Origin of the sequence: Cupriavidus sp. UGS-1, assembly GCF_021213615.1 — a bacterium.
Lineage (GTDB): Bacteria > Pseudomonadota > Gammaproteobacteria > Burkholderiales > Burkholderiaceae > Cupriavidus.
On record NZ_JAJQJF010000005.1, the window covers coordinates 55001 to 112671 of the forward strand.

Sequence of the window (57671 nt, forward strand, 5' to 3'; positions counted from 1 at the left end):
TCGGCACCGATTCGTTCGGGTCGGTACGCGGACCGGCCTGTGTGCATGCGCTGGTCGGGGTTCGTCCGACCCATGGCCTGCTGGAGGCGGCCGGCGTGCTGCCGCTGGCGCAGTCCTTCGATACGGTAGGACCGCTGGCCCGCAGCGTCGACGACGCGGCGCTGGTGCTGGGGGCGCTGGCCCCGCAAGCCGGCCTTGACCGCACCGAGCAACGGCTTGCCGGCCGGCGGCTCGGTATCGTGATGGACTTCAACGGCGCCAACGACGAGATCGACGCGCTGTTTTCGCGAGCATGCGCGGACCTGGTGACAGCGGGTGCGTCCATCGTGCCGGTCGCGCTGCCGGCCGATGCGCGGCAGCTGTACGAGCGTGTGCTGGGCGATATCGCGCGAAGCGAATGGGCAGGGCAGCTCGACCGCTATCTGGCCGCGCTGCCGTCGTCATGCCCGCGCGATACGGCGGCGCTGCTGGCGCGGATCGATGCACTGGAGGGCGATGCGCAAGGTGGCGATGCGTCGATGGCCGGCGCGCGAATCGCCGATGCGTCGCGACGCTCACCGAACCCGGTGACGATCGCCGCGCTGCGCCATGCCCTGGCAACGCGCAACGAACCGCCCCGCCGCGGCCTGTCCGCCGCGCGCGCATTCGGCGCTGCGCTCGCCGGCCTGATGCAGTCCAACGGCTGTGCCGCGCTGGTGTTTCCCACGCTCGCGTGTCCGGCGTCGCCGCGCTTCGATCGCAACGATCCGACCTACCGCTGCCGCGTCTCCAATCCGCTGGCGGCGATGCACATGGCCAGCGCGGCCGGCTTTCCCGAGATCAGCGTGCCAATGGGCTGGACCGAGGCCGGCGTTCCGGCCGGGCTGTCGCTGCTGGGCCGTGCCGGCGACGACCGCCTGCTGCTCGGCATCGCCCGCGATTACGAGGCGGCGACGCGGCATCGCCGGCCGCCGGGCTTGGGGTAGCGCTCCACACGGGCCCGGAAGCGCCCGAAAAACGACGAGATCGGCAAAGCGCATTGGCGGCATGCCTTTACCCGAATCGATTCCACTGGACCGCGAGGAGCGGCCGCAGGACGTACAGGTATTTCTTGTGGCGTACGGTATCTCCCTGCAAAATCGCCCCCAATCGCGAGTTGGGGCTGACTGGCCGCGTTATGATCTTGAAAAAATTAGATGGCCATTTACGATCAGACCAATACGCCGATGCGCCGCCGTTTCAGCCCAACCCGTATTGCGGAAATTCTGTTTGGCGGATTGGCCAAGGGGACCCTGGCCGTTATGGCAATTGGCCTTGTGGTACTGGCGGTTCTCTCTGGTGACGTCGCAGGCCTCACCGGCTTGCCGGACACGCGGCGACATTGGGCGATCTTCGCTGGCATCGTCGCCATCGTGGCGGCAGGAGCGGTGATCTACTACCACAGCATGCGGTAATTCGTGGTCGCCCATGGAGTTATCGTCATTACCCACCCAACATTGAGGTTGCCGACGTTCGTGCCGTGGTGGGAGCAATCTTAACGGCGAGACACTATCACGCTTGCGCGGCTGCCGGCACCACCGCCGGCCGCGGACCGCGCGCCAGCATCGCCATCGCCGCCGCAACCAGGCACATCGCGCCCGCGGCATACAGGGCCGGCGTATAGGTCAGCAGCAGCGTCCGCGTCATGCCGGCCCCATATGCGGCAACGGCCGCGCCCACCTGGTGGGCGGCAAACACCCAGCCAAACACCATCGCCGCACGCTCCTTGCCGAACGCGCTGCCCGCCAGCTTGACGGTAGGCGGCACCGTCGCGATCCAGTCCAGGCCGTAGAACATCGCGAACACGGACAGGCCAACCAGCGTGAAGGTGGAGTGGGGCAGCCAGAACAGCGACAGCCCGCGCAGCGCGTAATACCAGAACAGCAGCTTGCGGTTGTCATAGCGGTCCGACAGCCATCCGGACAGGATCGTGCCGACGAAGTCGAAGGCGCCCATCATCGCGAGCGCGGAGGCCGCGGGCACCGGCGCCATGCCAAAGTCGCCGCACAGCGCGATGAAATGCGTCTGGATCAGGCCATTGGTGCTCAGGCCGCAGATGAAGAACGTTCCGGCCAGGACCCAGAACGTGCGATCGCGGATCGCTTCCCGCAATACCAGGAACGGGCCGGACCAACGCATTGGTGCGGCGGGCGCTGCCGCGACCGAGGTGCTGGGCGCCTCGCCGAACGGCAACAGGCCGACGTCGGAAGGACGATTGCGCATCAGCGCGGCGACCAGCAGCGCCAGCAGCGCGCACGCGAGCAATACCGGCAATACCGCGGTGCGCCAGCTGACATGTTCGATCAGCCAGGCGGCCAACGGCAGGAAGGCGAGCTGGCCGGTTGCCGCGCTCGCAGTCAGAATGCCGATCACGAGGCCTCGCCGCTGGCTGAACCAGCGGTTGGCAATGACGGCGCCCAGCACCAGCGCCGTCATGCCAGAGCCGGCGCCGAGCATCAGGCCCCATGCGATGAACAGCTGCCACAGCGTGGTGGCCACCATGCCGAATCCCATGCCGCCGGCGATCAAGGCCAGGGCCGTAAATACGATGCGGCGCACGCCATAGCGGTCGATCAGCATGGCCGCGAAGGGCGCCATCAGCCCGAACAGCGCAAAGCGAATGGCCAGTACGGTCGAAATCCTGTCGGTGTTCCAGCCGTGCTCGTTCGACAGCGGCACCAGCAATGCCCCCGGCAGTCCGAGCGCCGCCGCGGTGGTCAGCATGACGAGGAAGCCCAGCGCTGCAACGATCCAGGCGTAGTGGATGCCGCGCCGTTCGAGGCGGCGCGCAAGCAGTTCAGCAAACATGTTCGAGGTCGGAGAAGGGAGGGTGGATTCGACGGTGGATACGCGCTGCTCGGACAAAACAGGCAAAAAGGGGCCCGCGTTCCCGACAATGGGGAAAGAAACGACATGGCAAATCGAATGAGGCCACACGCGCGACAGCGAGCGGCGACCGGTCAGTCTTCGGGTGCCGCCGGGCGGGAGGTTCGCTTCTTGCCTCGGGTCGTGGTCTTGGCGGTGTCAGCGGCGTTGCGGGAGGGCGGTCGGTTTTCCCCGGCGACCGGCCGGGTCAGCGCGGCGAGCGTCGCGGAAAGAATCTGCTCGGACAGCGGCGCGCCGTGCGTGGCGCGGGCCAGCATCACGGCGCCCATCATCATCGCCATCTCGGCCAGCGCCCTGTCACGCCGCGCGTCGTCGGGGCCCGGCAGCGTGCGCTCCCACTGCGCGATCAGGCCTTCGAGGCCCTCGATATAGGACTGGCGAACCGGCTTGTCCGCGTTTTCGCGCGCGACGTCGGCCGCAAGCGCCACGCCGGCGCATCCCGCCCCAGGCGCATCGCGATGCCGCTCCGATAGATAGGGCACGACCACCGCGGCGCGCGCCGCATCGGCGTCCCCGGGATGGGCGTCGATGCGTTGCCGCCATCGCTCCAGCGCCTCGGCAAACGCGCGATCGCAAGCCGTGGCCGCCAGCGCGTCCTTGGACGCGAAATGGCTGTAGAAACCGCCATGGGTCAAGCCGGCGGCACCCATCACATCGGCCACGCTGATGCCCGTCAGACCGCGCTCGCGGAACAGGCGCGACGACGCCTGCTCGATCGCTTCACGGTTCTGGCCGGCTTTTTCGCGGGAGGATCGCGGCATGATGCTTCTCTATGCTGAGTCGATGGACAGCATATTAGATGATGGGCGTCATGTATTCAAGGGGCTGCATCGGGACGATCCGTCCGCATGCATGACGGGCGTGCAGGGCAGGGAACGTAACGGTTTGACTTGATTGTCTTTATTGGCGAGCCAGGTCATACGACGTCGCCAGCAGCATCTGGGGCCGCTGGCGCAACGGTTCTCCGTCCAATGGAGCCGCGACGGTGCCAATCCGTTGCGCCCCGCAGGCGAGATAGAACGGTTCGGCATACGGCTCCGCATCGATGGTCAGGTGCTTGACGCCGTGACCGGCAGCCAACGCCGCCGCATGCCGTACCAGGGCTCGCCCAACACCACGCCGCATGTAATCCGGTGCGACCCAAAGATGCTCGAGCGCCCATGTCACGGCGTCCGTCGGCAACACCGAATGGAATCCGGCGATCGATCCGTCGATTTCCGCAACGTAGGTCAACGCTTGCGCGACATAGGAGCCCGTGATTGTCAGGTCCTCGCGCCATGCTTGAAGCTGGGCCTGGGTATATGGCCAATGCGCCTTGGCTTTGTTGGCGATCTCAGTCAGCAAGGGCGCCTCGCATTCGAGGCCGCGGCGGATCTTCATCGGTAGTGCTTCGTGCAAAACCGTATTCTGCGGCATCCGCAGGGATTGGATCGCCACGTTTGTTGTTTGGCTTAGATTCCTGACTCCCCACCTTTGAACGTTTGCACGCCGAAACCAAGGCCCGGCGAAATCACCGAAGCCCCCTCTGCATGCAGCGAAACCGTCGACACCTGATTATGCCGCTGCGCCCAGGTGGCGAATTCACCCAGCCTGCGGACCTTGGCCGCGGGCACACCGTATAAGGCGCAGCGCTGCTCCAGTTCTTCCGCATTCAGCATGTGCAACCGTTCGGCAATGATCGCCTTCAGTCCAGCCGGATTGATGGAGCGCACAAACGATGCCGGCGAGTCCGGATTCAGCGGCTCGGCGAAATACCGCGGATCGCCTGCCATATCGGCGAGCCCGAGCACGTCCAGCAGCCGGATCAGTTGTCGCGGCGTATTGGCGCCAAGCGCAATCCAGCCGTCCCGCGTGGCGAAGAAGTCCGCAGTCGGGCTGCCGGAATAGCCTTGATTGCCGACCCTCGCAGGCGACGCGCCGTTTGTCAGCGCTTCGCATGCGAACGAGTACATCAGCTGTAGCGCCGCGCCGGTCATCGATACGTCCAGCTGCACCGCGCACGCAAGCCGATCGCGCTCGCGTAGCCCCGCAAGGATCGCCAGCGCCGCCTGCATGCCGGTGGCCGCGTCGACCACCGGGAAGCCGGTCTTGATCGGCGGATCGTCCTCGGTGCCGGCCATGAACGCCATGCCGGTTGCTGCCTGGATGATGTGGTCATAGGCAGGGCGCTCGGCCACGTCGGCGCTGCTGCGCCCATACCCCGAGATCGTGCAATAGACGACCGTCGGATTGAGCGAGCGGATCGCCTCGAAACCCAGCCCGAAGCGCGCCAACACGCCAGGACGCAGGTTGTCGACCACGACATCGCAAGTCGACGCCAGGTCCAGCGCACGCTTGCGGTCGGCCGGATCGCGCAGGTCGACCGTGTGGCTTTCCTTGCCGGCATTCAATGCGGCAAAGCCCTGGCGGCCTTTCTCGGTGCGGCGCATGACGTCGCCACCATTGGCGTTTTCCATCTTGAGCACCGTTGCGCCGAGTTGCGACAGATAGAACGTCGCCAGAGGGCCGGCGATCACGTGCGAGAAATCGAGTACGCGGACACCGGCCAGAGGGGCGAAGGGTAGTGAAGTTGCAGTCATGTTCGGTCGGTTGGGGTCGGCCGCTTGTGGTCGGACGGCAATTATTGAACCGCGATTCGGCTCAGCTCCACGATGCGGCGGTACTTCGCCGTCTCCTCCGCGATGAAGCGGGAAAAGGCCTCGGGCGTCGGCGTAGGGTCGATGACCGAAGCGGCCTTCTCGTAGAAGTCGCGCACCGCCGGATCGCTCAGCGCTTTCCGGAAGGCGGCATGCAGGCGCGCGACGACCGGCTTCGGTACGCCGGCCGGTGCCCAGATGCCGCTCCACGAGTCCAACACCAGGTCCTGGCGGCCGAGCGCCTCGTTCAGCGTCGGCACCCCCGGCAGGATCGGCAACCGATGCGCCGACGTCACGGCCAGCGCACGCACCGTGCCCGTCGCCAATGGCGGCATTGCCGTCGAGGCAACGGGAAAACCGAACGTCGTATCGCCTCGGATCAGCGACGGCACGATCTCGACCGATCCCTTGTACGGAATGTGAACCATCTCGACGCGCACCGCATTGGCGAACGCGGCACCGGCAAGATGCGCGGCGCTGCCGATCCCGCCCGATGCGTAATTCAGCGTACCGGGCGCGTTCCTTGCGGCCTGCGCCACGTCCGCCACGGTGCGATAGGGCGTGCTTGCCTTCACCACCATTACCTGCGGGCTGAAGCCTGTGCGGATGACATGCGTTAACGTCGCGGGATCGAACTTGACGGACGGCTGCATCAGCTTCTGCGTGACATGTGTCGATGCGCCGATCATCAGCGTGTAGCCATCGGCCGGCTGTTGCGCAAGCACTTCGGCAGCGAGGATGCCGCCCGCCCCGACCTTGTTCTCGACGACCACGGGCTGCCCCAGTTCACGTGAAACGACCTCGGCCGTCTTGCGCGCCAGAACATCCGGACCGCCGCCTGCGGCGTAGGGAACGATCAGCCGGATCGGCCGACTCGGAAACGGAGCGTCGCTGGCCCTGGCCGCGCCGGAGAGCAGGGTGGCGACGGCCACCGCCAGGCCCAGCCTCACCGCGAGTTTTCCTGTCGTGCGCACTGCGTTGTCTCCTTTCTTTGTATCGCCATGGAGCCCGATTGTGTGTGCGGCATACTTGCCTGTAAATTATTGATTTTCTATCCAGTCATCACGTTTTGTTATGGCGAAGAATTCGGCCGGTATCGGCGCGCGCCTAGATCGCCTTCGCATCCGCCATCTGCGATTCCTCGAACTGATCGACACTCATGGCTCGCTGTCGGCCGCCGCAGGGCAACTTTCGCTGAGCCAGCCGGCCGCGACCAAGATGCTTCAGGAAATCGAGTCGGTGTTCCGTGCCGCGCTGGTCGAGCGCACGACGCGCGGGGCCGCGCTGACGCCGACCGGACAGCTCGCGCTGGGACGCCTGCGCATCGCGTTGAACGCCCTTTCCGCCGCGATGGACGCCATCCATGCAACGCCGGCACCGGTGCCGATCGTCCACGTCGGCATCCTTCCGTTGGTTGGCGTGGTGGCCATGCCCAGGCTGTTGGCAAGATTGGCCGCACGGCCTGGCTTCCCTCATCTCGTTATCCACGAATCGACGGTCAGTGGTTTGCTCGGGATGCTGGACCGCGGGGAAATCGACTGCATGGTCGGCCGCATCGGATCGCGCAGGGAAGGGGAGGCGACGAGCGGGATGCGCGTGATGCCGCTTTGGGAAGAACGTCTGACGGTCGCCTGCGCGTTGGACCATCCGCTAGCCCGAAAGCGCTCGGTGGCGCTGTCGCACCTGTGCGAGTACGACTGGATTACCACGCCGCGCGGCGCCAGCACGCGCATGCTGTTCGAAGCGCCCTTCCTGGACGCGGGAATCGTGCCGCCGCAGCCAAAAGTCGAGTCATTCTCGTTCCACACCAATCTCTGCATGGTGGCCAGCAGCCGGCTGCTGACGGTCGCGCCCGAGACCGCGGTTCGGCACTACGCAAGGCTGGGCATGGTGCGGCAGGTCCGCCATGGAAGCTGGTTCGCAGGCGGACGCACGGTGTTCGTCACGCGTGATGACTCGGCAGACGCGGCGGGCGTCGTTGCGGTTGGCGAAGCGCTGGCTGGACTAATGACGGACGGGGAATTGGGCAAATGAATGCTGGAGTTTCCAGGGCCGGCAAACAATCATGGCGCGCCAAGGGCGTCAATTGTTAAGTAGTGTCATTGGTTGCGTTTTCGCACTTGTGTGAAAGTAATCTACGGATTACTCTGCAGCCAAACTAAAACCCTCTTCTTGGTCAAACGTCTCCTGCTGATTGAAACAGCCCCGGTTCATCGATCAGCTCTCGCCTTTCCCTAACGGCTTCTTTCTATTTACCCGTCCAGGATCGCGCCGACATTGCAGCGCGCCGGTCCTGCTGCGTCTTCGCCACCATTCGCCGGGCGTGTCCTGTCCAACGGATTCCAAAGGAAAATCCGAATGAACCATGTGTTCCGCATTATCTGGTCCCAGGCTTTGGGTAGCTGGGTCGTTGCATCGGAAGTCGCCACGCCGCGTGGCAAAAGCGGTGGCGAACGGCGCCGGTGCCGGACAAGGCTCGCTCGCGTCGGTGCCGGTGCCCTGACCATATGGGGCTTGGCCTCGCCAGCCAGTGCCCAGGTATGGACGGGTGCAACCAGCAACGACTGGATGACCGGAAGCAACTGGTCCACGAATGCGGTACCGAGCGGTAATGTCACGATCAACCAGCAGACGAACTCAGTGGTGCTCGGTGCGTCGGGTCCGGCAGCCGCGACGATGGGCACGCTGCAGATGGGCACGGCTGCGGGCACGAGCGGGCTCACCATCCAGAACGGCAGCACGTTGTCGTCCAGCGCGACGACGGGCGGCCATTCCCTTGGCCTGGTCGCGGGCTCCAATGCCACCATGACGGTGACCGGCGCGGGATCGGAGTGGTCTACCGCCATTGTGACCATCATCGGTGCGGGTACCAATAGTACGGGCACGCTGAACATTGCGGATGGCGCCACGGCCAGTCTGGCGGGTCTGAACTTTGGCCAGAGCGGTGTCGCGGGAACCGCGGTGCTCAATGTGACCGGCGGCAGTGTGTTGAGCTCGAACAACGCCACCATGTACGCAATCGGTACAGGCAGCAGCACCGCCAACATTTCTGGCACAGGGTCGCGCTGGAATGTGGGTGGAAACCTGATCGCGGGCCGCAGCCAGGGGGGCGGCGGTGTGGGCAGCGGCACGCTGAACGTTCACAGCGGCGGTGTCGTGACGGCCACGGGCAATATCTCGATCGGCGGAAACAACCTGAGCGGGACGGGACCCGGTTCGGCGACGGTTTCCGGCACAGGTTCTCAATTGAATGCGGGCGGAACGCTCAGTATCGGTTCGTACGGCCGGGGCGCGCTGACCATCGCCGACGACGCCGTGGCATCGGCCGGCACGGTGACGATGACCTCGATGGCAGCATCGCAGGGCACCCTGTCCATATCGAACGGCGGCACGTTGGCTACCGGGGCACTGACCGCGGGACCGGGCGCGGTACAGGCGGACTTCGACCGCGCCACCTTGCGTGCAACCGGCAACAGCGGGGCCTTCGTCAGCGGGTTTACCGGCACCGAATTGAACGTCGCCGCAGGCGGACTCACGCTCGACACTGGCGGCTTCAATGTCACGGTGGCTTCGCCGTTCAGCGGCGCCGGCTCGTTGACCAAGACGGGTGCCGGCACGGCGGTGCTGACTGACAACAACACCTACACGGGCGGAACGACGATTTCGGCTGGCACGCTGCAACTGGGCAACGGCGGTACGTCGGGCGGCATCGCGGGCGATGTCACGAACAACGGCACGCTGGCCTTCAACCGCTCGGATACCGCCATCCATGGCGGCACGATCTCCGGCAGCGGGGCGGTCAGCCAGATCGGCACCGGCACGACCATCCTGACCGGCAACCATACCTATACGGGCGGGACGACGATCTCGGCTGGCACGCTGCAGATGGGCAATGGCGGCACGTCGGGCAGCATCAACGGCGACGTGACAAACAACGGCACGCTGGCCTTCGATCGAGCCGATACCTATACCTTTGGCGGCCAGATTTCCGGCAATGGCGCGGTCTCGCAGACCGGCACCGGCACGACGGTCCTGACCGGCAACAACACTTATACGGGTGGCACGTCGATCAGCGGCGGCACGCTGCAGATCGCGAGCGACATCAACCTGGGCAATGCGGCCGGCAGCCTGTCCTTGGATGGCGGTACGCTGCGGAACACGACGACCCTGACTTCCGCACGAACCGTCACCCTGAATGCAGGCGGCGGGACCTTCCAGACGACCGGGGACCTTACGCTGACCGGCGTCATTGCGGGCAGCGGTTCGCTTGGCAAGACCGACGTTGGCACGCTGGTACTTACCGGCGACAGCACCTATGCCGCCGGCACGACCGTTTCGGCTGGCACGCTGCAGCTGGGCAATGGCGGCACCTCCGGTTCCATCACCGGCAACGTGGCGAACAACGGCGCGCTGGTGTTCAACCGTTCCGACAGCGTCACGTTCGGCGGCGCAATTTCCGGCAGCGGCAGCGTTACGCAGGCCGGGGCTGGCACTACCGTGCTGACCGGCGCCAATTCCTACAGCGGCACCACCACGGTACAGGCCGGCACCTTGCTGGTCGATGGCAATCAAGCCGGCGCTACCGGTGCCACCACGGTGCAAGGTGGCGCCACGCTCGGCGGCACCGGCACGCTGGGTGGCAGCGTCACGCTGGCGAACGGCGCCACCTTGAGCCCAGGCGCAACTGGAGCGGTGGGCGCATTGACCGTCAACGGCAACCTGAGCCTGGCCAGCGGCGCGGCGCTCGACTACCAGTTCGGCCAAGCCAACACACCGGGCGGCCCGCTCAACGACCTGACCGTCGTCAACGGCAATCTCGCGCTCGGCGGCGTACTGAACGTCAGCGTCTCGCCGGGCGGAAGCTTCGATCCGGGCGTGTATCGCATCTTCAACTATGCCGGCACGCTGACCAACAGCGGGTTGAGCATCGGTGCCGGCCCTGCCGGTACTTACTACGTGCAGACCTCCGTCGCCAATCAGGTGAACCTGGTCAACAACACCGGAATCACGCTGAACTTCTGGAATGGCGCGGGTTCGCCGAACAGCGGCGCCATTCATGGCGGCGATGGCACCTGGCAGGGCATGGCCGGCAAGGACAACTGGGCTGACAGCACGGGGAATTCCAGTGGGCCTTACGCGGGCGGCGCCTTTGCGGTATTCGCGGCCGCCCCGGGTACGGTCACGGTCGACAACAGCCTGGGCCATGTCACGACGTCGGGCATGCAGTTCGCCAGCAGCGGATACACCATCACCGGCGATGCGCTGACGCTGAGCGGCGGCACCAACGTCATTCGCGTGGGCGACGGTACGGCCGCAGGGCAGGGCATGACGGCCACGATCCGTACCGAGCTCGGTGGAGCCGGAACCCTGCAGAAGACGGATCTGGGCACGCTGGTGCTGGACGGCAACAACACGTATGGCGGCGGCACGCATATCCAGGCGGGGACGCTGAGCATCTCGCGCGAAGCCAATCTGGGCGCGGCGGGCAGCGGTCTGAGCATCGGCGATGGCACGCTGCGAACGACCGCCACCATGACCAGCGACCGCAGCGTGGCACTGACCGGCGCGGGGAGCGTGCTGACCGATGCGGGTACTACCTTGACGTTGACGGGCGGGATGGCAGGCGCGGGCGGTCTGACCAAGGCCGGCGCCGGCACGTTGCTGCTGCGGGGCGCCGATACGCACACCGGTGCTACCCAGATCAGCGGTGGCACACTCGCCGCCGGCGCGGCACAGGTCTTGAGCGCTGCGTCGGCTTACACCGTCGGCAGCGGCGCGACGCTGGCCATGAATGGATTCCAGCAGACTGTCGGGGCGCTGACGAATGCCGGTACTGTCAGCCTGGACGGCAATGGTTCGGCTTTGACCGTCGCCGGCAACTACACCGGTGCTGGCGGTACGGTACAGCTTCGCGCGGCCCTCGGTGGGGACAATTCCGTGACCGATCGTCTCGTCGTGCGGGGCGATACGTCGGGCACGACCACGCTCAAGGTGTCGAACGTCGGCGGAGCCGGCGCGCAGACCGTCAACGGGATCAAGCTCGTTGACGTTGCCGGCCAATCCACGGGCAATTTCGCGCTGCAAGGCGACTACACCATGCAGGGCCAGCAGGCCGTGATCGGTGGCGCCTACGCCTACACGCTTCAAAAGAACGGGATTTCGACGCCGGCCGACGGCGACTGGTATCTGCGCTCGAGCCTGTTGAACCCGACTGCCGCGCCAGCATCGCCGCTGTATCAACCGGGCGCCCCCGTCTATGAGGCCTATTCCCAGGTACTGCTGGCGATGAACGAGCTGCCCACGCTGCATCAACGCGTCGGTAGCCGCTACTGGGCAGACGGGCAGTCCACCGCGCCAGCGTCGACACATACCGGTTCGGATGGTGGGGTGGGGCGCCAGGGTGCAGGCTGGGCACGCGTAGAAGGCCGGCATCTTGCGGTCGGTTCCGGGCATTCGAGCACTGGAACGCAATGGGATCTTGACCAGGTCAAGGCGCAGGCCGGTTTCGACGCGTTGCTTGTCGAGAACGCATCCGGCCGTCTGTTTGCGGGCATCGGCACGCAATACAGCCGCGGGAGCGCGGGTGTGAACTCGTTCTTCGGCAACGGCAGGATTCGCGTGGACGGGTATGGCCTGAGCGGAACGGCAACATGGTCGGGCGCCAGCGGCTTCTACGTCGACGGTCAGGCCCAGGCAACCTGGTACGACAGCGACCTGACATCCGGCACGCTGGGACGACGCCTGAGCAGCGACAACAAGGGCTTCGGCCGCGCCTTCAGCATCGAATCGGGCCAGCGCCTCGCCGTCAGCGATGCATGGTCCGTGACACCGCAGGCCCAGCTCGTCTATTCGTCGATCAGCTTCGATGGCTTCACCGACCCGTTCGGCGCACGTGTCAACCGTGACAAGGCCGACAGCCTGACAAGCCGACTCGGCGTCGCCCTGGATTACACGACCGCCTGGCGGGACCCGGCCGGCCATGCCGCACGCGCCAACGTCTACGGGATCGCCAACTTGTACTACGACTTCCGCGGCGGCACGACGGTCAATGTCAGCGACGCATTGCTCTCCACCAGAAAGGACCGCTTGTGGGCCGGTCTCGGCGTAGGCGGGGCCGTGACGTGGAAGGATGATCGTTTTGGTCTCTATGGCGAGCTGCTGGTCAGGAGCAGCCTGGAAGGATCAGGCAGCGGCCACGACTATCGGGCCAATGTGGGGGTGCGGGTGCGGTGGTGAGTTGGTGAGTTGCGCGTGGGGCCTGCCGATGTCCCACGCAACCAGCGTTGTCTGACAGGCAACACCATCCAGATTTGCCTAAAGTCGGACGGACGCTGCCTTTGGCAGCGTCCGGATTGGTCATCCTGATGCCGGTGTATTCAGTGGCAAATGCGATTTAACATAACAAACATTATCGGCGGTACGGTCAGGCATGAATTGAAATGTCCGCTTCGGGATGATTGGAGATGTCCGAGCTCCCGGGGCCCGCCTCAGCCAAACGCAGGCCGGATCTTCCTCGCGATCCTCAGCGCCCACGTACCACGCCGCGGCGTTCCCGGAACGTGATCGACCAGCGCAATTCCTTGGTTGGCTCGACGCTGTGTTGCCACTGCCAGCGTGCGTCGCCTTCTATCCGGTAGATCGATCTGGGCTCCACGTCGAGCGCCACAATTTGGCGTCGTAGCGACGTGCTGTATGGATAAGGACGGAAGCGCAATCGCGCGACACCACCGAGCGATACGCCGAAGATGCGCTCGAAATCGGGCACGTCGCGGTGCCAGCCCAAGGGCGTGTCCGGCGCGTACTCCGCCACCAGGGCATGGGCCAAACGTTCCGGCGACATTCCGGCCCATTGCGCGACGCGTTCGCGCAGCGGCAGCAGCCGTGCGTCGAGGGGCTGCGCAGGCAGCAGTTCGTTGCTGTCGAAGTCGTAGCTGCCCCCGAAGCTGACCACCCGCCGCCGGGCCAGATAGCCCTTGTACCGCGCCGCCTGCAAAGGCAGAGATCGAATGATGTCGATCAGGGACGCTTCTTCATCAGGCGAAAGGAAATCGGGCTGGTAAATCAGCCCAGGAATCGAGGCCTCGATCGGGCCCTCGCCGAACAGGCTGAATTGATCCATCACGTTCCTTTTGAATCCCGCTGCCGGGTGCGCGGCGGACCGCCGTTTCGCGCCCCTGGGGGGCGATGCAGGTCAAAAAGGTTAGCACGTCGCGTCGCCTCGATTCGGCCGGGGCGGCTTCGATCTCTGCCTTGCCGGGTCCACTTCGCCAGCCAGCCAATAAGGATCGCTATGAAAGTGTGGCGATGGCCGCCGTGGCGTGTTCCGTTTCGTGCACAATCGCGCTTCGAATACCGCAAAAGCCACCGCCGAGGAGATTCCACGATGAAGAGAACCCAAAACGCCCTGGCCGTCCTTGCCCTGGTCTGCCTGCCCTGCTCTGCCTTGGCCCAGCCGGCCAATTCGACCTTGAACCGCATCAAGGACAGCGGCACCCTGCGGATCTGCACGCCTGGCGACTACAAGCCGTTCAGTTTCGAGAAGGCGCCCGGCACGTTCGAAGGTCTCGATGTCGATCTGATGCAGACGCTGGCCACGGCCCTGCAAGCCAAGCCGCAATACGTCAAGACGAGCTGGGCGAACCTGATGCCGGATTTCGTCGCCGGCAAATGCGATATTGCCGTCGGCGGTATTTCGGTCACGCTGGAACGCCAGCGCCAGGCTTATTTCAGTGCTCCTTACATGATCAATGGCAAGACGCCGTTGACCCGCTGCGAGAACGCCGCCAGGTTCCACACGATCGAATCGATCAATCAGCCGGCGGTGCGGGTCATCGCCAATCCGGGCGGAAGCAACGAGCGCTTTGCGCGGACGCATTTCGATCGCGCCCAGTTGAAGATCCATTCGGACAACCTGACGATCTTCGACGAGGTCATCAAGAAGAATGCCGACGTCTTTGTCACGGAAGCCGCGGAAGCGATCGTGCAAAGCAAGGCGCATCCGGAACTATGCGCAGTCAATCCGCAGAAACCTTTGCAATACGCCGAGATGGCGTACTTGCTGCCGCAGGGCGACGAGGTGTTCAAGCACTTCGTCGATCAGTGGCTGCATCTGAGCACCGCTAGCGGCGATTTCGGTCGTGTGCGAGCCAGGTGGCTGCCTGAGTAGGCGTTTTTGGAATTGCAATGACGATTGGCAACGCATTTCTGTCAATTGCATTCGACAAGCTGTTCCATTGCCATTTCCATGGCAATTAATTCTGTATTGAATCGGCCGATACACCGGTAGCGTATAAAGCGGGCACACTCCCCGTCTTGACGCCGAGGCCGGCCCGGCAAGCAATGGTGCGGCCCTTATCCGCGACCGGCCACACATGGAAGACGAGACAGGAGGCCGCCAGCCCGATGCGCTGCCGCCCCTGCTGCTCAGTGCTTTCTGTTCCGCGACGACGGCCGGCGTGCGCGAGCTTGCGGCCTTGCCCGCCGATGTCCTGGCATTCGGTTATCTGGGCGAGCGTATGCCCGACGGGTCCATGCGGTTGTTCCGCCTGGACACGATCGCGCTCGGCGCAAACGACGCCCCGTCTGCAAGCGCACCGCCGCTGTGGTTGGGCGCGGCGCTGTTCAAGGAGCCGCCGCTGACGGCAGCCGTCGCGCCGCCTGGCGATAGCTTGTTCCTGCTGCAGGGCGCCCTGCCCGCTTATCGTGGCCAGGCGCGTGGTACCCCTGTCTATCTGCTGCCGTTGCGGTCGGACTGGGCTGCCGGCACGCTGGGCTATACCCTGTCCGCGCTGCAGCCGGGCGGGCAACTGCCCTTGTCCGTGCCGCTGGCGACGTATCTGCGCGCGCAGATGCTGCTGCTTGCCCGCCTGGCGCCGGAATTGTCCCGGGACGAATCCATCGCCATGGCGCTGGCGACCGCCGAACTGGCCGCCACCCTGCTGCGGACATGGGCTCATGCCGCTGCCGCCTCCCCGCCGGCGGCCACTGCTCCGCCCGGCAGCGCCGTGCCCTCTTCCGCGGCCGCACGGGTCTATCGCGCGGCCCTTGCCCATATCGCCTCCCACCTGTCCGATCCGCAGCTGACCGGCCAGCGTCTTGCTCGTGCCGTCGGTTGCTCGCGCCCGACGTTGTACCGGGCCTTCGCCATGCACGGTACGACGGTGGCAACGCAACTGCTGGACGCCCGCATGGCGCATGCGCGGGCCCTGCTGGAAGCCGACGGTGATGCCGTGAAGCTCGCAGGCATTGCCTACGACTGCGGCTACGCCGATGTATCCGCATTCATCCGTGCGTTTCGCCGGGCTCACGGGCTCACCCCACGGCAATGGCGCGATCGCGCGCATTCCCTTCCTTCGAGGGGGGTGAGACAGCCTGCCGACCGGTAGAGACAAACTGCCTGCTGCTGCCCTGTGTCTGCCACCTACGCTGGGTCGCGTCGACGACGTTTGCGTTGACGTTCTCCCCTCCAACCGAAGGAGCATGCAATGAGCGACCAGCAACAGGCACAACAGAACTTTCTCGCGGCGATCGAGGCGCAGATGCGCACGATGCTCGGCAGCCAGCTCAATGGCGAGCTGCGCGCGCTGATCTATCCGCCGGGATTCAATTTCCAGACCACCGTGGGTGCGAACGCGTACTTCAACCCGTTCACGCTGAAGGTGCTGGATTACCCGACGATCGACGGCGGCAACGGTGCGAAGACACTCGACAACACAGACAGCTATTCCGGGCTGTATATGCGGCTGCTCAAGAGCGCTTCGTACCAGTTGTCCACGGCCGACAATACGCGCGTGCAAAAGGCGCTCGACGACGCAGCCGCGCAGCAACAGGCGCTAATCTCCGCCTGGGAGGAAGCCTACGGGACGATCCGGCTCGACGGCTCCGGCTTCGCCAACAAGGCGCTGTACATCAATGACGTCGTGCGCAAGGAGTACGGCAACGATCCGTCGAAGCTCGACGCCAGCGTGCGCATCGTCTATCTGACCTGGGCACTGGCGGCCGCTCCGGCGCTGACGGTCAAGCAGGCACAGTTCGATGCGCTGCAACGGCTCAATGCCGCGGCGGCCAACGTGCTGAACCCCAGCGCCAGCAACGGTGGCCTGCAGGTCGAAGACGGCAGCTACGTCGCCGCTTTCGACAATATTCCGACGCCGACCGAGCTGCTCGGGCGGCTGCGCAATACCGGCAATACGGTCACCGTCAAGGCCAGCGTGGCCTACAGCGAGAGCGGAACCACGTCGATGTCGGTCGGCGGCGGCGCAGGCGTGACCATCCCGCTGGACTTCCTGTCGATCTCGGTGGGCGGCTCGGCGCAGTACAACCTGGACAAGATGATGTCGCGCAATCAGTCGATGTCGATCGAGATGGCGTTCACCGGCGTCACGCCGATTTCGCCGTCGCCGCGGGTGCTGTCGGCCAACGGCCAGAGCGGCTGGTACGACAAGGTCATCGTCGACGAACTGGCGCGCAACAAGGCTGGCGACGACTTCACCGGTTTCTATCTGAGTTCGGACGAATGGAAGGGGCGCGCCGTATTTGGTCCGCAGGGCCGCTTTACCCGTGCCCGCACCCTCGTGCTGAGCCAGCGCCCGACCGTGACGCTGCGTTTCCACAAGGCTGACGCGTCGTCGATCAAGTCGATGTTTCAGGAGAACGTCGGCGTCAAGCTGAACCTGTTCGGGCTGATCCCGCTCGGCCACGCCGAGCAGTCCTACAAGACCACCAGCGCCCGCAGCGACGATGCCAGCGGCGACGTGGTCGTGACCTTCGGACCCGACAGCTTTGACGGCGGCACCGTCAATCCGCGGGACCGTACCTGCTACATCGTCGGCGCCGTGCTCGAAGAGATCGACGGCAAGTAAGCACGCGCGGCCCGCGGTGGCGCCGTGGGCCGTTGATCCATGCCCTGCCCTGCCCGGCTCGCGTCGCCACGCCTTGCGTCGCGTCGTGGGCCGAGCCTTACCTATCCGGTGACACCATGGCCAATATTGCCCCCTTCTTCAATACCGTGGCGCGGCAGCTGACCGCGTCCGTGCCGCGGCCGCATGCGGGCCAGTACCAGATCGTCGATGCCCCGCAGCGGGCCGCCTCGATCGGCTGGCAAGCGGTTTCCGTCCATCCGCTGCAGGTGCTCGAGACCGAGTACCAGCGTCTGGTGCGCGAGCAGCGCGCACAGGCGCAGGACGTCAATGCGAAGCGGGAGGCCGAAGGCGCGGCGCTGGCCCGCTTCTTCGTGCTTGACACGCAGGCTCCCGAGCCGCTGGATATTCCCGATTCGCCGTTGCGGACCCAGCTGCGCAATGCGCCGATGGCCGATCAGCGCCTGCAGGCAATGCGCGAGCAGCTGGAGCGCTGCGAGCGTCTGGCGTCGGCCAATCCGGCGCTGCCGCTGGCGCCGGCATTGGCCGATGCCGTCAACACCTTTCTGCAGCAGGCCATCGGTCTGTGCACGCTGGCGGTGCCGGTGCGCACGGCGGATCTGGTCGCCGATCCGATCTGGGCTGCACTGCAGTACTTGCACTTTATTGACCAGGCCAGCCCGCAGGATGCCATCGGGGCATGGCGGGCCGCCAATGCGGCCAAGGACCCCGCCTCGCTGATCGACGACCTGCATCAGAACGTCATGCGGCCGCTGTCGTCAGCGGCATTGAGCGTGGCTTCGGTGCGGGCGCTCTACAACATCCGCGATTTCTACCTGTACCGGCTGATGCATCGTTTCGAGGGCTATGCCGCGCAGGGCCGTATGGACCTGGAGACCAGGGCAGTCATCAGCGGCGCCGCGACGGGATATTTGCACAGTTCATTCGACTGGCTGACGCCTTGGCACGAAGCCCGCGTGCGAGAGCTGGCCGACGCGATCGCAAACCTGAACCAGCAGCTGCGTCAGCAATTTCACCGCAACGAGGACTGCCTGCGCTTCTTTTTGAAAGGCGGCCGCGCGCTGTACACGGCGTTGGGGGCGCCTGCGGAAGGCGGCAACGACTGGGACACCGGCGTGCTGATCGATCCGACGCTGCCGGCGGCGGACTGGTATGCCGCGTTCGGCGCGGTCAACGATCTGGTGTTGTCCAAGATGGACGTGTTCCGCTTCCAGTTCAACGCGCTGATGTACGCCCATGCCAACGTACTGAACGCCTGGCGGCCGCCGCAGCCGCAAGCGCAACTGGCGGGCGTGCATGACGCGCTGCCGGAGGCGTCGCCCTATAGCGAAGCCGCGATGCACGCGGAGGATCAGGCCGAACGCCTCGGTGCGGCGCCACGCGCCGTCACGGGAATCGTCCTTGCCAATCTCGGAGACCCTTCCGGCCCGGTCGGCATCAACGGGGAGTTGATCGATATCGGCATCGCCACCCGCAGCTCGGTGGAGCTGCGCGAGCACTGGAGCGAGGTGCGGATCGGCAATCGCCCCGGTGTATCGCAGGTGCAACTGCCGGTGCCGGATCTGGGCTATTTCGTCGACGACTTCAGCACCATCGTGCGCGAGGCCCTGTCGACGGGCCAGCCGCCCCGGGACACCAAGCTGGCGAAGCGGCTGGAGCGCCTGGACCGGGCCCTGGGCAGCGGCGATGCCGATTTGCGCAACGCCGTCGCCGCACGCCGACAGGCCTTGGCGGCCGCCCTGCCTGCGTGCGCCGCGGCGCTGGGCAACGCCGACGATACGGTGGCGCGGATACGCGTCTGGTCGCTGGCCGGCCTGCTGGCGGCCTTGCAGGCTTCGACACCGGCGGTGCAGCAAGGCTGGTGCCACGCGCTTGACGCGTGGCTGGCGCCCCAGCTGCGCGCCGGCACCTGGGTCAATCTTGCCGCCGTGAATTTCATCTGGAACGCGATCCGCGACGACGGCGCGTTGCGCGATGCCGAGCGTGCGGCGCGCTGCCGCGAGATTCTGGCCGTGCTGGGCGCGGTGGTGCAGCTGGCCGACACGGCCATGCAGAGTCTGGCGGCACGCGAGCAAGCGTTGACCGCGGGTGAGCCGGGGGCGCGGCGCCTCGATCAGGCGCTGCAGGCGCTAGGCGTCATGCAGATCGCGCTCGACGAGGCGCGGCACGCCGGCACCGTGCTGCTGACGGGTGCCGTGGCGGTACGCCAGCAGGCATTGCACGCCGGCCTCACCGCGCAGGACTGGGCCGCCGCCTGGCCGGTGGATGTGGTCGAGGCCGAAGCCCACCTGAATGCGCCGCTGGCGCAGCCGGTTGCCGATACCGTCGCACGCATGCTGATACGGCCGGCGTCGGTCAACCCCTGGCGCTGCTCCCAGTTGGCCGACGGCACCGTGCTGGTCCAACGCGCCAACAGCGACTGGCGCGTCGACGGGACACTGCCCGATGCCGATCCGATCGTGATGGCGCTGCGGCTGGTGGTGCCGGGCGATGCCGACGCGGTACGCGCCGCGGATGTCATCGATGGCCAATCGGTGCAGGCACAGCGGCCGCTGACGCTGTCCTATCGCGATCGCGGCGGCCATGCCGCCGACTTCCGCGTGCGGCAGGCGCTGCGGGCGACGGCCGATCTGGTCGGAGAGGATATTCTCGGCCGCCCCCTGTAATCGGAGGACCGTCGAGCGCTGACCGCATTTGGGCCGGCGGTTGGCGCTCGACACGCGGCTTCAGCAAGGGCTCATGGCGGGAGCGGTATCAGCGGCGCTTTCCTTTGCTGCCGTTCAACACCGCCGCCGCCCGCACCAGCTCCTTCAACGCCTTCTCGTCGATCTGCGCGCCTTGCTGGAAATCGATGGCGCGCCTGGTATTGCCGTCCAGGCTTGCATTGAACAGCCCGGCGGGATCCGGCAGCGCCGCGCCTTTGGCGAAGGTCATCTTGACGACGCTCTTGTAGGTCTCGCCGGTGCAGATGATGCCGTTGTGCGACCACACGGGAACGCCGCGCCATTTCCATTCTTCGATGACGTCGGGAGCGGCTTCCTTGATCAGCGCGCGCAGCCTGGCGAGCATTTCGCCTCGCCAGTCGCCCAGCTCCTCGATCCGTGCATCGATCAGCGCCGACGCGGATGGGTCTTGCTGCAATTCGTCGTTCTTCATTTCGGTTTCTCTTCAAACTCGCAGCGCGGCGAGCGCGGTGTTCGGGCGGTCGGGGCACGGCATTGCCGTGTGACAATGCGGACCATTGCTACCCTGCCCGCTTCGACCCGTGACCTTCCTAGCCTATACGGCGCTGTTCGTGCTGACGGCGCTGGCCGAGATCGTCGGCTGCTATTTGCCCTACCTGGTATTAAAGCAGGAAAAGAGTCCGCTGCTGCTGATTCCCGCGGCGCTGGCATTGGCGGCGTTCGCCTGGTTGCTGACCTTGCATCCCACGGCCGCGGGGCGCACGTATGCGGCCTATGGCGGCGTCTATATTGCGGTCGCGCTGCTGTGGCTTCGCCTCGTGGATGGCTTGCCGCTGACGCGCTGGGATGTCATCGGCGCGTCCGTGGCATTGGCCGGCATGGCTATTATCGTGCTGCAGCCTGCGTCTGGGGCCGGCACGGGGTGATTGCGGATCGGCGTCCGAGAGCATCCGGTCCGATCATCGCCGTACCGGTTCCGGCGGCGCGCCGGCCGTTCTGGCGACGGACCGGTCGATGATCCACACCACCAGCATCGTGATCCCCATCAGCGGGAATATCGCACCCAATACCGCCAGCCCTGCCACCCATGCGCGCATCGGCGGCGGGCTTGCCGGACGCGACGGCGCGCCCAGCGCATTGGCCGGTTTTCGCTTGATCCACATGATGAAGCCGGTGATCGCCAGCGCCATCAGGCCCAGCGAGATCACCGCGCATACGATCTGATTGGCCATGCCGAAATACCTGCCCATATGCAGCGAGGTGCCGTACGACACCGCCTTGGCGACGGCGCCGTAATCCTCATAGCGGATATCGCGGACGATATTGCCGCTGTGCGGATCGATATGCAGCGTTCGTTCTCCCCTGGGATCGTTGGGGAAGCAGGAAACCGAGTAGACCGAGCCGGTGCCTGCCGGCAGCGCGACCTGGCATCCCGGACCGGCACCGCGCGCGCGGACGATGGCCAGTATCCGATCCAGCCCGATGGCTGCATGGCCGGTGGAGGCGACGGAACGGGCTGGCACGGCGGTCAATCCCGTGGCCCATGGCACATCGCCAAGCGGCAGCGACTCCATGGTCTTCGTGTGGCCTCGATGGTCTTCCTGGCCGGCATCGCCCCCATTGCTTCGATCGCGGGCCGGTGCGTGCATGTGCCCCGCTCCGCCATCGGCCGGCCGTCCCAGATTCGCCGCGGTGGTGATGGCCTTGAACTGCTTGCCCCAGAGAGCGGTCCACGGCAGACCGGACAGCACGAACAGCAGCGCGCCGACGGCGAGCGACACGCCGAGCAGTAGATGGATTTCCTTCCAACGCCCTCGCCTGCCGCTTGCCGGCCGCATCCGAAACGCGGCAACGCCTGATTCGCGCAAGCGCGGCCACCACATCGCCAGGCCGGTGGCGATCATCACCAGCGTCCAGCATCCGGCCAGTTCCATCAGCACTTCGCCGGGCTTGCCCGCGAGCAATGCGCGATGCAGCATGCGGACCTGCTTCATCAAGCGGTCCTCGACGCTGAGGCTGCCCAGCACCGCGCCGGAGTACGGGTTCAGATAGAGGCTTTCGCTGTTGCCCGAGGGCAGCCGGAAGATGAATTCGGAGCTGGCGCGCGGGTCATTGCGCAACGTGTAGGTCGTGGCGACTGCTCCGGCCGGGGCCGCCGCTCTCGCCCGCTCCAGCAGCGTTTGCGCCGGAAGCGGTTCGCCCTGCGGCGTTACGCGCAATAACTGCGGATACAGCCATGGCTCGATTTGCGGTTGGAAGCAATAGATCGTGCCGGTGATTGCCAGCACGATCAGAAACGGCATCACGAACAGGCCGGCATAAAAATGCCAGCGCCAAAGCGTGCGGTGGGCGGCAGAGGTTCCGGAACGGGTTTGGGAAATCGACACGGGCATCGGCGCGCGGTGATGGTGTAAATCTCTTGGGAAATGCGCCATTGCGGCGCGAGTGCGTACTTTGCGACGAAAACCTGCGCGGGTCCTGCGGCATGGTGTCGCATGTACCGCTAAAGGCGTGGCAAATAGAATCGGGCAGCAAAAAAACAACCGCCTCTCTTGGTCGCGCGCCTTTTCCGCCGACACATCCATTTGCCCATGGCCCGATTTCTTCCACGCGAGGTGGCGCTAGCCGCTGCCGCCGTTTGCCTGTCCGCCCAAGCCGCCGATCCATCGCCGGAGATCCACGAACTGGCACCGGTCACCGTCCATGCCGGCGGCCAGACCGGGCTGGACGAACCGGCCTCGATCGGGTCGAATCTCGGCCTGACACCGATGCAGACGCCGGCCAGCGTGGACGTCATCGCCCGCGACCAGCTCGAGATCCGGGGCGATGTGTCGCTGGTCGATGCCATTACCCGCGCCCCGGGGCTGTCCGGGCTTGGCCATCCCGGCAATGGCGGCGCTTCGCTATCCGCGCGAGGCTTTACCGATGCGGCTTCGGTCATGCGGCTCTACGATGGCGTGCGCCAATACGGCGGGATCGGTGTCACCTATCCGTTCGATACCTGGTCGGTCGAACGCATCGAGGTGCTGCGCGGTCCCGCCTCGGTGATCTATGGCGAGGGCGCGATCGGCGGCGTCGTCAACGTGGTGCCGAAGAAGCCGACGCGCGGTCCGATCGAGAACGAAATCCAGGCGACGATCGGCACGGAAAACACCCAGCGGCTCGCGTTCGGCAGCGGCGGCGCCATCGACGAACGCTGGTCATACCGCTTCGATGTCAGCGGCAATCGTACCGATGGGTCGGTGGATTTCGGGGATTCGCGCAATCTGTCGGTGTCGGGCGCGCTGCAATGGGATCCGACGCCCGAGCTTGCGCTCAAGCTGAGTTACGCCAAGGGCTGGCAGCAGCCGGCACGCTATTTCGGCGTGCCGCTGATCAATGGCCGCCAGGATCCGTCCTTGCGAACGCGAAACTACAACGTCAGCGACAGCCGCATCCAGTACGACGACCAGTGGACCGAACTGTCGGCGCGGTGGACGCCGAGCGCCGATCTGACGGTTCGCTCGCGGGCCTACTACATCGACAGCAAACGCCATTGGCGCAATGCCGAGTACTACGACTATCTGCCGGCGAGCGGGCTGATCCAGCGTTCGTCCTATGTCGAGATCCTTCATGACCAGTGGCAGGTCGGCAATACGACCGACGTGGTCTATCGCCATGCGCTGTTCGGCATGAACAACAGCCTGGCGGTCGGCTTCGACATCAATCGGGCATCGTTTCGCCATACCAACAACTCCCCCTACTCCGGCAGCACCGTCGTCGATCCCTACACGTTCGATCGCGGCCAGTTCATCAACGTGGCCGGCACAGCGCCGCGCTACAGCAACGAGGCGGTCCAGTACGCCTTGTTTGCCGAGAATCGGCTCGAAATCACGCCGCGCTGGTCGGTGTTGGGCGGTTTGCGCTATGACCATGCGCGGATCGAACGCCACGATCTGATGGCCCATCGCGAGGCGTTCGACAGGACGTTTTCGCACGTCGGCTGGCGCGCGGGAACGGTCTACAACCTGACGCCGAATCTCGCGCTATACGCGCAATACTCGGAAGCCGCCGATCCCGTCAGCGCGCTGCTGATGCTGTCGTCCTCCAACAGCCATTTCGACCTGTCCACCGGCCGCCAGATCGAAGCCGGCGTCAAGCAGGACTTCTGGAACGGCAAAGGGGAATGGACGGTCGCGGCTTATCACATCGTCAAAAAGAACCTGGTCACCCGCGACGCAGCCAATCCCGCGCAAAGCGTACAGGTCGGCGAACAATCGTCGCGTGGAATCGAGGCCAGCGTCGGCGTCGAATTCCTGTCCGGCTGGCGGCTCGATGCCAATGCGGCGCTGCTGCAGGCACGCTATGACGACTTCACGGAATCGGTGAACGGCACGGCGGTCTCGCGGGCCGGCAACGTGCCGACCGACGTGCCCGAGCGGCTGGCCAATGCCTGGCTGACCTGGCGCTTCCTGCCGGAATGGACAGCAGGCGCCGGCATCCGCTATGTCGGCCGCCGTTTTGCCGACCGAGCCAATACGCTGGAAATGCCGGCCTACACCACCACGGATCTGCTGCTGCAATGGCGGCCGCGCAAGAACACCACGCTGTCGCTGCGCGGCTTCAATGTGTTCGACCGGCACTATGTCGCGACGGCTTACTACAACCCCACGCAGTGGCTGCAGGGGGCAGGACGGCGGGTCGAATTGACGGTCAATCACCGGTTCTGAGTCGTGGTATTGCCTTGACGATGCGGCATCATAGTGCCCTGGCGCGGTAGGAAAGGCCTACCGCGGTTGGGTTTGCCTTGCTTGCGCCGCTTTTTTTCCGGCAAGGCACGCACCCTGTTGGCAAGCATCGGATCGTGCAAATCACCACCTACGACCATTTCACCTTCGACCTGGCGCGCTTTGGCAATCCCGTCGAGCTTTGCTCGCTGCGTGTCGGCGAGCATGACTTCGGATGGCGATGCCGCTTTACTGTGCCAGTGCGCAAGGGTGGCGACGGCGGGCGATACCAGACGGTACAGGTACGCTTTCTCCATCCGTTGTCCTCCCCCGACTTTGCAGGCTGGTCCGCCCGGCGGTTGAGCATCGACGCCTCGCGGGGAACCTATCGTGCCGGTCGCTGGCAGTCGCTGGACATCAGCGCGCCCGATCTGACGCGATTGCCCTCGCCGCCACGATGGTTTGCCACCGATCGCGACGTGGCGGATTTCGAGAAGCCGCCGGACGATGATGCTGGCGAACAGCAGTACGAATTGCGCGACGACGCACTAGTGTTTGCCGCGTACGACGGACAGGTCTGCGTGCCATGGAGCGAGGTCGTCGCCATCGAATTGACGCGGTATGCCGACGCCCATTCCTGCAGCGAGATCCCGTTGCGGCGAATGAGTTTTCAACTGATGCAAGGCTGCGAGCAACAGTTTGCGCCGCCACGTAGCGCGTCGGACCCGTTCTATGCGTCGCTCCAGCGGCGCTTCGGCATCGAACTCGCGCAAATCGAAGCGGTTCTACAGGCGTCGCGACCTTGCAAGCGGGTGCTGTGGACTCGCTTGCCGATGTTGAAGCTCGACCCGGCCCCGATACTCGATGGCTCGCAAATTGCGGATGCGCTGGCGGCGTGGGTCGATGCCGGCAGCGCGGGCCTGCTGCAGGCCGGCCCCCTGACCATAGCCGAGCTGGATCTGCATCGCCACGATGAACCGTTCGCAAATTTCCCGCCGCGCAGGGCTTCTTTCCGGTTCTCAGGCATCAACGGGTTGACAGACAAGGCGGCGTTGGTTCAGGTGGTAAAGGGGATGCGCGTAGCGGAAGGCGTTGCGCCGGAAATTCGTCCAGATTCGCACATGTTCATGGATTGGCGGAACGACCGGATCCACATCAGCTTGCACTTCGACGTACTCGGCCACGGTTGGCTGAACCTGACAGACGCGGACTATCTTGCGAGGATCCGCGGGCGTTGGCCGCACTGGCAGGAATGCGCCCCGGACGTGTGGTTACCGCTCGGTTTCGAGGTCACTTCGGTGGACTATGACGGCGTCGATAGCGACTCGATATTGCCGCGCGTCGATCCACTTGATGACATGAAGCAAATCGTGCTCTGGACCGCAGGCGATTGGCAGGGCTTCAGCAGCAAAGTCTGGAGTTTCCGATGGCGAGTTGGCGAATTGTCGGCCATCGATACGTGGGAGTCGGATATCTGCGCGGACCGTGGCGGACCTTACTCTCATCTGGCCCTGACGCTGAACGCGGGCGCACGATTTGATATTCGCAGCCGTGAGCCGGTCGATGTCGATATCGTTCGAGCGTTCTTCCGTTGCGGCGGCCATGGAGTCGAGGCTGGCGGGAACCATGCGCGTGGCACTATCGACCGTATCGCCTAGTCTCAGTCCATCGGAATCGCGTCCCTCATGGCTCCCCTGTTCGATCGTGTCCTTGCGCCTTTGTGCTTCATCGCCGTTCCCGCCATGGCAACGCTGCTGCTCGGCGGATGCGCCCTGCCACCGCTCGAAGACCGGACGCCTTCCCACGCACTGACACCAGAGCAGTCCCGCGCTACCGCACTCGGACGTGCCTTGGCGCCGGCCCTGTCCCAGCGCCCGGGTCTATCGGGCATTCACGCACTGGCCGATCCGCGCGAGGCCTTCGCCGCGCGCGTCCATGGCGCGCGCATGGCCGAGCGCACGCTGGACGTGCAGTACTACATCTGGCGCCGCGACACCACGGGCACGCTGCTGCTCGATGCGCTGCATGAAGCCGCCGAGCGCGGCGTGCGGGTGCGTCTGCTGCTGGACGACAACGGTATTTCGGGGCTGGACGAGATCCTGTCCGCGCTGGATGCCCATCCCAATATCGAGGTCCGCCTCTTCAATCCGTTCGTGGTACGGTCGCCGAAATTCATCGGCTATCTGACCGACTTTCGCCGCCTGAACCGGCGCATGCACAATAAATCGTTCACCGTGGATGCGCAGGCCACCATCGTTGGCGGTCGCAACGTCGGCGACGAATATTTCGGCGCCACCGATGGCGTGCTGTTTTCCGATCTGGATGTGCTGGCCGTTGGCCCGATTGCGGCCGATGTCGAGCGCGAGTTCGATCGCTACTGGGCCAGCGCCAGTGCCTATCCGATCAATGCGATCGTGCCGCCTGTCGCACCGGACAGGCTCGAGCAGCTGACCCGGGAGGCGGCCATCGCGCGGCGCGACCCGGCCGCCGAAGCCTACATGAACGCCCTGAAGGCGATGCCGGCATACCGCCGCATCCTCGATGGCACCTTGGCGTTCGAGTGGGCAAAGACGCGGATCGTCAGCGACGACCCCGCCAAGGTCCTGGGCAAGGCGCCGCGCCACGCGCTGATCGGGCACCAGCTGATGGAGACCATCGGCGTGCCGGCGCGGGAACTCGATCTGGTATCCCCCTATTTCGTTCCGACCAAGTCCGGCGCCAACGCCTTCGCGAACCTGGCCGCCAAGGGTGTCAATGTGCGCGTGCTGACCAATGCGGCCGAGGCGACGGACGTCAAGGTAGTGCACTCCGGCTATGTCAAATGGCGCCGTGCGTTGCTGGAATCCGGCGTGCAGTTGTTCGAGTTGAAGCGCGAAATTGCGGCGCCGGCGGACAAGGCCGATACCACGCCGCCGACCAGGCCAGAGGAGCGCGCCGGACCGTTCGGCAGCTCCGGCGCGAGCCTGCACGCGAAGACGTTCGCCGTGGACGCGCAGCGCGTCTTTGTCGGCTCGCTGAACTTCGATCCCCGCTCGGCGAATCTGAATACCGAACTGGGCTTCGTGATCGAGAGCCCCACGCTGGCGGGCCGCATTGAATCGGCGTTTGGCACCAGCGTCCCGCAGAACGCCTACGAGGTCCGGCTGTCCGACAACGGCAGCCTGTACTGGCTGGAACGGCGCGGCAACGACACGATTCGCCACGATACCGAGCCCAACACCAGCTGGCTGGAGCGCGTCTGGATCCGCGGGCTGTCGTGGTTGCCGATCGACTGGATGTTATGACGGTGTGATAGGCGAGCACTGACGGTAGCGTGCAAGGCCGCTACGGCGGGAATCCCTGCGAGCGGCCGCCGCATTGCGCCAATGGGCTATTGCGCTGTTGCGCTACTGCCCTATTGCGCGCCCTGCTCGCCCATCATCGCGTCCGGATTCATCCATACCGGCTCGAACAGATGGCCGTCCGGGTCTTCGAAGGTGCGCAGATACATGAACCCCATGTCCTGCGGTTCCCGAATGTCCGCGCGGCCGCCAGCCGATTTCGCGGCCTCGACGATGGCGTCCACATCCTCGCGATTGTCGATCGTCAGCGCGATCAGCATGGCGCTGGTTTCGCGCCCATCGGCGATCGGCTTGCTGGTGAAGGTCCCGTAATAGGCGTGCGTCATCAGATGGAACGTGATGGTGTCCGACCACACCATCGACGACGTCTGGTGGTCGCTGAACTGCTCGTTCTTGACGCAGCCGATCGCCTCGTAGAACCGCGTCGCCGCGGCAAGATCGCGGACCGGCAGGTTCAGGAAAATCATCTTTGCCATCGTGTCTCCTCCGTTGGTTTTACTGCAGGGGGCGCGTGCGCGCCTCGGGTTGCTGATGTCCGCCTGGATTCTCGCGGGGATATTCGAGCTGCATCGCGACCAGGGATTCGGTTCGCGCGCCATAGCGCTGGCCGATGCCGTTCAGCGCCTCGTCCAGCGCCCGCGCCGGCTGCGATTCCGCGGCGAGCGCTATGGTCCGGCCTCGATCCCAGTCCGTGCCGACGTGCTCGGGCACCAGGCGAATGCCGTTTCTCGTCTCGATCGGTCCCGCCCGCTGGGCGAACGATACGGCCTGCGAACGGTATGTCCGCGACCACGCGTCGGCCACCAGCGCCAGCGACACCTCGTCGACGCCAGGCCGTAGCGCGATGCCCAGCCGCTCGCGATTCCAGAACGCCATCGTATTGCCGATCGCCGTCAAGGCGAATGGGCGCGTAAAGGTGAAGGCATCGCTGTCGTGGCGCGCATCCCAATGCGGCAGGCCCAGGTCGCGGGCCACGGCCTGTGCCCTGTCGCGGCCCGCCACGGCTTCGATCAGCGTCAACGTCATTGGCATCGACGCGGAAATGCCGGTGGTCGTGGCGACACGGCCATCGACGACGATGCGCCGGTCGGCAACGTAGCGCACGGTCGGATGCTCGTCGAGCAAGTCTTCCAGGTAGTACCAATGGGTGGTGGCGCGCTTGCCGTCGAGCAGCCCAGCCGCGGCCACGACCTTGGCGCCGGCGCAGATGCCGATGACCGTTGCGCCTTTGGCCGCCTGGCTGCGGATCCATTGCAGCACGGCCGGATCGTCGTCGCGGCTCATCGCCGGCACCAGCACGTAGTCGGCGCCCTGGGGATGCTGTGCGTCGAACTGCGCGATCGTCGCGTCCGGCTCGACCTGCAGCACGGGATAGAGCTTGACCAGCCCCGGCTGCGTCGCCAAGGCCTTCACCTCCCCGATGTCGGCGCGGCGCAGGATGCCGTAGGGCATCAGATAGTCGGTGGTCTCGGTCGCGTCATTGATGCCGACGATGGCAATCACCGGGCGCGGCCGCTTCTGGGGCTTCAGCGCGGCCAGCGTGGCGGCCCTCTCCGGTTCGCCGATCGCTGGCGGTTCGGCGGCAGCCGTGCCGGGCGGCAAGGACAGCAGCCACGCCGCGCCGGCGGCCAGCGCGACGGCCGCGATACCGAGCGCGATCCATGCGGCGAGACGCAGGTTCAGCAGGTTCAGCGGGTTCGGCCGGTTCCACCGGTTCATCGTCGTGGTCTCCTCCTTGGCTTGAGCCAGACCACTAGCTTAGGCGGATGGAATCCCGACGCCAAGCCACGCCAAAGTGTCCACATTGGGCGAGATCCGCCGATGCCGGCATGGCGCGTCGGCAGACGGTAGCCGTTGCGCCTTCGCGCCCTACCCCTTTCGCAATCCTTCCACCGGGTCGGTCTCGAACGCCTGCCACAGCGCATCGCGCCGCTGCAGCGCCTCGATCACGGCAGGCTGGCGTAACTGCGCGACGGCGGATACCAGTGCATTGCACAAGAAAAACGCGGCGGTGTACGAATCGAATGGCGATGCGTTGGCGGTGCGTACCAGCAGATGGTGATCGGACAGCGGCACCAGCGGCGCGGCCGGGCTGTCGCAGATCGCGACGACGCGGGCGCCCCGTTCGCGGAAAGCACGGGCGATGCTGACCGGCGCGCTCGAATAGCGCCGGACGCTGAAGGTCAGCAGCACGTCTTCGGGCTGGACCCACAGCATGGCGTCGGTGGCCGTCACCGCGCCGGCCCCGAGCTCCTGCACATTGGGCCGGCACATGTTCAGATGCAGCGCCAGCCAGGCGCTGACCGGTGCGCTGTTCTTCTGCGCCAGGATGAACAGGCGCCCTTTTCCTCCGGCCAGCAGCCGCGCGATCGCTTCGAACGCGGCGATGTCTAGCGATTCGTGCGTGGCCGTCAGGTTGTGCTGGTCATGCATCAACGCATCGTCGAGGCACGCCCGCAAGGTTCGCTTGCCGCCGATCAGCGCCGGTGCGCGTTGACCCGCGGTCGGCAGCGCGGCAGTCACGCTCGCCCGCGCTTCGCGCTGCGCGTCGGCATAGCTGGCATAGCCGAGCTTGGCGAACAACCGCACCACGGTCGACGCGCTGGTGCCGTGCTGCGCCGCCAGCGCGGTCGCCGATTCGAGCAGCACGTGCGGATAGCCGCGCGTCAACGCATCGGCCAGTTCGCGCTCACGCGCGGTCAGCGTGGCCGCCTCGCGCGCCAGCCGGTCCAGCAGCGTGGCGCCATGATCGGCGGCTTCCTTGCGGGAATTCGTCATATTGACACCCTGCAATGTGTATTGCATGATGATATCACTACTGCAACGAGCGTTTCATCGCCTGTTTCCCGGCCGATTCACGCATGTTGCACAACGCGTTTCATCACGCCTTTCATCGCGAACCGCCCTCCGGCCGTGAACAGGAACCCCATGCAGGATAGAGAAGTAGCCCAGGGCGAACAGGCCCTGCTGGACTGGCTGCAAGGCCAGCAACAGGCGATGCAGGACTTGCTGCAGAAGATCGTCGACATCGACAGCGTTAGCCGCCATGAAGCCGGCGTCCAGGCCGTGGCCGAGGCGCTGCGCGCGCATCTGGAAGCGGCCGGCATTGCCGTGCGTTTCCATGCGGTGCCCGGATACGGCGTCTGCCTCGATGCGCAGGTGCCCGGCTCCGGCGAGGGCCTGCCGGTCCTGCTGATGGGGCATATGGATACGGTCTATCCCGAAGGCACCGCGGCCAGGCGGCCCTTCCGCGTCGAGGACGGACGCGCCTACGGTCCCGGCGTTGCCGACATGAAATCGGGACTGGTGCTCAATGTGTTCGTTGCCGAGGCGCTGGCGCGGCTGGGCCGCCAGGCGCCGCCGGTGCGGCTGTTCTTCTCGTGCGACGAGGAGATCGGTTCGCCGGCGACCCGCGAGCGGATCATGGCGGTTGCCCGCGAAGTTCGCGCCGTGTTCAACGCCGAGCCGGGCCGCGTCAGCGGCAACCTGGTGACGGGTCGCAAGGGTTCGATGGTGGTCGAGTTCGAGGTCGAGGGCGTGGCCGCGCACTCCGGCATCAACCACGCCCATGGCGCCAGCGCGATCGACGCATTGGCGCGCAAGATTCTCGAACTGCATGCGCTGACCGACCCGGCCTCCGGCGTCACCACCAATGTCGGTTGCGTGCAGGGCGGCATCGTGCCGAACATGGTCGCACCGCATGCCAAGGCACAGCTCGATGTGCGCTTCACCGCGGAAACCGATATGGACGCGCTGTACGGCCGCATCCGCGAGATCGTCGAAGCCGAATCGATTCCCCGTACGCGCGGCCGCATCACCGACATGCGCCGCACGATGCCGATGGCGACGACGCCCGCGTCCCTGCTGTCCCTGTATCAGCGCAGCGCCGAACGCGTCGGCTTCACCGTCGACGGCGAGTTCACCGGCGGCGCGGCCGACAGCGGCCTGACCAGCTCGGCCGGCACGCCGACGCTGTGTGGCACCGGCCCGGTCGGCGGCCATCCGCACACCGAGCGCGAATACTGCGAACTCTCCACCTTCGTGCCACGAGCCCAGGCCCTGGCGCTTGCCGTTCTCGGACTCCGATGAGCGGCAGGCCCGCCTTCGAGCCAATTCACAAAACCATCCTGCCTTTCTGATCATGCAGAACCTGCCCTTCTCCCGCCGCCGTTTCGTAGGTCTTGGCCTGAGCGCCGCTGCCATCGCCGCCGCCGCGCCGCTTGGCGCCGTGGCACAGGAAAACTGGCCGTCGCGTCCGATCACGCTGGTGGTGCCGTTCCCGCCTGGCGGATCGGTCGACATCATGGCGCGCCAGTATTCGGAGCCGCTGTCGCGCATTCTTGGCGTGCCGGTCGTCGTCGACAACCGCCCCGGCGCGGGTGGCTCGGTCGCGACCCAGGTCGTCGCGCGCAGCAAGCCGGACGGCTATACCTTGGTGGTGTCGTCGCAGAGCAGCCACCTGGCCAATCCGCTGACGCAGCCGCGCATCGGCTACGACCCGATCAAGGATTTCGAGAACATCGCCATCCTCGGCCGCCAGCCCAATGCGCTGGTCGTGCATTCGAGCCTGCCGGTGCGCACGTTCGCCGAATTCATCGCCTATTCGAAGAAGAATCCCGGCAAGCTCGATTACGGTAGCGGCGGTGTCGGCAGCATGGGCCAGCTGAATGTCGAGATGTTCAAGGCCAGCACCGGTGCGGTGGCCACCCATATCCCCTACCGCGGCGGCTCGCAACTGATCACGGCGGTGCTGAGCAACGAGGTGCAGTTCATCCTGGATAACCTCGTGATCATGCTGCCGCACGTCAAGGACGGCAAAGTCCGCGCGCTGGCGGTCGCCTCCGAGCAGCGGCTCGAGCAGCTGCCCGACGTGCCGACGCTGGCCGAACTCGGCTATCCGGAGCTGAACCTGAGCTCGTGGACCGGCATCGCGGCACCGGCCGGCACGCCGCAGCCGGTGGTACAGAAGATCTACCAGGCAGTGCGCAAGGCGGCCAGCGATCCCGCGATGCAGGCCGCACTGCGCTCGCGCGGTGTGGTCCCGCCGGAAGACATGGCGCCTGCTGCCTTCGAACGGATGATGGCCGACCGCCTGCAGCGCTATGGCGAGGTGGTGAAGCGCGCGAAGATTTCGGCGGAGTAAGGGGCGTTCAGCATTCGGAGCAGCCGCTGAGGCTTCCATCCCCCATTCGGCATCGCCGATGATCCCCGCCTACCGGCGGGGATTACGACGTTCGGAACAGCCTCTCGTCCCAACGCACCGGCTCCGGCGCCGAGACGACGAGCTTGGCTGTGTCCGGGTGCATCGGATTGACTAGCGCGTTCCACTCGAGAGGAGCTACGACCGAGGGCACGATCAGCACGGCGGATCTCATGTCGGCCAGCCAGCGATCGCCGAAGCCGCGAGCCGCGCGGGGATCGTCCAAAGCGTCCCAGCCCCTCGGCAAGTCGTTCGGGCCTGCGCGTTCGATCCCGATGTCGTCGGGCACGTTGGCGACCACCACGACATGCTGCCTCGGCACCTTGCCGATGCGTGAGTGAACGAGAACCTCGAGCATGGCACCTGCGAAGCTGAGGGCGCCGTAGATGACAGGACGGCCCGGGCTGTTGAAACGGCCCCCCATGAGCATGGCGCCGGTACCGTTCCACACGTCATGGCGGCGGTCTGCGATCCGGTAGATCAGCATCACGCAGCCATGCCATAGAAAAGCCTCCAGAGAACTTCCTCGACCCGCTTGGCACCGAGCTCCGTCATCGATACGTCGAGCGGTGTGTTGCCGGCCAAGAGCGGATGCGGCGCATGCAGAAACTCTCGGGCATCCTCTTCGTCATCCCATACGAAATTGGCCGTCGCGAAGATCCGAGCTAGCCGCTCGGTTTTTTCGGACTCGTCCGGCGTCAGACGATCCTTCCGGCGTTTGAAGGTCGCCTCTGGCACGATCCGCGACATCAACATCCGTCGCTCCTCTGACGTTCGTACCACGTGCTCGACGATTTCTCGCAGTGCGGACTTTGGCAATCCTTCTCGCACCGCTGCATCGAGCTCGGCAAGGGAGGCGCGGGGCGGCGAAAGCGCCATGGCGGCGCTGATGTGCTCCGGCGGAACGACCAACATATCGGCACCCATTGGATCAGTTGATTCCAAATTGTAGTCCATTTGATCTCCGTCAGCTAAGTAAGAGGACGAAGAATCTCTCCGATTGAGGCTGTGTGTCGTTTCGTACTGTTACCGCTGTCGTTTACCGACATTAATGGTCGGTCCGATATAGGTGGCGGATGCTGCTTCGGCATGGTCGTCCGTTCGCCTGACACAAACGGGGGTAACCATGAAGCCAGCGTCTCGCTTTCGACAGCGCGTGTTGACCGCCGCCTTGGCGCTGCTCGGCTGCTGGCACGGGGTGGCGGGCGCTGCTGAGCCTCGGGGGGCGCCCGCGCCGGCGGTCGCGCCGGGCACGGTGGTCGCACCCATCACCGACGTCGGCACGCTGAGCGGGTGCACCAACCCGATGATCGGCAAGAACGGCGATACCGGCAGCGGCAAGCGGGCGGTGTTCGTCGACGTCAAGCAGATGCGGCCGGACAGCGATCCGGTCTACGAGAAGAACGCCGTTTTCTGGGCCTCGCGAGAGAACCGGCCCGGTCAAAGCGTGTTGATGAGCGGCGCCTTTACGGCGAACCGCAAGACGGTGCGGCTGGTGGCGCTGACATCCGGCATGACGGACTGGCGCAGCGCGCTCCGTTCCAGCGCGATCACGGTGCCGGCGGTCAATCTGAGTTCGACGGGATTGACCTTCACCATCCCACCGAACCTGAAATACGGCCCGTACGCCTATCGCATCGAGGACCAGGGTCGCGCGGTGCCGGCGCTGGAGGGCATCGTCAATCGGCCGGAAATCCAATGGATTCTCGGCACGCCCGATACCGATTCCAGTCTGGAAGCGCCGGCGCACGAACTGGTCAATTGCGGTGCGGAGGCCGGCGGCAAGCTGCGGCTGTTCGGCAAGAACTTCAACGGCAGCAAGGAGGCTTATCTGCAATCGGCCGACAACCGGCTCTATCCGCTGACGGTCGAGCACGCCGACGATACGGCGATGGTGGCCGGCGTGCCCGCCGGCATGGCGCCCGGTTCGTACCACGTCTGGATCGGCTCACAGCACAAGGACCTGACCGCCGCGCTGCCGGTGCCGATCCGCATCCAACCCGCGCCAAAGCCGCCTGCCGTGGTGTCGTGCCCCGGAATGACGGGCGATGGTGTCACCGACAACGCCGCCGTGCTGCAAGGCTGTCTCGACAAGAACCGCAGCAATGGCGTGCGCACCGTCTTCAAGCTGCCGGCCGGGCAATTCGCCATTTCAAGAACGATTGCGCTGCGCCGCCATCAGTATCTGGTCGGCGAATCCGAGGACGCGACGACGCTGCTCGGCAAGGCGAACAGCGCCGCGGCAACGCCCGCGTCGTGGATCACGGGCGAAAGCCATTTCGGCGTGGCCTCGCTGACGCTGCGCGCGCCCCACCGCGAAACGATGCTGCGGGCCGCCAACCTCGGCAGCGATCCGCGCGCGAACGGCCATATCCTGATCCAGCGCGTCAATTTCGTCGTGTCGGCCGACTACACCAACGGCGCGGGAAGCGCGCAGCTGATCAAGATTGCCGGCCCGGACCTGCGCATCGTCAATTCGACGTTGAGCTCGCGCAAGACGATGTCGATCGACTACGGCGACGGCGTGCTGATCACCGGCAACCGGGCGACCAAGGGCGATTACGGCATCGCCAACAGCCAGAACGTCGTCGTGACCAAGAATCTGTTCGGCGCCCAGGACGAAATCAACGAGGGCGTGGTGATCGGCGCCAGCCGCCCGATGATCAGCGGCACCACGGCCAACGCCACGCGCAACTTCTATCTCGGCTACAACCTGTTCCGCAACATGACGTACACGCCGACCAACCAGTTCTTCACGACGGACGGCGGCGGTGGCGCGTATCTGGGCAGGCTCGCCGCCAGCTCGGCCAGTTCGGTGACGCTGGCGCGCGATCCGAACTGGGACATGGTCGGCACCAGCAATCCGGAAAACGTCGTGATGTCGATCGTCGCCGGCACCGGAGTCGGTCAATACCGGCATCTGAAATCGATCAAGGGCCGCGTGATGGAATTGGCGACGCCCTGGGACGTGGTGCCCGATTCGTCCTCGGTGATCAACATCACCACCGGCTATCTGCGCATCACCGTCAGCCACAACGAATTCCGCAACATGCATGGCCGTGCGCTGAATTCGATCCTGTTCTTTGGCGGCGTGTTCGACAGCGTGATTGACCACAACTACAACATGAACGCCGGCGACGGCATCGCCATCGCCGCCTATGGGCCCTATGGCGACAATACCTATCTGCCGACCTTCAATATCGATTGCCTCGATAACACCGTCGCCGAGGATGGCGACCCGGTCTTCGTGATGCGCACCGCGGCACGCAACGTTACGCGCGGGCTGGCGGTGTTGGGCATGCCGGGCGCGACGCTGTCCGGCATTCTGGTACGGGGCAATCGGGTCGCCAGCCCCGGCATGATCTTTTTTCCGAACAGCTTCAAGGACAACTACTCGATCCTGGTCGAACAGAACCAGGCGCGCGTCGAGCCGTGGTTCGGCGGATCGAGCGGTCCGCCGGGCGCGATGATCCGGAACAACCGTCCATAGGCACGAGCGCGAGGCGCTTCGGCGATGGACCGCGCCTTATGGCAGCGCCGGGCCCGCGCCGCGCATCGTGGCCAGCGCGCGCAGCGACAGATGGGCGAACCAGTAGACCAGGAACAGCATCCCGAGCACGCGACCGATCGTCACGCCGGCAAAGGCGGCCGGCCCCGGCATCAACAGCGCGATTGCCGCCGAGATCGCCGCGGCGATCAGACCGCTGAGCACGACGCCCGCAACCGCCACGCCGGCAAACGGCAGTCGCCATCCTTTGGCCAGCGCGGAGAATTCGCCGGCCGATGCGCGCTTGCGCAGTGCCAGATACGGCATCAGCCGCATCGCCAGCCACGCCTGCGCGGCGAGGTTGGCCGCGGCATACAGCAGCGGGACCGTGGCAAGAAACTGGATCAGTGCGCACAGCACGATATAGGTGCCGACGTAGTGCGCCAACGCGCCGCGCTGGCCGGAAACGGCGTCGCCCGACGGCTCGGCGGCGGGGTAAGCGCCCGCGATCTGCGCAATGGCGCCGGGCATCGACCACAGTGCGACCAGCAGGATCAGCGCAAGCTGGTACAGCACCACCAGCAGCGTCTGAGCGACGCCGCCCGCACCGCCGTACAGCGCCTGCACCCAGGGCGGTACGACACCGGTCATCAGCATGACCAGCGGCAGTCCGAGAAAGACGGCACCGGCGATCAGCAGCACCACGATCGGGCCGACGGCGAGCTTGAGGGCGCGGGAACTGACGAAACTGGCAAGCGCGGCACGAAAGGCGGCGAGCGACGGCTGCATGGCGATTGGCGTGGAGTGCAAAGTGCGGCAGCCTAGCACATCGGTCCCGCGCCGCGCGCCTTGCCGGTGCGCTACATCCGGTACCGCAGCCCGACGAACACACTGCGCGGCGCACCGGGGGCGATGAAGCGCGACGTCGCCGCATCCTGCGGCGCCACGTGCGGCTGCACCAGCCGTCCGTCCGGCAGGATGTTCTCTGCCAGCTGGCCATAGCTCGCATAGCGGCGATCGAAGAGATTGTCGACGCGGGCATACAGCTCGAGCTGCTTGCTGACGCGATAGCTGGCGCGCAGATTGACGGTGGCATAGCCGGCGGTATCCCAGCGGCGTGCATCCGGTGCCCTGCCCGGCCGCGGATCGCTGGCCAGGCCGTCCTCGTTGCCGCTGATCACGCTGGATGACACGGCCAGCACGTCGGCGCCGATTGCGAACGACGGCGTCACGCGCCAGTCGGCGCCGAACTTCAGCGTGTGCCGGGGCAGCCCGGCAAGCCGCATGCCGGGACGGACGTCGATCGTGCGCTCGCCGGCCAGGATACGTCCGTGAGCCTGGTAGGTAGCCTGCAGATAGCTGTAGCCAAGCCGCAGCGTCACCGCATCGAGGCGCCAGTTGGCCAGCAGGTCCACGCCCTGGTGGCGGGTGCGATCGAAATTCGAGAAGTAGCCCTGCTGGCTGTTCGGCGCGCGCAGGAACAGGATGTCGTCACGGTTGTCGGTGCGGTAGGCGGTGCCCGACAGTTCCAGCTCGCGCGACGGCCGCCAGCGCGCCCCGACCTCGTAGGTGCGCGAGACCACCTGCTTCAGGTACGGATCGGCCTGCAGGCCCGCCGGCAGGCGGCATGGCTGCGCGGGATCGGCGCAGCCGAGTTCGATCACCGTCGGCACGCGGTTGCTCTGCGCGGCGCTGGCAAACAGCGTCAGACCGGCGCCAACCTGCTGGGTCAGGCCGATCGCTGGATTGAGCTTGCTGTAGGTGAAGCGCTCCGTCGGCTTGTCGCTGCCGTCGCTGTCGATCAGCGTGCTGGTCACCTTCAACCGGTTCCAGCGGGCCGACAGGTTTAGATGGGTCGTCGGCGTCAGCGTCCACAGATCGGCCAGATAAACGCCGATCGCGCGCGACTTGCCGTGGGCGCCCGAGAACAGCTCGACCTCGGACCCGGGCGCGGCCGACACGCCGCGATCCGCGCTCAGCAGCGCCTCCTGTTCGTACTGGGCGTAGCGCACCCGGTTGGCGTCGAAGGTCACGCCCATGTTGATGCGGTGTGCGCCCAGTTCCTTGGCCAGGCTCAGTGCGGCGCCCTGGCCCCGCTGGCGGGTGTGGGTCGTGTTCAACACGGCCGGATGCAGCGCGGCGCCCTGCTCGCGCGTATAGCCACAGTCGTCGTCGGCCGGCGAGCCATCCGCGTTGAAGCCATCCTCGCAGGCCTCGGCATATTCGGCGTAGTCCTCGCTGACGTCGCCGTTGACGGTGTCGCGCCGGCTGTGGCGGACGTACGCCATGGCGGAGATGCGGGTCGTGTCGTCGAGCCAGTGGCTGCCGTTCAGCGTGGCTTGTGCGACGCGGTTGCGGGTCTGGTCGGGGTAGGTGAACACCGCGCGCCGGTTCCCCGCATACAGGTCGGGCAGCACGGCACTGCCATCGAGCCGATAGTCCGGCACCAGCCCGTTGCCGACGAGCCGGCTGCTGCCATGCAACAGCGACAGGTCCCACTCGGTCGCCCCGCTGCTGCGGCCGGCCTTCACGAACAGATTGCCGAGCCGGCCGTCGGAATGGTCGCGCCAGCCATTCTCCTTGAACAGCGTGCCGGCGACGAAGCCGTGCCAGCCGTCCTCGCTGCGCGCGCCGAACGACAGGTCGGCGCGCTTGCGGGCACCGCTGCCGTACGAGATGTCGGCACCGAAGCCCTGCGAAGTCAGCCCCGATTTGGTCGTCAGCGCCAGCGCGCCGCCCAGCGTGTTCAGGCCGTACACCGGGTTTGAACCCGACACCAGCGCGATATGGTCGAGCGCGGCTTCGGGAATCATGTCCCAGTTGACCACGTCGCCGAACGGCTCGTTGACGCGCACGCCGTCGAGATAGACCGACAGGCCCTGCGGCACGCCAAGAATCGACGAGGCGCGGAAGCCGCGGTAGGTCACGTCGGCCTGGAATGGGCTGCCCTGGATCTCGTTGACATTGACGCCGGCCAGATTGCGGCTCAGGTACTCGACAAGATTGCCGGCGCGCGGACCGGACGCAGTGTCGCGCTGCGCGCCCTGCACGGTGTATGGCAGCGTATCGCGCTCGACGCCGATGCCGGGCAGCGGCGCGGCGGCGACGATGGTGACCGTCGGCAGCGAACTGTCCTGTTGTGACACAGTGCTGCCCTGTTGTGCAACAGCGTGGCCGGCGCCGAACATCGCGATCGCGCAGGCCATGGCGATGGCACGGGGAATGGGGGACCCGGTACGGCGCGTCGCGGCGGGCGCGCGGGGCCTGCCGGCGGCGGCAGCGGTCCGGTTGGCTGACATCTTGCATCTCCTCCTGGTATCGAGCGGACCTCTGTCGGGCCGCACGATCCCGTCGAGCAGGTTCCATACCCCGACGGCCGGGAAAAACTCCCGACCGGGACGGGAATCGGCTCGCCAGGCCGGGATCGATGCGCCGCGCAGCCACGCCACCAGAGCGCCGGGCCGCCTCGATGGAAACGAGGAGACCCCTGCCATGCCCCTGTCCCGCCATCTGCTGCTTCGGGCCGCGCCGATCGCATTGCTGAGCCTGGTCGTCGCCACGCTGTTCGCGCTGGCCACGGCCGCAGGCGATATCCGCAGCGAACGGCGCGGCGCCGATGCCACCGCCAGGATGTTCCGTCATCTCGCGGGATTGCAGGCCGACCACGCCGAGGCCCGTAACGGACATTTGCGCGCCCTGCGGGATATCGCGGCTTCCGGCGCGCTGCGCCATCTGCGCCTGACACTGCGGGACGATCGCGGCGTGGTGCTCGTCCCGCAGACCGGCGCTGCCGACAGTGAAGCGCCCGCGGAACCGGCCGCGTCGTGGACCATCCCGGCGGCCGAGGGGGCCGGATACCGCGTGGCGTTGGACTGGAATCCGCGCAGCGAGGAAAGCGAGGCGCTGAACACCTTCGCCGGCCAGCTGGCGACGTTGACGCTGTACAGCGCGCTGCTGTTTGCCGGCATCGCATGGTCGGCACGACGGGCATTGGCCCCGCTGCGCGGGATGCTGGCGGCAATCCGCCGCTACGAGCACGCCGAATACGATGCCGCGCTGCCGCCGACGCGGATCGCCGAACTCGACGCGATCCGCCGGGCGTTGCAGCAGCTCGCCGCGGCACTGGCGCAGGCGGAGGCTTCCCGCCGCGCGCTGAGCCTGCGGCTGCTCGACGCACAGGAGCACGAGCGGGCCCGGATCGCACGCGAACTGCACGACGAGCTCGGCCAGACGTTGACGGCCATGCGGGCCGACGCGGCCTACCTGTCGCGCCGGCTGACGCACGACGCCGCGCTGCGCAGCGTGGCCGACGGGCTGTCGCAGCATGGCGCGCGCATCCAGCAGGATGTCCGCTCGCTGCTGCATCGGCTGCGGCCGCATGGCACGCAGCCGGGCAACGGGCCAGTCCCGCTGGCGCGCATGCTGCAGGACCTGCTGCAAGGGTGGCGCGCGCAGCCGGATTCGCGCACGGACTTCCGCCTGGAGATCGAGCTCGGCGCGGTGGCGGTGCCGCCGGCGCTGGCGCTGGCGCTCTACCGCATGACGCAGGAGGCCCTGACCAACGCCGTGCGGCATGCGGGCGCCGGGACGGTCCAGGCCCGCGTGGCCGCCAATGCCACCGGTGACATCGTCTGGTGCGTCGAGGACGACGGCGTCGGCATCGGCGATCCCGACGCCGCGTTCGAGACCGGCTGCGGATTGGGCGGCCTGCGCGAACGGGTGTGGGCACATGGGGGGCAACTGGAGCTGAGCGCCTCACGGTCCGGCGAAACGCGGCCGGGGCTGAAGCTGCTGGCCCGTTTCCCTGGCGCGCTCGCGGCGCGGCCTGCTGCCGTCGCGGCGATTTCGCCGGGTGCGGCCGTTGCGGCGGACCATGCGCCGGACACCCGTGCCCGCGCCGGCGGCCCCGGCCACGGCCGCGTGCCGGAGCTGGCCTGATGATGCCGCTGCGTGTGGCGCTCGCCGACGACCATGCGGTGGTCCGCGCCGGCTACCGCCGCCTGCTGGAGCTGGACGACGGCCTGCAGGTGGTCGCCGAGTTCGCCGATGGCGACGCCGCCTACCTCTGGCTCAGCCGCCATCCCGCCGACGTGCTGGTGCTGGACCTGTCGATGCCGGGCCGCGGCGGGCTGGAAGTGCTGCGCTGCCTGAAGGCGCGCGTGCCGGCGCTGCGCGTGCTGGTCTTCAGCATGCACGACAGCCCGGCCATCGTTGCGCAGGCGCTGCGCGCGGGCGCGGACGGCTATCTGACCAAGAGCAGCGCACCGGACCTGCTGGTCGACGCGGTGCATCGCGTCGCGGCCGGCGAGCGGCCGCTGTCCGACGACATCGCCGCCGTCGCCGGCGAGGGCGACCCGAAGGCGCTGCCGCACATGCGCCTGTCGCCGCGCGAATTCGATCTGTTCCGCCTGCTGGCGCGCGGCATCGCGATCGAAGACATCGCCGCGCAGCGCTACCTGAGCACCAAGACGATCGCGAACTACCAGACGCTGATCCGCAAGAAGCTGGGGCTGGCCAACGTCGTCGAGATGTACCGCTATGCGCGCGAGCACGGACTCGACTGATGCGTCGCTGCCGACGGCCGCGACACGGTTGCTCCATTTCGGGACACCGTGCGCAACAGGTCGATGAGCGGCGCAACAGTGGCGGCGCGCCTGGCCGCGAAACCGATGCCGGAACGCGGCGAACGGCCAGTGGCACGCTCCTTGCGCTGATGGGAGTGGACTGGCCGGACACCCGGTCGTCAAGACAGCAGCGCAAGCGCAACATGAACGATTCGTCAGGAGACACCACCATGAACCATGCGGAACTGAAGTTCCTCGATATCGAATTCCCGTACAAGGCGTCCTACGACAACTTCATCGGCGGCAAGTGGGTACCGCCGCAGTCGGGCCAGTACTTCGACAACGTGTCGCCTGTCACGGGACAAGCCTTCTGCAAGATCGCCCGTTCCAACGCCGACGATATCGAGCTGGCGCTCGACGCGGCCCACGCCGCCAAGACCGCCTGGGCCCGCACGTCGCCCGCCGAGCGCGCCAATGTGCTGAACCGCATTGCCGACCGCATGGAGGCCAATCTGCAGCGCCTGGCGGTCGCCGAGACGATCGACAACGGCAAGCCGCTGCGCGAGACCATGGCCGCCGACCTGCCGCTGGCGATCGATCATTTCCGTTATTTCGCCGGGGCGGTGCGCGCGCAGGAAGGCGGCATCTCGGAGATCGACCACGACACCATCGCCTACCACTTCCATGAGCCGCTGGGCGTGGTCGGCCAGATCATTCCATGGAACTTCCCGCTGCTGATGGCGACGTGGAAGCTGGCGCCGGCGCTGGCCGCAGGCAACTGCGTGGTGCTCAAGCCCGCCGAGCAGACCCCCGCCTCGATCATGGTGTTGCTGGAAATCATCGGCGACCTGCTGCCGCCGGGCGTGCTCAACGTCGTCAACGGCTTCGGCCTGGAGGCCGGCAAGCCGCTGGCGTCGAACAAGCGCATCGCCAAGATCGCCTTCACCGGCGAGACCACCACGGGCCGGCTGATCATGCAGTACGCCAGCCAGAACCTGATCCCGGTCACGCTGGAGCTCGGCGGCAAGAGCCCGAACATCTTCTTCGCCGACGTGCTGGACAAGGACGACGCGTTCTTCGACAAGGCGCTGGAAGGCTTCGCGATGTTCGCGCTGAACCAGGGCGAGGTCTGTACCTGCCCGTCGCGCGCGCTGATCCAGGAATCGGTCTACGACCGCTTCATGGAGCGGGCGATCAAGCGCGTCGAGGCGATCAAGCAAGGCCATCCGCTGGACCGCAGCACGATGATCGGCGCGCAGGCCTCGCAGGAGCAGCTCGAGAAGATCCTGTCGTACATCGACCTGGGCAAGCAGGAGGGCGCGCAGTTGCTGACGGGCGGCGAACGCGCCCAGCTGGGCAACGGGCTGGAGAACGGCTACTACGTCAAGCCGACCGTGTTCCGCGGCCACAACAAGATGCGCATCTTCCAGGAGGAGATCTTCGGGCCGGTGGTATCGGTGACGACTTTCAAGACCGAGGAAGAAGCGCTCGAGATCGCCAACGACACGCTGTATGGCCTTGGCGCCGGGGTCTGGACGCGCGACGGCACGCGGGCCTACCGCTTCGGCCGTGCGATCCAGGCCGGCCGCGTGTGGACCAACTGCTATCACGCCTACCCCGCGCACGCGGCGTTCGGCGGCTACAAGCAATCGGGCATCGGGCGCGAGAACCACAAGATGATGCTCGACCACTACCAGCAGACCAAGAACCTGCTGGTCAGCTACAGCCCCAACGCGCTCGGCTTCTTCTGACCGACGGGCCTGGCAACGGCCCTCGCCCGCGCGAACCCGAATCCTGGCGCCTTGTTCTGCCGCGAGCAAGCAAGCAAGCACGCCGGGCGCTCGGCCTTCGCTCGGGCGGGGGCATCTTCGCGGAATCCGACGATGAATACCCCCTTGCCCCCACGCGTCATCGCCACCGACGCCGCGCTCGCGCTGATCGCGCGGCTGATCGCCGACCACGGCCCCATCCTGTTTCACCAGTCCGGCGGCTGCTGCGACGGCAGCGCGCCGATGTGTTTCCCCCGCGGCGAATTCCTGGTCGGCGGCAGCGACATCAAGCTCGGCGAGATCGGCGGCGCACCGTTCTACATGAGCGAATCGCAGTTCGAATACTGGCGGCATACCCAGCTGATCATCGACGTGGTGCCCGGCAACGGCGGCATGTTTTCGATCGAACGTGCCACCGGCATGCGCTTTCTGACGCGCTCGCGGCTGTTCGGCGACGAGGAAGCCGAGCGGCTCGCCGCGACGCCGCCAGAGCGGGCGACGGTCGACTATCCCGACCTCGCCGCGTGATGGCGCCCGCGCAGACCCTGCCGATGCCAAGGCGCCGCGCCCTCGCGATCGCCCTTGGTTCGCTGGCCGCGAGCGCGGCGTTTCCCGCCGTCGCGGCCTGGGCCGATGCCGGCACCACTGCGGCCGCCGATTACCCGTCGCATCCGCTGACGCTGATCGTGCCCTGGCCCGCGGGCGGCGCCACCGATCTGTCGATGCGGGTATTGGCCGAACTGGTCGCACACGAGCTCGGCCAGCCGGTGGTGGTGGAGAACCGCGCCGGAGCGGGCGGTGCGCTGGTCGGCGCCCTGCTCGCCGTGGCGAAGCCGGACGGTTACACGATCGGCCAGTTGCCGGTCACGGTCTACCGGCTGCCGCACCAGCAGAAGACGACCTGGCAGCCGCTGCGCGATATCCAGCCGGTGGTGATGATCTCCGGCTATACCTTTGGCGTGGTGGTGCCGGCCGACAGCCCGTTCCGCAGTTTCGGCGACCTGGTGGCCTGGGGCCAGGCGCATCCGGACGCGTTGACGGTCGGCTCGTCCGGCATCGGCACCACGCCGCATCTGGCGATCGACGACGTGCTCGGGCGCCACCATATCCGCTATGTGCATGTACCTTACCGCGGCATCGCCGACCAGATGCTCGCGGTATCCGGCGGCGCGCTGATGGCCGGTGTCGGCGCGACCGGTTTCGCACCCTATGTCGACAGCGGACGCCTGCGGCTGCTGGCGCTGTTCAGCGAACACCGGTCGCCGCGCTGGCCCGAGGTGCCGACCATGAAGGAGCTCGGCTATCCCGACGCCGTCCACAACTCGCCCTACGGCATCGGCGCGCCGCGCGGCACCGATCCGCGTATCGTCCGGCGGCTGCACGATGCCTTTGCCCGAGCGATGCGCCACCCCCGGCATCTGGCCGAGCTGGCCAGGTACGACCAGGAACTGACCTATCTCGATACCGCGCGGTACGAGGCCTATCTGCGCGGGGTGTGGGCCCGCGAGCGCGACTTCGCGCAACGGCTGGGCCTGGCCGCCGGCAAGGAGCCATCGTGATGGGTTCCACCCTCGCCCCCGCGATGCGCGCGGACGCCGCATCGAACGAAGCACCGTGCGATACCGCGCCGGCGCTGCGCTGCGACGGACTGGTCAAGCGTTTCGGCAGGCAGGCCGCGCTCGATGGCGTTTCGCTTTCGGTGCGCCCCGGCGAATTCGTTGCGTTGCTGGGGCCGAACGGCGCCGGCAAGACCACGCTGTTCCAGATCCTCAGCGGGCTGTTCGTGGCGGACGCGGGGCGCGCCGAGGTGATGGGCGCCGACATGCGCGAGCATCCGGCCCGCGCGCTGGCCCGGCTCGGCATCGTCTTCCAGCAGCCGGCGATCGACCTGGGCCTGCCGGTGCGCGACAACCTGCTGTTCCATGCCGACCTGCATGGCCTTGCCCGGCGCCAGTCGCTGCCGCGGATCGCCGCCCTGCTCGCGCGCTTCGGCCTGGCCGAGCGCGATCGCTCGCCGGTGCGTGCGCTGTCGGGCGGCAACCGCCGCAAGGTCGAACTGGCGCGGGCGCTGCTGCACGAACCGGCGCTGCTGCTGATGGACGAGGCCACGGTCGGACTTGATCCGGCTTCCCGCATGCAGATCGTCGACGAGGCCCGCCGCCTTGCCGCGGGGCAATCGACCGCGGTGCTGTGGGCCACGCATCTGGTGCAGGAGGTTGCCGGCTGCGACCGCGTCGTCGTGCTGCACCGGGGCAAGGTGCGCTTCGACGGTCCTCCGGCGATGCTGTGCGACGCCACCGGGCAGCCCGATCTCGAAGCGGCCTTCCTGGCCCTTACAGATTCGGAGGCATTGCCATGAGCCATCTGCCACCGGTGCCGCGCATCCGCTGGATCGTGGGCGCCACGCTTGCCGTGACCGCGGTGCTGGTCCTGGCCGGATGGTCGGAGGCGGCACCACGAGCGGGCCGCGGCCAGGTGATCGTCTCCAGCGAAAAGGACGGCAGCCTGATTTTCTACGACGCCGCCAGCCGGCAGATGTCCGCCGTGTTGCCGCAATGCCGCCGGCCGCGCCATCTGCAGCTGTCTCCCGATCGCAGCCGGCTCTATGTCGCCTGCAGCGACGACGATCGCGTCGACGTGGTCGATGTCCGCGCGCGCAAGACGCTGGCCGCCTTGCGTGTCGGCGACGATCCCGAGATCTTCGACCTCAGCCCGGACGGCAGGACGCTCTACGTCTCGAACGAAGAAGAGGCGCTGCTGACCGCGGTCGACACGGCCACCGGACAGAAGCGTTTTTCGGTGGCCGTCGGCGAGGAGCCGGAAGGGGTCAAGGTCAGCGCCGACGGCAAGCGCGTCTACGTCGCCTCCGAAGTGGCCAATCTGGTCCACGTGATCGACGTGGACAGCCGCAAGATCATTCGCCATATCCCGGTCGGCAATCGGCCGCGCCGCTTCGCGCTGTCGCCGGACGGCAAGGAGCTGTGGGTCAGCAACGAGCTCGCCGCGAGCGTGTCGATCATCCGCACCGACACGCTGCAGGTCGTGCACGTGCTGACGTTCGCACCGAAAGGCTTTCGCGCGGACGACGTGACGCCGGTGGGTATGGCGCTGTCGCGCGATGGCCGGCGCGCCTATGTGGCGCTCGGACGGGCCAACCATGTGGCGGTGGTCGATGCCGCGAGCCGGCGCGTGCTCGACTACGTGCTGGTCGGCAGGCGCGCGTGGGGCCTGGCGCTGACCCGCGACGATGCGCTGCTGTACGTGACCAACGGCCTGTCGGACGACGTCAGCGTGGTCGACACCGCGCGCGCCAAGGCGGTGGCGACGCTGAAGGCGGGCCGCGTACCGCATTCGGTGGCGATCGATGACTAGCCTGCCCTGCCTGCGACCGCTTGCCATGTGCGTGTTGCTGGCCGGCATTGCAACGGCTACGGCAACGCCTGCGCAGCCCGCCGCTGCGTCCGAACTGCGCATCGGCGTCGTCAGCCTCGCCGACGATCCGCGCTACGAGCCCAAACGGCTGGAACAGCGCTATCCGGGCCACCCCGAGGGCCGGCCTTTCGACGGCATGCGCGTCGCCGCTGCCGAATCCCGCCTTGCGCTCGAGGCCGCGGGGCTGACGCTGAAGATCGAAGCCGCCGAAGCCCGCGATGCGCAGGCCGCGGCCCAGGCCGCAGCCGCGCTGGCGCGCCAGGGTGTCCGCTATATCGTGCTGGACCTGCCCGCCGATGCGGTCCGCGCGGCGGCCCGTGCGGCCAAACCGGCCGACGCCCTGCTGCTCAATGTTTCGGCCGACGACGACGCGTTGCGCGGGGAAGGCTGCGCCCCGCATCTGCTGCACACGCTGCCGAGCCGGCGCATGCAGGCCGACGCGCTGATGCAGGCGCTGGCCGCCCGCAAATGGCGCAAGGCATTGCTGCTGACCGGACCCGCCCCGGAGGATCGCGCGTGGCAGGCGCTCTATCAGCAGGCGGCCCGGCGCTTCGGGGTCGCCTGGGCCGCGCAGCGCGATTTCCGCCTGTCGAACGATCCGCGCGAACGGGAGCTCGCCAACGTCCGCCTGCTGACCGGTGGGCCCGACCATGACGTCGTGATCGTCGCCGACGCCGATGGCGAGTTCGCCCGCACCGTGCCGTATGCCACGCAGCTGCCGCGCCCGGTTGCCGGCGCCAACGGGCTGACCGCGATGGCGTGGCACCGCGCGTGGGAGCGCCACGGCGGCCCGCAATTGAACCGGCGCTTCGTCAAGGCAGCCGGGCGGCCGATGAGCGGACACGATTGGGCGGGATGGGTGGCGATCAAGGCGGTGGTCGAAGCGGTGACGCGCGCGCCGAAGGCGCCGTTTGCCGACCAGGCGAAGGCGCTGCGATCCGGCGACATTGCCATCGACGGCTTCAAGGGCCCGCGCCTGAGTTTCCGGCCCTGGGACGGGCAGCTGCGCCAGCCGGTGTTGCTCGCGCATCCCGATGGCGTGGCGGCGGTCGCCCCGCTCGACGGTTTCCTGCATCCGAAGAACAACCTCGACACGCTGGGCGCGGATGCGCCCGAGAGCGCGTGCCGCCGCTGATCCCCATGCCCCCCATCGCCATGCCGACCTCTCCCCTGCTCCACCGCTGGCGCGCGCTGCGCGCCGTCGCCGGGCGCGAATTGCGCAAGTTCCTGCGCCAGCCCGGGCGGCTCGTCTCGTCACTGGTGCGGCCCCTGCTGTGGTTCCTGGTATTTGCCGCAGGCTTCCAGAACGTGTTCGGTGTCGCCATCATTCCGCCCTACGACACCTATGTCGAATACAAGGTCTATCTGACCCCCGGCCTGCTGGCGATGATTGCGCTGTTCAACGGCATGCAGTCCTCGCTGGCGATGGTCTACGACCGCGAAATGGGCGTGATGCGGCTGCTGCTGACGGCGCCGCTGCCGCGGCCATGGTTGCTGGCATGCAAGCTCGCGGCCGGTGCGCTGCTGTCGCTGCTGCAGATGGCCGTGTTCCTGCTGGTTGCCGTGCTGTTCGACGTGCCGGTTGCCTGGACCGCGCTGCCGATGCTGCTGGCGGCAATGACGCTGGTTGCACTGATGCTCGGTGCGCTCGGCCTGGCGCTGTCGGTGCATGTCCGCCAGCTGGAGAACTTCGCCGGCATGATGAACTTCGTGATCTTCCCGATGTTCTTCATCAGCACCGCGCTGTATCCGCTGTGGAAACTCGAGGAATCGGGGGCCGAGGCGATCCACCAGTTGGCGCGGATCAACCCGTTCACGCACGCGGTCGAGGCCATCCGTTTCGCGCTGTATGGCCAGGCGGCATGGGGCAGCCTCGCCGTGGTGGCCGCGTGTGCCTGCCTGTTCTTCGGCGTGGCATTGTTCGGCTACGACCCGCAGCGCGGCATGGCAAGGCCGCTGGGGAAGCGGGCATGAGCCGGCCAGCCTGGCCCCGCCGCCATGGCGGGCGCAGCCGCGGGTGGTTCGGCACGCTGCTGGCCCTGGCGGCGGTACTGGCCGCGGCACGGGGGCATGCGGCGGCCGATGCCGATCCCTTCGCCTCGCCGCAATGGCCCACGCTGCGCGCCGAGATGCTGGGCGATGCGCCGGCGGTATTCGATCCGCGCGTCAAGGTTATTGGCCCCGCTTTCGCCGAGGATGCACTGAACGTGCCCATCGCGTTCGATGCCTCCGCGCTGGGCGAGGTCGACAGGATCGTCGTGGGCGTCGACCGCAATCCGATTCGCCAGGTGCTGACCTTCACGCCTGGCAGGCTCAAGCCCGCCCTGTCCTTCCGCTTCAAGCTCGAACAGGGATCGCCGGTACGGGTGGCGGCGCGCACGCGCGACGGGGTCTGGCATGTCGGTGGACTGCTGGTCGACGCCGCCGGCGGCGGCTGCACGGTGCCCGGCGTGACACGCAAGGATGGCTCGTGGAGCGCGACGCTGAACCGGGTCGAGGCCCGGCGCTTCGCCGCGCTCGATGGCGGCGGTGGCCGCGTCCGGATCCGCGTGATGCATCCAATGGATACCGGCCTCGTGGCGGGCATCCCTGCCTTCCATATCGAGCAGCTGGCCCTCGTCGACGGCCGCCGCGAACCGCTCGGCACGCTGGCGCTGCACGAGCCCGTTTCGGAGAACCCGATCTTCTCGTTCGACCTGCGCGAGCCGGCTGCCCAACCGCTGGCGGTGACCGGCCGCGACAACAACGGCAACCGTATCGACGCCAGGGTGCTGCCATGAGCAACAGGCTGGCCACGATCGCCCGGCAGATTGCCCTGCGGATTGCCCTGCTGTTGCCCGCATCGGCATTCGGCGACGGGCTCGCAGAGAGGCCGCTGCAGCCGCCAGACTACCGCCTCGCGCCGCGCGGCATCGGCGACGGCGTCTGGCTGCTCGAGGGCGCGAACGCCGACTTCGCGGTCGGCAACGGCTGCAACATCATCAATACCGCCTTCATCGATACCGGCGACGGCGTGGTCGTCGTCAATACGGGACCGTCGCGGCGCTACGGCGAGCAACAGCGCGCGGCGATCGCCAAGGTAACTGATGCGCCGGTCCGCCTGGTGCTGAATCTGAACCTGCATCCCGACTACTTCTTCGGCAACCAGGCCTACGCCGACGCGAAGCCGGCGGCGCTTGCCGGCACCGTCGCGGGTGCTGCGCGCGAGGCGGGCTCGTATGCCGACAACCTGTATCGGCTGTGCGGAGACTGGATGGCCGGCACTGAACCGGCGCCGCCCGCCACGACGATCGAGCCGGGACAGCGCACGATCGGCCGCCATCGCTTCGAGCTGCTGCACCTGCAGGGCCATACCGGCGACGACCTGGTGCTGATCGACCATACCGCGCGCGTGATGTTCGCCGGCGGCCTCGTCTTCCGCGCGCGCGTCCCGACCACGCCGCACGCCGACATCGCACGCTGGCTGGCCAGCCTGGACGTGCTGGAACGCCGGATGCGCGACGACGGCTTGCGTCTGCTGGTGCCAAGCCATGGCCCGGCGCTCGATCGCGCCGATGCGATCGCACAGACGCGGGATTACCTGCGTTGGCTCGATGCGCGCCTGCGCCAGGCCGCCAGGGAGGGCCGCGACCTCGCCGAGGTCATCGCGATGCCGGTGCCGGCGCCCTACTCGGAATGGGCCGCGATGCCGGCCGAATACCTGCGCAACGTCACGCACCTGTATCCCGCGTACGAACGCGAGGCATTGGCGCCATGAACGCCTGTGCCGGGCTCGGCCAAGAGGTGCTCCATTCCGCGACAGCGGTTGTTGCGCGGTAGCGCGATACGGCCCGGTACGGCGCATCTGCGCAGTCGATCGCGGCGCGAAATGGCCCGCCAACAACGGGAATTTTTCACGGCTGGCGTGGCACGCGATTTGCGGTTTGGCGCACCGGCGCGGCATTGCCGATCGGCCCGTGCCGCGCCTACCGAAGGACCACCGGGAAATCCGCAGCAAAGATGATCGAAACCGATGATCGAAACCGATGATCGACAAAAAGAGAGAGGAGCAAACGATGAGCAAGTTGAAGGTGCTGGTGCTGGCAACCGCCTGCGTGGCCAGCTTCGCCGCGCGTGCCGCGGTAACGGACGCGATGATCGAAAACGACGCGAAGAGTCCCGGTGATGTGTTGTCGTGGGGAATCGGACCGGAGGGCCAGCGCTTCTCGCCGCTGGCAAGGATCAATACGAAGAACGTCGCGCGCCTGGTGCCGGCTTGGTCGTTCTCGTTCGGCGGAGAGAAGCAGCGCGGCCAGGAATCGCAGCCGCTGATCCATAACGGCAAGATGTTCGTTACCGCATCGTATTCGCGGATCTTCGCGCTCGATGCGAAGACCGGCGCCAAGCTGTGGAAGTACGAGCATCGGCTGCCCGAAGGCATCATGCCCTGCTGCGACGTGGTGAACCGCGGCGCGGCACTCTACGACAACCTGGTCATCTTCGGCACGCTGGATGCGCAACTGGTGGCGCTCAACCAGGACACCGGCAAGGTCGTGTGGAAGGACAAGATCGACGATTACGCGGCCGGCTATTCGTACACGGCGGCGCCGATGATCGTCAAGGGCCTGGTGTTGACCGGCGTGTCTGGCGGCGAGTTCGGCGTGGTCGGCCGCGTCGAGGCGCGCGACGCGAAGACCGGCCGGATGGTCTGGGTCCGCCCGACCGTCGAAGGGCACATGGGCTACCGGTTCGACGCCGAGGGCAACAAGATCGAGAACGGCATCACCGGCAACCTGAACGCCAGCTGGCCCGGCGAGACCTGGAAGACCGGCGGCGCGGCGACCTGGCTCGGCGGCACCTACGATCCGAAGACGGGGCTGGCCTATTTCGGCACCGGCAACCCGGGGCCGTGGAACAGCCACCTGCGCAAGGGCGACAACCTGTACTCGTCGTCGACGGTCGCCATCGATCCGGCCACCGGAAAGATCGTCTGGCATTACCAGAACACACCGAACGACGGCTGGGACTTCGACGGCGTCAACGAGTTCGTGACCTTCGATCTCGACGGCAAGCGCGTCGGCGGCAAAGCCGACCGCAACGGCTTCTTCTACGTCAACGACGCGCGCGACGGCAAGGTGCTGAACGCCTTTCCATTTGTCCGCAAGGTGACCTGGGCAAAGGACATCGATCTGAAGACCGGCCGGCCCAACTTCGTCGCCGAAAGCCGTCCCGGCGATCCCGCGGACCAGAAGAAGGGGCAGTCGGTGTTCGCGGCGCCGGGCTTCCTCGGCGGCAAGAACCAGCAGCCGATGGCATACAGCCCGCAGACCCGCATGTTCTACGTCCCGGCCAACGAGTGGGGCATGGACATCTGGAACGAGCCGATCACCTACAAGAAAGGCGCGGCCTTCCTTGGCGCGGGTTTCACCATCAAGCCGCTGAACGAGGACTATATCGGCGCGCTGCGCGCGATCGATCCGAAGACCGGCAAGATCGTCTGGGAAGTCAAGAACAATGCGCCGCTGTGGGGCGGCGTGATGACGACCGCCGGCGGCCTCGTGTTCTGGGGCACGCCGGAGGGCTATCTGAAGGCGGCCGATGCGAAGACCGGCAAGGAGCTGTGGCAGTTCCAGACCGGCAGCGGCGTGGTGGCGCCGCCGGTCACCTGGGAAGAGAACGGCGAGCAGTTCATCGCCGTGGTGTCGGGCTGGGGCGGCGCCGTGCCGCTGTGGGGCGGCGACGTCGCCAAGCGCGTCAACTTCCTCGAGCAAGGCGGCTCGGTCTGGGTGTTCAAGCTGAGCAAGGTCTGAGCGTTTGTCCGACGGGCCGGCCCTCGGCGGTGCCGGCCCAGCAAGAGCTGGAGAATTCCATGCAGAAAGAACGAAATCGACGTATCGCGCCGCGCGCAGCCGCCCTTGCCTTCGGCCTCGCGCTTGCGGCATCGGCACAGGCGGCACCCGATATCAAGGCGCTGGCGGACAAGAACGGCTGCTTCTCCTGCCATGGCATGCAGGGCAAGCTGGTCGGCCCTGGCTTCGCCGAGGTTGCCGCCAAATACAAGGGGGACGGCGAGGCCGCAGGCAAGCTGGCGCGCAAGATCCAGGAGGGCGGCAAGGGGGTATGGGGGCGGATTCCAATGCCGCCGCATCCTTCGCTGAAGGACGAGGAAGCGAAGCAGCTGGCGGCGTGGGTGCTGGAGGCCGGCTGAACGGCGGCCCGTGCGAGGCGCGATGTTCCATCGCCCTCCATGGTCCTTCATCGCCCTCTCCCCAGCCCTCTCCCCAGCCCTCTCCCGCAAGCGGGAGAGGGAGCATGGTGCCGGCAGCGCGACGGCTCGCCGCGCGACTCGCCCTCTCTTCCGCTCTGCCGCTCCGCCGCTCTTCCGCTCTTCCGCTCTGCCGCTCCGCCGCTCTCGCGCTCTACCCCTCGCTCAACCGCAGCGAATTGGCATCGGTGCGGAACAGCAGCGGCGCCTTTCTGCCCCGCTCCACGCGTCCCTGGGCCAGCACGGCGGCCAGCCGGCCCTGCGCCACGATGGCACGCACGCGATCGTGATCGCCGGACCGGTCGCAGACCGGATCCGTCGCGTCGGCGTCGCCGGTCAGCTGCCATGCCTGGCAGCGGCAGCCGCCCGCGTCGGCCTCCTTCTCCTCGCAGGAACGGCATGCCCCCTTCATCCACGCGGTGCCGCGATAGCGGTTGAATGCGTCGCTGTCGAACCAGATCTCGCGCAGTGGCATGTCGTTGACGTTTGGCAGCGCGAGGCCCGGCAGCATGCGGGCGGCGTGGCAAGGCAGCGCCGTGCCGTCGGGCGCGACGCCCAGAAACGTCGTGCCCCAGCCGTTCATGCACTTCTTGGGCCGCGTTTCGAAATAGTCCGGTACCACGAACAGAATGCGGCAACGCGAGCCGATGCGCCGCCGATAGCGCTCCACCACGGCCTCGGCTTCGCGCAGTTGCGCGGCATCGGGCATCAGCGCCAGGCGGTTGCGCCAGGCCCAGCCGTAGTACTGGGTGTTGGCCAGCTCCAGATACTCGGCGCCCATCTCCAGCGCCATTTCGATGATGGTGCCGACATGCGGCAGGTTATGCCGGTGCAGCACGCAGTTCATCACCATCGGATAGCCGTGCGCCTTGATCATCCGGGCCACGCGCCGCTTCAGGTCAAAGGTGCGCGTGCTCGACAGGAAGTCGTTCAGCTCGCGCGTCGAATCCTGGAAGGAAAGCTGGATGTGGTCGAGCCCCGCCTCGCGCAGCGCCCCCAACCGTTCGTCGGTCAAGCCGACACCGGAGGTGATCAGGTTGATGTAGAAGCCGAGCCCGCGCGCATGCGCGACGAGCGCTTCGAGATCCTTGCGCATCAGCGGCTCGCCGCCGGACAGTCCCAGCTGCACCGCGCCCAGCGCTCTGGCCTGCGTCAACACGTCCAGCCACCGCGCGGTGTCGAGCTCCTCGCCGTGCCGCGCATAGTCGACCGGATTCGAGCAGAACGCGCAGTGCAGCGGGCAGCGATAGGTCAGCTCGGCCAGCAGCCACAGCGGCGGACCGGGACGCGCTGCTCCCTCAGGCGAGCCAGCCGCGTTCGAATGCATGTTTGACAAAGGCATGGACCTCCGCGGCGATTCCTTGTACGTCGTACGCGCCCTGCAGTTCGTCGATCAGCATGTCGAGTGTCCGTGAGCCGTCGCAGCGCCGCAGGATTGCCGCCGCGCTGTCGTTCAAGGTGACCATGCCCTCGGGATACAGCAGCACCCAGGCCTGTTGGGCCTCCTCCCATTGCAGGCGCAGCGTCCGATGCAGGGTCGGCATGCCGGTGTGCGGGGATGACGGGGATGGCGGGGATGGCGGGGATGGCGCGGTCATGGATAGGCCCTCTCGATGGCATCGAGCATCGACCACAGCACGTCGAGCTTGAACTGCAAGATCTCGAGCGCGCGCCGCTGCTCGGCCGGCGTACGGAAATGTTCGAGTGTCACGCGCAGGCCGTGGTCGACATCGCGCTGGGCCAGCGGGATGCGCGAGCGGAAATAGTCCAGCCCGTCGCGCTCGATCCATGGGTAGTGCTCCGGCCAGCCTTCCAGCCGCTGCCGGTGGATCTCCGGGGCGAACATCTCGGACAGCGACGAGCACACCGCCTCCTGCCACGGCGCGCTGCGCGCGAAATTGACGTAGGCGTCGACGGCGAAGCGCACGCCAGGCAGCACCAGCTCCTGCGACCACAGCGCCTGGCGCGGCAGGCCCACCGCCTCCCCGAGCCGGACCCAGGCTTCGATGCCGCCGGGCTCGCTGTCCGTGCCGTCATGGTCGACGATGCGCTGCACCCACAGCCGGCGTGTCTCGCGGTCCGGGCAGTTGGCGAGAATGGCGGCGTCTTTCTGCGGGATGCGGACCTGGTAGTAAAACCGGTTGGCCACCCAGCCTCGGATCTGTTCCGGCGTGCAGTGCCCCGCCGCCATGCGGCGATGGAATGGGTGATGAATGTGGTAGCCCGACTGCTTCGCGCGCAGCCGCGATTCGAATTCGGCGGGGCTCCACGCGGTGGCCTGCGTCATAGCGCGATCTCCATGCCATCCCAGGCGACCTCGATGCCGCGCGCGCTCAGATGGCGGCGCTGCGGCGACCGTTCGTCGAGAATCGGATTGGTGTTGTTGATATGGATCAGGATCTTGCGCGATGCCGGCAGCGCGTCGAGTACCTCGACCATGCCGCCTGCGCCCGACAGCGCCAGATGGCCCATCTCGGCTGCGGTCTTGTTCGACAGCCCCTGCCGCAGCATCTCGTCGTCGGTCCAGAACGTGCCGTCGACCAGCACGATATCGGCGCCGCGCAGTTCCTCCATCAGCTCGGCTGTCACGTGCCCGAGGCCGGGAGCGTAAAAAACGCGTCTGCCGGTGGCGGTGTCGACGACGCGCAGGCCGATGTTGTCGCCACGCCGGGGCGCCTGCCGGTTCGGCGAATACGGTGGTGCCTTGCTGTCGAGCGGCACGGGCGTGACGGTGGCGCGCTGCAGCGGCGCAATGCGCAACGGTTTGCCATCGAGCGGCAGCGGATGCGGCTCCAGACCGCAGTAGTGCGACAGCACGCGCGACAGCGGCAAGGCCTCGGACAGGTCGGCGAGCACCGGCGCGGTCGCATATAGCGGCAGTCGACGACTGTTCTCGCGCAACATCAGCAGCCCGGTGACATGATCGATCTGCGCGTCCATCAGCAGCACGGACGCGATGCCCGTGTCGCGCCGCTGGCGTGCCGGCTGCAATGCCGGCGTGGCGCGGATCTGCGCCAGGATGTCGGGGGATGCGTTGACCAGCAGCCAGTCCAGCCCGTTCTCCGTCAACGCGATCGAAGACTGCGTGCGTGGCATCGCCGAAACCGCGCCGCGACGCACGCCGTCGCAATTGGTGCAGTTGCAGTTCCACTGCGGAAAGCCCCCGCCCGCCGCGGAGCCCAGAACCTTTAACGTCGTCATCGCGGTGCCACGCGCCGTACGCGCCTTGCGTTCGTGTTGCAGTCCCCGCGGACGCGGGGACCATCGGCTGATCCGCTCGACGTCAGCGGTTGGCGATATACATCGTGATCTCGAAGCCGAGGCGAAGATCGGTATAGGCGGGCGTGGTCCAGTTCATGAGGTCTCCTTCGATGTGGTTGCTTGGCACGGACTGTGATTGCCGAGTCGGAACGGGCGGCGGCGCAGTGCCCCGCCTTTCCGCATCGACGATGAGGCAACATCCATGCCCGACACCGCACAGCGGCAACGCCTTCCCGGCGGTTCCGCAGACCGCGTCTTCCGGCTGCGCACGGCGGACATGCACAGCCTGCACGTGCGCCTCCATGGCCGCGCCGACGGCGTTCCCTGGCTGGTGCTGCATGGCGGCCCGGGCAGCGGCTGTTCGCCGTCGATGGCGGACTGGTTCGATCCGACGCGCCACCTCGCGATCCTCGCCGATCAGCGCGGCGCGGGCCGGTCGCGCCCTGCCGGCACGCTTCGGCGCAACACCACCGGTGCGCTGCTGGCCGATATCGAACGGCTGCGCGCGGCGCTGGGCGTCGAGCGCTGGCATGTGGCCGCCGGCTCATGGGGCGCCGCGCTGGC

50 protein-coding genes and 1 pseudogene (2 of these 51 running past the window's edge) are annotated in these 57671 nt (G+C 66.8%); 30 read left to right on the forward strand and 21 right to left on the reverse strand.

Going from position 1 to position 57671, the window contains the following annotated elements:
* Positions 1-965, forward strand: partial view of an amidase family protein gene (locus LRR16_RS08800; protein ID WP_232205625.1) — the 3' portion only. 595 nt of this gene lie to the left of the window's left edge; only the last 965 of its 1560 coding nucleotides appear in the window; the start codon falls outside the window, past its left edge; it ends in the stop codon at positions 963-965.
* 33 nt (positions 966-998) lie between these two features.
* Here the strand turns inward: LRR16_RS08800 and LRR16_RS08805 are convergent.
* Positions 999-1116, reverse strand: a pseudogene (locus LRR16_RS08805) (DNA polymerase beta superfamily protein); the annotation flags it as partial.
* Positions 1117-1175: 59 nt separating this feature from the next.
* Here LRR16_RS08805 and LRR16_RS08810 point away from each other — a divergent pair.
* Positions 1176-1433: a hypothetical protein gene (locus tag LRR16_RS08810; RefSeq protein WP_232205626.1), complete on the forward strand. Its 258-nt coding sequence runs from the start codon at positions 1176-1178 to the stop codon at positions 1431-1433.
* 97 nt (positions 1434-1530) lie between these two features.
* Here the strand turns inward: LRR16_RS08810 and LRR16_RS08815 are convergent, their stop codons facing one another.
* A complete protein-coding gene (locus LRR16_RS08815) occupies positions 1531-2826 on the reverse strand; it encodes an MFS transporter (protein ID WP_064573596.1) in 1296 nt (431 codons plus the stop codon).
* Between the two features lie 152 nt (positions 2827-2978).
* Positions 2979-3665, reverse strand: a complete 687-nt coding sequence (locus LRR16_RS08820) for a TetR/AcrR family transcriptional regulator (protein ID WP_064573595.1) — start codon at positions 3663-3665, stop codon at positions 2979-2981.
* On the opposite strand from LRR16_RS08820, the gene LRR16_RS24400 reads away from it, so the two are divergent.
* Complete coding sequence (locus tag LRR16_RS24400; RefSeq protein WP_255674075.1) at positions 3664-3798, forward strand: hypothetical protein; 135 nt, start codon at positions 3664-3666, stop codon at positions 3796-3798. The genes LRR16_RS08820 and LRR16_RS24400 overlap by 2 nt on opposite strands.
* Positions 3799-3804: 6 nt before the next feature.
* Here LRR16_RS24400 and LRR16_RS08825 read toward each other — a convergent pair whose 3' ends face one another.
* From LRR16_RS08825 to LRR16_RS08835, 3 genes are all read right to left on the reverse strand, one after another.
* Positions 3805-4284: a GNAT family N-acetyltransferase gene (locus LRR16_RS08825; RefSeq protein ID WP_232205627.1), complete on the reverse strand. Its 480-nt coding sequence runs from the start codon at positions 4282-4284 to the stop codon at positions 3805-3807.
* A 71-nt stretch (positions 4285-4355) separates the two neighbouring features.
* Complete coding sequence (locus LRR16_RS08830) at positions 4356-5483, reverse strand: CaiB/BaiF CoA-transferase family protein (RefSeq protein WP_232205761.1); 1128 nt, start codon at positions 5481-5483, stop codon at positions 4356-4358.
* Positions 5484-5524: 41 nt separating this feature from the next.
* Positions 5525-6514, reverse strand: coding sequence for a tripartite tricarboxylate transporter substrate binding protein (locus LRR16_RS08835; RefSeq protein ID WP_232205628.1), 990 nt, complete (start codon positions 6512-6514; stop codon positions 5525-5527).
* 100 nt (positions 6515-6614) lie between these two features.
* Here LRR16_RS08835 and LRR16_RS08840 point away from each other — a divergent pair, with 100 nt between their 5' ends.
* Together LRR16_RS08840 and LRR16_RS08845 are read left to right on the forward strand one after the other, a co-directional pair.
* Complete coding sequence (locus LRR16_RS08840) at positions 6615-7574, forward strand: LysR family transcriptional regulator (protein WP_232205629.1); 960 nt, start codon at positions 6615-6617, stop codon at positions 7572-7574.
* A gap of 324 nt (positions 7575-7898) precedes the next feature.
* A complete protein-coding gene (locus tag LRR16_RS08845) occupies positions 7899-12776 on the forward strand; it encodes an autotransporter outer membrane beta-barrel domain-containing protein (protein ID WP_232205630.1) in 4878 nt (1625 codons plus the stop codon).
* A gap of 286 nt (positions 12777-13062) precedes the next feature.
* Here the strand turns inward: LRR16_RS08845 and LRR16_RS08850 are convergent, their stop codons facing one another.
* On the reverse strand, positions 13063-13659 hold the full coding sequence (locus LRR16_RS08850; protein ID WP_023263877.1) for an alpha-ketoglutarate-dependent dioxygenase AlkB: 597 nt from the start codon (positions 13657-13659) through the stop codon (positions 13063-13065).
* A gap of 264 nt (positions 13660-13923) precedes the next feature.
* Here LRR16_RS08850 and LRR16_RS08855 point away from each other — a divergent pair, with 264 nt between their 5' ends.
* The 4 genes from LRR16_RS08855 (at position 13924) to LRR16_RS08870 (ending at position 20085) form a co-directional block, all read left to right on the forward strand.
* Positions 13924-14706 carry a transporter substrate-binding domain-containing protein gene (locus LRR16_RS08855; protein WP_232205762.1) on the forward strand — a complete coding sequence of 261 codons (783 nt, stop codon included), beginning with the start codon at positions 13924-13926 and terminating at the stop codon, positions 14704-14706.
* Between the two features lie 205 nt (positions 14707-14911).
* Positions 14912-15925, forward strand: coding sequence for an AraC family transcriptional regulator (locus LRR16_RS08860; protein ID WP_232205631.1), 1014 nt, complete (start codon positions 14912-14914; stop codon positions 15923-15925).
* A gap of 99 nt (positions 15926-16024) precedes the next feature.
* Positions 16025-17401 carry a hypothetical protein gene (locus LRR16_RS08865; protein WP_006576172.1) on the forward strand — a complete coding sequence of 459 codons (1377 nt, stop codon included), beginning with the start codon at positions 16025-16027 and terminating at the stop codon, positions 17399-17401.
* A 116-nt stretch (positions 17402-17517) separates the two neighbouring features.
* Complete coding sequence (locus tag LRR16_RS08870; protein WP_232205632.1) at positions 17518-20085, forward strand: hypothetical protein; 2568 nt, start codon at positions 17518-17520, stop codon at positions 20083-20085.
* A gap of 88 nt (positions 20086-20173) precedes the next feature.
* Here LRR16_RS08870 and LRR16_RS08875 read toward each other — a convergent pair whose 3' ends face one another.
* Positions 20174-20575, reverse strand: coding sequence for a DUF1801 domain-containing protein (locus tag LRR16_RS08875; RefSeq protein WP_232205633.1), 402 nt, complete (start codon positions 20573-20575; stop codon positions 20174-20176).
* Between the two features lie 109 nt (positions 20576-20684).
* Between LRR16_RS08875 and LRR16_RS08880 the strand changes: the two genes are divergently transcribed.
* Positions 20685-21029, forward strand: coding sequence for a YnfA family protein (locus tag LRR16_RS08880; RefSeq protein ID WP_232205634.1), 345 nt, complete (start codon positions 20685-20687; stop codon positions 21027-21029).
* Between the two features lie 33 nt (positions 21030-21062).
* Here the strand turns inward: LRR16_RS08880 and LRR16_RS08885 are convergent, their stop codons facing one another.
* Positions 21063-22496, reverse strand: coding sequence for a PepSY domain-containing protein (locus LRR16_RS08885; protein WP_232205763.1), 1434 nt, complete (start codon positions 22494-22496; stop codon positions 21063-21065).
* A 198-nt stretch (positions 22497-22694) separates the two neighbouring features.
* Between LRR16_RS08885 and LRR16_RS08890 the strand changes: the two genes are divergently transcribed.
* The 3 genes from LRR16_RS08890 (at position 22695) to LRR16_RS08900 (ending at position 28093) form a co-directional block, all read left to right on the forward strand.
* Positions 22695-24812 (forward strand): TonB-dependent siderophore receptor, encoded by a 2118-nt coding sequence (locus LRR16_RS08890; RefSeq protein WP_232205635.1) that lies wholly within the window; start codon positions 22695-22697, stop codon positions 24810-24812.
* Positions 24813-24946: 134 nt separating this feature from the next.
* Positions 24947-26467: a hypothetical protein gene (locus LRR16_RS08895; protein ID WP_232205636.1), complete on the forward strand. Its 1521-nt coding sequence runs from the start codon at positions 24947-24949 to the stop codon at positions 26465-26467.
* An 84-nt stretch (positions 26468-26551) separates the two neighbouring features.
* Complete coding sequence (locus tag LRR16_RS08900) at positions 26552-28093, forward strand: phospholipase D family protein (RefSeq protein ID WP_232205637.1); 1542 nt, start codon at positions 26552-26554, stop codon at positions 28091-28093.
* 110 nt (positions 28094-28203) lie between these two features.
* On the opposite strand, the gene LRR16_RS08905 is transcribed toward LRR16_RS08900, so the two are convergent.
* From LRR16_RS08905 to LRR16_RS08915, 3 genes are all read right to left on the reverse strand, one after another.
* Positions 28204-28626, reverse strand: coding sequence for a VOC family protein (locus LRR16_RS08905; RefSeq protein WP_064573579.1), 423 nt, complete (start codon positions 28624-28626; stop codon positions 28204-28206).
* Between the two features lie 19 nt (positions 28627-28645).
* Entirely contained in the window at positions 28646-29869 is a 1224-nt protein-coding gene (locus LRR16_RS08910; protein ID WP_232205638.1) for a DJ-1/PfpI family protein, read from the reverse strand.
* Between the two features lie 150 nt (positions 29870-30019).
* Positions 30020-30928: a MurR/RpiR family transcriptional regulator gene (locus LRR16_RS08915; RefSeq protein ID WP_232205639.1), complete on the reverse strand. Its 909-nt coding sequence runs from the start codon at positions 30926-30928 to the stop codon at positions 30020-30022.
* A gap of 150 nt (positions 30929-31078) precedes the next feature.
* Between LRR16_RS08915 and LRR16_RS08920 the strand changes: the two genes are divergently transcribed.
* Together LRR16_RS08920 and LRR16_RS08925 are read left to right on the forward strand one after the other, a co-directional pair.
* Positions 31079-32239: a M20 family metallopeptidase gene (locus tag LRR16_RS08920; RefSeq protein ID WP_232205640.1), complete on the forward strand. Its 1161-nt coding sequence runs from the start codon at positions 31079-31081 to the stop codon at positions 32237-32239.
* Between the two features lie 52 nt (positions 32240-32291).
* On the forward strand, positions 32292-33293 hold the full coding sequence (locus tag LRR16_RS08925) for a tripartite tricarboxylate transporter substrate binding protein (protein ID WP_006578080.1): 1002 nt from the start codon (positions 32292-32294) through the stop codon (positions 33291-33293).
* Between the two features lie 82 nt (positions 33294-33375).
* Here LRR16_RS08925 and LRR16_RS08930 read toward each other — a convergent pair whose 3' ends face one another.
* Together LRR16_RS08930 and LRR16_RS08935 are read right to left on the reverse strand one after the other, a co-directional pair.
* A complete protein-coding gene (locus LRR16_RS08930; RefSeq protein ID WP_023263887.1) occupies positions 33376-33837 on the reverse strand; it encodes an RES family NAD+ phosphorylase in 462 nt (153 codons plus the stop codon).
* A complete protein-coding gene (locus LRR16_RS08935) occupies positions 33837-34265 on the reverse strand; it encodes an antitoxin Xre/MbcA/ParS toxin-binding domain-containing protein (RefSeq protein ID WP_006578082.1) in 429 nt (142 codons plus the stop codon). Before LRR16_RS08935 ends, LRR16_RS08930 begins: the two co-directional genes overlap by 1 nt.
* Before the next feature lie 244 nt (positions 34266-34509).
* On the opposite strand from LRR16_RS08935, the gene LRR16_RS08940 reads away from it, so the two are divergent.
* Positions 34510-36840, forward strand: a complete 2331-nt coding sequence (locus tag LRR16_RS08940; protein ID WP_232205641.1) for a glycoside hydrolase family 55 protein — start codon at positions 34510-34512, stop codon at positions 36838-36840.
* A 36-nt stretch (positions 36841-36876) separates the two neighbouring features.
* Here the strand turns inward: LRR16_RS08940 and LRR16_RS08945 are convergent, their stop codons facing one another.
* Together LRR16_RS08945 and LRR16_RS08950 are read right to left on the reverse strand one after the other, a co-directional pair.
* Complete coding sequence (locus tag LRR16_RS08945) at positions 36877-37626, reverse strand: hypothetical protein (protein ID WP_232205642.1); 750 nt, start codon at positions 37624-37626, stop codon at positions 36877-36879.
* Between the two features lie 71 nt (positions 37627-37697).
* Positions 37698-40136 carry a TonB-dependent receptor gene (locus LRR16_RS08950; protein WP_370646774.1) on the reverse strand — a complete coding sequence of 813 codons (2439 nt, stop codon included), beginning with the start codon at positions 40134-40136 and terminating at the stop codon, positions 37698-37700.
* Between the two features lie 193 nt (positions 40137-40329).
* Here LRR16_RS08950 and LRR16_RS08955 point away from each other — a divergent pair, with 193 nt between their 5' ends.
* The 13 genes from LRR16_RS08955 to LRR16_RS09015 all read left to right on the forward strand — a co-directional run bounded on the left by LRR16_RS08955 (position 40330) and on the right by LRR16_RS09015 (position 53789).
* Positions 40330-41775, forward strand: coding sequence for a histidine kinase (locus tag LRR16_RS08955; protein ID WP_232205643.1), 1446 nt, complete (start codon positions 40330-40332; stop codon positions 41773-41775).
* A complete protein-coding gene (locus tag LRR16_RS08960; RefSeq protein ID WP_006578023.1) occupies positions 41775-42401 on the forward strand; it encodes a response regulator transcription factor in 627 nt (208 codons plus the stop codon). The genes LRR16_RS08955 and LRR16_RS08960 overlap by 1 nt, the downstream gene beginning before the upstream one ends.
* 230 nt (positions 42402-42631) lie before the next feature.
* Positions 42632-44152, forward strand: a complete 1521-nt coding sequence (gene adh, locus LRR16_RS08965; protein WP_006578022.1) for an aldehyde dehydrogenase — start codon at positions 42632-42634, stop codon at positions 44150-44152.
* A 132-nt stretch (positions 44153-44284) separates the two neighbouring features.
* A complete protein-coding gene (locus LRR16_RS08970) occupies positions 44285-44698 on the forward strand; it encodes a DUF779 domain-containing protein (protein WP_006578021.1) in 414 nt (137 codons plus the stop codon).
* 23 nt (positions 44699-44721) lie between these two features.
* Positions 44722-45729, forward strand: a complete 1008-nt coding sequence (locus LRR16_RS08975) for a tripartite tricarboxylate transporter substrate binding protein (protein ID WP_043438220.1) — start codon at positions 44722-44724, stop codon at positions 45727-45729.
* 23 nt (positions 45730-45752) lie between these two features.
* A complete protein-coding gene (locus LRR16_RS08980; RefSeq protein WP_232205765.1) occupies positions 45753-46529 on the forward strand; it encodes an ABC transporter ATP-binding protein in 777 nt (258 codons plus the stop codon).
* Positions 46526-47542 carry a PQQ-dependent catabolism-associated beta-propeller protein gene (locus tag LRR16_RS08985; RefSeq protein ID WP_232205644.1) on the forward strand — a complete coding sequence of 339 codons (1017 nt, stop codon included), beginning with the start codon at positions 46526-46528 and terminating at the stop codon, positions 47540-47542. The genes LRR16_RS08980 and LRR16_RS08985 overlap by 4 nt, the downstream gene beginning before the upstream one ends.
* The gene (locus LRR16_RS08990; RefSeq protein ID WP_232205645.1) at positions 47535-48737 is read left to right on the forward strand and encodes an ABC transporter substrate-binding protein; all 1203 of its coding nucleotides are present in this window, start codon (positions 47535-47537) and stop codon (positions 48735-48737) included. Before LRR16_RS08985 ends, LRR16_RS08990 begins: the two co-directional genes overlap by 8 nt.
* A 5-nt stretch (positions 48738-48742) precedes the next feature.
* Positions 48743-49576: an ABC transporter permease gene (locus tag LRR16_RS08995; RefSeq protein ID WP_232205646.1), complete on the forward strand. Its 834-nt coding sequence runs from the start codon at positions 48743-48745 to the stop codon at positions 49574-49576.
* Positions 49573-50382: a quinoprotein dehydrogenase-associated SoxYZ-like carrier gene (locus LRR16_RS09000; RefSeq protein WP_232205647.1), complete on the forward strand. Its 810-nt coding sequence runs from the start codon at positions 49573-49575 to the stop codon at positions 50380-50382. Before LRR16_RS08995 ends, LRR16_RS09000 begins: the two co-directional genes overlap by 4 nt.
* Positions 50379-51359 carry a quinoprotein relay system zinc metallohydrolase 1 gene (locus tag LRR16_RS09005; RefSeq protein ID WP_370646775.1) on the forward strand — a complete coding sequence of 327 codons (981 nt, stop codon included), beginning with the start codon at positions 50379-50381 and terminating at the stop codon, positions 51357-51359. The genes LRR16_RS09000 and LRR16_RS09005 overlap by 4 nt, the downstream gene beginning before the upstream one ends.
* A 298-nt stretch (positions 51360-51657) precedes the next feature.
* Positions 51658-53391, forward strand: a complete 1734-nt coding sequence (locus tag LRR16_RS09010) for a PQQ-dependent methanol/ethanol family dehydrogenase (RefSeq protein ID WP_006578064.1) — start codon at positions 51658-51660, stop codon at positions 53389-53391.
* 59 nt (positions 53392-53450) lie between these two features.
* A complete protein-coding gene (locus LRR16_RS09015; RefSeq protein ID WP_064573563.1) occupies positions 53451-53789 on the forward strand; it encodes a c-type cytochrome in 339 nt (112 codons plus the stop codon).
* Between the two features lie 211 nt (positions 53790-54000).
* On the opposite strand, the gene pqqE is transcribed toward LRR16_RS09015, so the two are convergent.
* From pqqE to pqqA, 5 genes are all read right to left on the reverse strand, one after another.
* A complete protein-coding gene (gene pqqE, locus LRR16_RS09020) occupies positions 54001-55173 on the reverse strand; it encodes a pyrroloquinoline quinone biosynthesis protein PqqE (RefSeq protein WP_232205767.1) in 1173 nt (390 codons plus the stop codon).
* Complete coding sequence (pqqD, locus tag LRR16_RS09025) at positions 55145-55390, reverse strand: pyrroloquinoline quinone biosynthesis peptide chaperone PqqD (protein ID WP_006578067.1); 246 nt, start codon at positions 55388-55390, stop codon at positions 55145-55147. Before pqqD ends, pqqE begins: the two co-directional genes overlap by 29 nt.
* Positions 55391-55440: 50 nt before the next feature.
* Positions 55441-56133 carry a pyrroloquinoline-quinone synthase PqqC gene (gene pqqC / locus LRR16_RS09030; protein WP_232205648.1) on the reverse strand — a complete coding sequence of 231 codons (693 nt, stop codon included), beginning with the start codon at positions 56131-56133 and terminating at the stop codon, positions 55441-55443.
* Positions 56130-57047: a pyrroloquinoline quinone biosynthesis protein PqqB gene (gene pqqB, locus LRR16_RS09035; protein WP_232205649.1), complete on the reverse strand. Its 918-nt coding sequence runs from the start codon at positions 57045-57047 to the stop codon at positions 56130-56132. Before pqqB ends, pqqC begins: the two co-directional genes overlap by 4 nt.
* 82 nt (positions 57048-57129) lie before the next feature.
* Entirely contained in the window at positions 57130-57204 is a 75-nt protein-coding gene (pqqA, locus tag LRR16_RS09040; protein ID WP_006578070.1) for a pyrroloquinoline quinone precursor peptide PqqA, read from the reverse strand.
* A gap of 105 nt (positions 57205-57309) precedes the next feature.
* On the opposite strand from pqqA, the gene LRR16_RS09045 reads away from it, so the two are divergent.
* A protein-coding gene (locus LRR16_RS09045; protein WP_232205650.1) for an alpha/beta fold hydrolase crosses the window boundary here: on the forward strand, positions 57310-57671 show its 5' end (the start). The gene runs 613 nt beyond the window's last position; the window shows 362 of its 975 coding nt (coding positions 1-362); it begins with the start codon at positions 57310-57312; its stop codon lies beyond the right edge, outside the window.

Bases quoted from the DNA above. Each gene is read 5' to 3' on its own strand.
- LRR16_RS08810 (WP_232205626.1), top strand. From the start codon at position 1,176: ATGGCCATTTACGATCAGACCAATACGCCGATGCGCCGCCGTTTCAGC.
- LRR16_RS08815 (WP_064573596.1), bottom strand. From the start codon at position 2,826: ATGTTTGCTGAACTGCTTGCGCGCCGCCTCGAACGGCGCGGCATCCAC.
- LRR16_RS24400 (WP_255674075.1), top strand. From the start codon at position 3,664: ATGATGCTTCTCTATGCTGAGTCGATGGACAGCATATTAGATGATGGG.
- LRR16_RS08820 (WP_064573595.1), bottom strand. From the start codon at position 3,665: ATGCCGCGATCCTCCCGCGAAAAAGCCGGCCAGAACCGTGAAGCGATC.
- LRR16_RS08825 (WP_232205627.1), bottom strand. From the start codon at position 4,284: ATGAAGATCCGCCGCGGCCTCGAATGCGAGGCGCCCTTGCTGACTGAG.
- LRR16_RS08830 (WP_232205761.1), bottom strand. From the start codon at position 5,483: ATGACTGCAACTTCACTACCCTTCGCCCCTCTGGCCGGTGTCCGCGTA.
- LRR16_RS08840 (WP_232205629.1), top strand. From the start codon at position 6,615: ATGGCGAAGAATTCGGCCGGTATCGGCGCGCGCCTAGATCGCCTTCGC.
- LRR16_RS08845 (WP_232205630.1), top strand. From the start codon at position 7,899: ATGAACCATGTGTTCCGCATTATCTGGTCCCAGGCTTTGGGTAGCTGG.
- LRR16_RS08850 (WP_023263877.1), bottom strand. From the start codon at position 13,659: ATGGATCAATTCAGCCTGTTCGGCGAGGGCCCGATCGAGGCCTCGATT.
- LRR16_RS08855 (WP_232205762.1), top strand. From the start codon at position 13,924: ATGAAGAGAACCCAAAACGCCCTGGCCGTCCTTGCCCTGGTCTGCCTG.
- LRR16_RS08860 (WP_232205631.1), top strand. From the start codon at position 14,912: ATGGAAGACGAGACAGGAGGCCGCCAGCCCGATGCGCTGCCGCCCCTG.
- LRR16_RS08865 (WP_006576172.1), top strand. From the start codon at position 16,025: ATGAGCGACCAGCAACAGGCACAACAGAACTTTCTCGCGGCGATCGAG.
- LRR16_RS08870 (WP_232205632.1), top strand. From the start codon at position 17,518: ATGGCCAATATTGCCCCCTTCTTCAATACCGTGGCGCGGCAGCTGACC.
- LRR16_RS08875 (WP_232205633.1), bottom strand. From the start codon at position 20,575: ATGAAGAACGACGAATTGCAGCAAGACCCATCCGCGTCGGCGCTGATC.
- LRR16_RS08885 (WP_232205763.1), bottom strand. From the start codon at position 22,496: ATGCCCGTGTCGATTTCCCAAACCCGTTCCGGAACCTCTGCCGCCCAC.
- LRR16_RS08890 (WP_232205635.1), top strand. From the start codon at position 22,695: ATGGCCCGATTTCTTCCACGCGAGGTGGCGCTAGCCGCTGCCGCCGTT.
- LRR16_RS08900 (WP_232205637.1), top strand. From the start codon at position 26,552: ATGGCAACGCTGCTGCTCGGCGGATGCGCCCTGCCACCGCTCGAAGAC.
- LRR16_RS08905 (WP_064573579.1), bottom strand. From the start codon at position 28,626: ATGGCAAAGATGATTTTCCTGAACCTGCCGGTCCGCGATCTTGCCGCG.
- LRR16_RS08910 (WP_232205638.1), bottom strand. From the start codon at position 29,869: ATGAACCGGTGGAACCGGCCGAACCCGCTGAACCTGCTGAACCTGCGT.
- LRR16_RS08915 (WP_232205639.1), bottom strand. From the start codon at position 30,928: ATGACGAATTCCCGCAAGGAAGCCGCCGATCATGGCGCCACGCTGCTG.
- LRR16_RS08920 (WP_232205640.1), top strand. From the start codon at position 31,079: ATGCAGGATAGAGAAGTAGCCCAGGGCGAACAGGCCCTGCTGGACTGG.
- LRR16_RS08925 (WP_006578080.1), top strand. From the start codon at position 32,292: ATGCAGAACCTGCCCTTCTCCCGCCGCCGTTTCGTAGGTCTTGGCCTG.
- LRR16_RS08930 (WP_023263887.1), bottom strand. From the start codon at position 33,837: ATGCTGATCTACCGGATCGCAGACCGCCGCCATGACGTGTGGAACGGT.
- LRR16_RS08935 (WP_006578082.1), bottom strand. From the start codon at position 34,265: ATGTTGGTCGTTCCGCCGGAGCACATCAGCGCCGCCATGGCGCTTTCG.
- LRR16_RS08945 (WP_232205642.1), bottom strand. From the start codon at position 37,626: ATGCAGCCGTCGCTCGCCGCCTTTCGTGCCGCGCTTGCCAGTTTCGTC.
- LRR16_RS08950 (WP_370646774.1), bottom strand. From the start codon at position 40,136: ATGTCAGCCAACCGGACCGCTGCCGCCGCCGGCAGGCCCCGCGCGCCC.
- LRR16_RS08955 (WP_232205643.1), top strand. From the start codon at position 40,330: ATGCCCCTGTCCCGCCATCTGCTGCTTCGGGCCGCGCCGATCGCATTG.
- LRR16_RS08960 (WP_006578023.1), top strand. From the start codon at position 41,775: ATGATGCCGCTGCGTGTGGCGCTCGCCGACGACCATGCGGTGGTCCGC.
- adh (WP_006578022.1), top strand. From the start codon at position 42,632: ATGAACCATGCGGAACTGAAGTTCCTCGATATCGAATTCCCGTACAAG.
- LRR16_RS08970 (WP_006578021.1), top strand. From the start codon at position 44,285: ATGAATACCCCCTTGCCCCCACGCGTCATCGCCACCGACGCCGCGCTC.
- LRR16_RS08975 (WP_043438220.1), top strand. From the start codon at position 44,722: ATGCCAAGGCGCCGCGCCCTCGCGATCGCCCTTGGTTCGCTGGCCGCG.
- LRR16_RS08980 (WP_232205765.1), top strand. From the start codon at position 45,753: ATGCGCGCGGACGCCGCATCGAACGAAGCACCGTGCGATACCGCGCCG.
- LRR16_RS08985 (WP_232205644.1), top strand. From the start codon at position 46,526: ATGAGCCATCTGCCACCGGTGCCGCGCATCCGCTGGATCGTGGGCGCC.
- LRR16_RS08990 (WP_232205645.1), top strand. From the start codon at position 47,535: ATGACTAGCCTGCCCTGCCTGCGACCGCTTGCCATGTGCGTGTTGCTG.
- LRR16_RS08995 (WP_232205646.1), top strand. From the start codon at position 48,743: ATGCCCCCCATCGCCATGCCGACCTCTCCCCTGCTCCACCGCTGGCGC.
- LRR16_RS09000 (WP_232205647.1), top strand. From the start codon at position 49,573: ATGAGCCGGCCAGCCTGGCCCCGCCGCCATGGCGGGCGCAGCCGCGGG.
- LRR16_RS09005 (WP_370646775.1), top strand. From the start codon at position 50,379: ATGAGCAACAGGCTGGCCACGATCGCCCGGCAGATTGCCCTGCGGATT.
- LRR16_RS09010 (WP_006578064.1), top strand. From the start codon at position 51,658: ATGAGCAAGTTGAAGGTGCTGGTGCTGGCAACCGCCTGCGTGGCCAGC.
- LRR16_RS09015 (WP_064573563.1), top strand. From the start codon at position 53,451: ATGCAGAAAGAACGAAATCGACGTATCGCGCCGCGCGCAGCCGCCCTT.
- pqqE (WP_232205767.1), bottom strand. From the start codon at position 55,173: ATGCATTCGAACGCGGCTGGCTCGCCTGAGGGAGCAGCGCGTCCCGGT.
- pqqD (WP_006578067.1), bottom strand. From the start codon at position 55,390: ATGCCGACCCTGCATCGGACGCTGCGCCTGCAATGGGAGGAGGCCCAA.
- pqqC (WP_232205648.1), bottom strand. From the start codon at position 56,133: ATGACGCAGGCCACCGCGTGGAGCCCCGCCGAATTCGAATCGCGGCTG.
- pqqB (WP_232205649.1), bottom strand. From the start codon at position 57,047: ATGACGACGTTAAAGGTTCTGGGCTCCGCGGCGGGCGGGGGCTTTCCG.